54 protein-coding genes, 1 tRNA gene and 1 pseudogene (2 of these 56 running past the window's edge) are annotated in these 56172 nt (G+C 52.0%); 37 read left to right on the top strand and 19 right to left on the bottom strand.

Translation table 11 applies throughout. From position 1 onward, the window contains the following. On the top strand, nt 1–1018 hold the 3' portion of the coding sequence (gene ytvI, locus WMO29_RS02890) for a sporulation integral membrane protein YtvI (protein WP_178038867.1). It extends 101 nt beyond the left edge of the window; only the last 1018 of its 1119 coding nucleotides appear in the window; its start codon lies off the left edge, out of view; the stop codon is at nt 1016–1018. Nucleotides 1019–1049: 31 nt separating this feature from the next. On the opposite strand, the gene WMO29_RS02885 is transcribed toward ytvI, so the two are convergent. The 3 genes from WMO29_RS02885 to WMO29_RS02875 are packed head-to-tail and all read right to left on the bottom strand — an operon-like array spanning nt 1050 to nt 2907. Beyond that, a complete protein-coding gene (locus WMO29_RS02885; RefSeq protein ID WP_349163685.1) occupies nt 1050–1562 on the bottom strand; it encodes a DUF4364 family protein in 513 nt (170 codons plus the stop codon). A 29-nt stretch (nt 1563–1591) separates the two neighbouring features. Beyond that, on the bottom strand, nt 1592–2509 hold the full coding sequence (gene mnmL / locus WMO29_RS02880) for a tRNA modification radical SAM protein MnmL/YtqA (protein WP_349163684.1): 918 nt from the start codon (nt 2507–2509) through the stop codon (nt 1592–1594). A gap of 59 nt (nt 2510–2568) precedes the next feature. After that, the gene (locus tag WMO29_RS02875; RefSeq protein WP_349163683.1) at nt 2569–2907 is read right to left on the bottom strand and encodes a sporulation initiation factor Spo0A C-terminal domain-containing protein; all 339 of its coding nucleotides are present in this window, start codon (nt 2905–2907) and stop codon (nt 2569–2571) included. A 199-nt stretch (nt 2908–3106) separates the two neighbouring features. On the opposite strand from WMO29_RS02875, the gene WMO29_RS02870 reads away from it, so the two are divergent. Beyond that, the gene (locus tag WMO29_RS02870) at nt 3107–4576 is read left to right on the top strand and encodes a hypothetical protein (RefSeq protein ID WP_349163682.1); all 1470 of its coding nucleotides are present in this window, start codon (nt 3107–3109) and stop codon (nt 4574–4576) included. A gap of 63 nt (nt 4577–4639) precedes the next feature. On the opposite strand, the gene WMO29_RS02865 is transcribed toward WMO29_RS02870, so the two are convergent. After that, entirely contained in the window at nt 4640–4996 is a 357-nt protein-coding gene (locus tag WMO29_RS02865; RefSeq protein ID WP_178038862.1) for a sporulation initiation factor Spo0A C-terminal domain-containing protein, read from the bottom strand. Between the two features lie 308 nt (nt 4997–5304). Here WMO29_RS02865 and glyA point away from each other — a divergent pair, with 308 nt between their 5' ends. The 5 genes from glyA to WMO29_RS02840 all read left to right on the top strand — a co-directional run bounded on the left by glyA (nt 5305) and on the right by WMO29_RS02840 (nt 12041). Next, nucleotides 5305–6546: a serine hydroxymethyltransferase gene (gene glyA, locus WMO29_RS02860; RefSeq protein ID WP_349163681.1), complete on the top strand. Its 1242-nt coding sequence runs from the start codon at nt 5305–5307 to the stop codon at nt 6544–6546. A gap of 192 nt (nt 6547–6738) precedes the next feature. Continuing rightward, complete coding sequence (locus WMO29_RS02855) at nt 6739–7467, top strand: ABC transporter ATP-binding protein (protein WP_349163680.1); 729 nt, start codon at nt 6739–6741, stop codon at nt 7465–7467. Nucleotides 7468–7472: 5 nt separating this feature from the next. Beyond that, nucleotides 7473–9299, top strand: a complete 1827-nt coding sequence (locus WMO29_RS02850) for a COG1361 S-layer family protein (RefSeq protein WP_349163679.1) — start codon at nt 7473–7475, stop codon at nt 9297–9299. Nucleotides 9300–9302: 3 nt separating this feature from the next. Then, nucleotides 9303–10706 (top strand): ABC transporter permease, encoded by a 1404-nt coding sequence (locus WMO29_RS02845; RefSeq protein WP_349163678.1) that lies wholly within the window; start codon nt 9303–9305, stop codon nt 10704–10706. Between the two features lie 45 nt (nt 10707–10751). Next, nucleotides 10752–12041: an N-acetylmuramoyl-L-alanine amidase family protein gene (locus tag WMO29_RS02840; RefSeq protein WP_349163677.1), complete on the top strand. Its 1290-nt coding sequence runs from the start codon at nt 10752–10754 to the stop codon at nt 12039–12041. Nucleotides 12042–12249: 208 nt separating this feature from the next. Here the strand turns inward: WMO29_RS02840 and WMO29_RS02835 are convergent, their stop codons facing one another. Together WMO29_RS02835 and WMO29_RS02830 are read right to left on the bottom strand one after the other, a co-directional pair. After that, nucleotides 12250–13086 (bottom strand): amidohydrolase family protein, encoded by an 837-nt coding sequence (locus WMO29_RS02835; RefSeq protein ID WP_349163676.1) that lies wholly within the window; start codon nt 13084–13086, stop codon nt 12250–12252. Nucleotides 13087–13294: 208 nt separating this feature from the next. Then, nucleotides 13295–13367, bottom strand: a tRNA-Gly gene (locus WMO29_RS02830). A 218-nt stretch (nt 13368–13585) separates the two neighbouring features. On the opposite strand from WMO29_RS02830, the gene thyA reads away from it, so the two are divergent. From thyA to WMO29_RS02800, 6 genes are all read left to right on the top strand, one after another. Further along, entirely contained in the window at nt 13586–14434 is an 849-nt protein-coding gene (gene thyA, locus WMO29_RS02825) for a thymidylate synthase (protein WP_349163675.1), read from the top strand. A gap of 82 nt (nt 14435–14516) precedes the next feature. Beyond that, nucleotides 14517–15008 (top strand): dihydrofolate reductase, encoded by a 492-nt coding sequence (locus WMO29_RS02820; protein ID WP_178038854.1) that lies wholly within the window; start codon nt 14517–14519, stop codon nt 15006–15008. Between the two features lie 187 nt (nt 15009–15195). Beyond that, nucleotides 15196–16221 (top strand): branched-chain amino acid aminotransferase, encoded by a 1026-nt coding sequence (locus WMO29_RS02815; protein WP_349163674.1) that lies wholly within the window; start codon nt 15196–15198, stop codon nt 16219–16221. Nucleotides 16222–16509: 288 nt separating this feature from the next. Next, nucleotides 16510–17727, top strand: coding sequence for an FtsW/RodA/SpoVE family cell cycle protein (locus WMO29_RS02810; protein WP_349163673.1), 1218 nt, complete (start codon nt 16510–16512; stop codon nt 17725–17727). Next, the gene (gene ispG, locus WMO29_RS02805) at nt 17724–18782 is read left to right on the top strand and encodes a flavodoxin-dependent (E)-4-hydroxy-3-methylbut-2-enyl-diphosphate synthase (protein ID WP_178038853.1); all 1059 of its coding nucleotides are present in this window, start codon (nt 17724–17726) and stop codon (nt 18780–18782) included. The genes WMO29_RS02810 and ispG overlap by 4 nt, the downstream gene beginning before the upstream one ends. A gap of 12 nt (nt 18783–18794) precedes the next feature. After that, nucleotides 18795–23318: a PolC-type DNA polymerase III gene (locus WMO29_RS02800; protein WP_349163672.1), complete on the top strand. Its 4524-nt coding sequence runs from the start codon at nt 18795–18797 to the stop codon at nt 23316–23318. 266 nt (nt 23319–23584) lie between these two features. On the opposite strand, the gene WMO29_RS02795 is transcribed toward WMO29_RS02800, so the two are convergent. Then, nucleotides 23585–24163 carry a TetR/AcrR family transcriptional regulator C-terminal domain-containing protein gene (locus WMO29_RS02795; RefSeq protein ID WP_349163671.1) on the bottom strand — a complete coding sequence of 193 codons (579 nt, stop codon included), beginning with the start codon at nt 24161–24163 and terminating at the stop codon, nt 23585–23587. A 274-nt stretch (nt 24164–24437) separates the two neighbouring features. On the opposite strand from WMO29_RS02795, the gene WMO29_RS02790 reads away from it, so the two are divergent. Next, nucleotides 24438–25034: a zinc dependent phospholipase C family protein gene (locus WMO29_RS02790; protein ID WP_178038850.1), complete on the top strand. Its 597-nt coding sequence runs from the start codon at nt 24438–24440 to the stop codon at nt 25032–25034. A gap of 59 nt (nt 25035–25093) precedes the next feature. Here WMO29_RS02790 and WMO29_RS02785 read toward each other — a convergent pair whose 3' ends face one another. Both WMO29_RS02785 and WMO29_RS02780 read right to left on the bottom strand, forming a co-directional pair. Continuing rightward, nucleotides 25094–26440 carry an SH3 domain-containing protein gene (locus WMO29_RS02785; RefSeq protein ID WP_349163670.1) on the bottom strand — a complete coding sequence of 449 codons (1347 nt, stop codon included), beginning with the start codon at nt 26438–26440 and terminating at the stop codon, nt 25094–25096. A 131-nt stretch (nt 26441–26571) separates the two neighbouring features. Then, nucleotides 26572–28356 (bottom strand): Rqc2 family fibronectin-binding protein, encoded by a 1785-nt coding sequence (locus WMO29_RS02780; protein WP_349163669.1) that lies wholly within the window; start codon nt 28354–28356, stop codon nt 26572–26574. 134 nt (nt 28357–28490) lie between these two features. On the opposite strand from WMO29_RS02780, the gene WMO29_RS02775 reads away from it, so the two are divergent. From WMO29_RS02775 to nagB, 5 genes are all read left to right on the top strand, one after another. Beyond that, nucleotides 28491–29369, top strand: a complete 879-nt coding sequence (locus WMO29_RS02775; RefSeq protein ID WP_349163668.1) for a YicC/YloC family endoribonuclease — start codon at nt 28491–28493, stop codon at nt 29367–29369. Nucleotides 29370–29379: 10 nt separating this feature from the next. Then, on the top strand, nt 29380–30009 hold the full coding sequence (gene gmk / locus WMO29_RS02770) for a guanylate kinase (protein ID WP_349163666.1): 630 nt from the start codon (nt 29380–29382) through the stop codon (nt 30007–30009). Nucleotides 30010–30018: 9 nt separating this feature from the next. Then, complete coding sequence (gene rpoZ / locus WMO29_RS02765; RefSeq protein WP_349163665.1) at nt 30019–30366, top strand: DNA-directed RNA polymerase subunit omega; 348 nt, start codon at nt 30019–30021, stop codon at nt 30364–30366. After that, nucleotides 30260–30802, top strand: coding sequence for a serine hydrolase (locus tag WMO29_RS02760; RefSeq protein WP_349163664.1), 543 nt, complete (start codon nt 30260–30262; stop codon nt 30800–30802). The genes rpoZ and WMO29_RS02760 overlap by 107 nt, the downstream gene beginning before the upstream one ends. Nucleotides 30803–30976: 174 nt before the next feature. Continuing rightward, nucleotides 30977–31708: a glucosamine-6-phosphate deaminase gene (gene nagB / locus WMO29_RS02755; RefSeq protein ID WP_178038530.1), complete on the top strand. Its 732-nt coding sequence runs from the start codon at nt 30977–30979 to the stop codon at nt 31706–31708. 90 nt (nt 31709–31798) lie between these two features. Here the strand turns inward: nagB and WMO29_RS02750 are convergent, their stop codons facing one another. Beyond that, complete coding sequence (locus WMO29_RS02750; protein ID WP_178038531.1) at nt 31799–31972, bottom strand: DUF4250 family protein; 174 nt, start codon at nt 31970–31972, stop codon at nt 31799–31801. Nucleotides 31973–32094: 122 nt separating this feature from the next. On the opposite strand from WMO29_RS02750, the gene WMO29_RS02745 reads away from it, so the two are divergent. From WMO29_RS02745 to WMO29_RS02735, 3 genes are all read left to right on the top strand, one after another. Continuing rightward, on the top strand, nt 32095–32589 hold the full coding sequence (locus WMO29_RS02745; protein ID WP_349163662.1) for a hypothetical protein: 495 nt from the start codon (nt 32095–32097) through the stop codon (nt 32587–32589). A 75-nt stretch (nt 32590–32664) separates the two neighbouring features. Continuing rightward, the gene (locus WMO29_RS02740) at nt 32665–33396 is read left to right on the top strand and encodes a polysaccharide deacetylase family protein (protein ID WP_349163660.1); all 732 of its coding nucleotides are present in this window, start codon (nt 32665–32667) and stop codon (nt 33394–33396) included. A 27-nt stretch (nt 33397–33423) separates the two neighbouring features. Then, on the top strand, nt 33424–34761 hold the full coding sequence (locus WMO29_RS02735) for a replication-associated recombination protein A (RefSeq protein ID WP_349163659.1): 1338 nt from the start codon (nt 33424–33426) through the stop codon (nt 34759–34761). A 22-nt stretch (nt 34762–34783) separates the two neighbouring features. On the opposite strand, the gene WMO29_RS02730 is transcribed toward WMO29_RS02735, so the two are convergent. Then, nucleotides 34784–35305 (bottom strand): peptidylprolyl isomerase, encoded by a 522-nt coding sequence (locus WMO29_RS02730; protein WP_178038535.1) that lies wholly within the window; start codon nt 35303–35305, stop codon nt 34784–34786. Between the two features lie 84 nt (nt 35306–35389). Between WMO29_RS02730 and WMO29_RS02725 the strand changes: the two genes are divergently transcribed. Continuing rightward, a complete protein-coding gene (locus WMO29_RS02725) occupies nt 35390–36208 on the top strand; it encodes a GNAT family N-acetyltransferase (protein ID WP_349163658.1) in 819 nt (272 codons plus the stop codon). A 20-nt stretch (nt 36209–36228) separates the two neighbouring features. Here WMO29_RS02725 and WMO29_RS02720 read toward each other — a convergent pair whose 3' ends face one another. Beyond that, nucleotides 36229–36795 carry a hydrolase CocE/NonD family protein gene (locus tag WMO29_RS02720; RefSeq protein WP_349163657.1) on the bottom strand — a complete coding sequence of 189 codons (567 nt, stop codon included), beginning with the start codon at nt 36793–36795 and terminating at the stop codon, nt 36229–36231. 84 nt (nt 36796–36879) lie between these two features. Here WMO29_RS02720 and WMO29_RS02715 point away from each other — a divergent pair, with 84 nt between their 5' ends. The 3 genes from WMO29_RS02715 (at nt 36880) to WMO29_RS02705 (ending at nt 39426) form a co-directional block, all read left to right on the top strand. Beyond that, a complete protein-coding gene (locus WMO29_RS02715) occupies nt 36880–37008 on the top strand; it encodes a hypothetical protein (RefSeq protein ID WP_349163656.1) in 129 nt (42 codons plus the stop codon). A gap of 295 nt (nt 37009–37303) precedes the next feature. Next, entirely contained in the window at nt 37304–38791 is a 1488-nt protein-coding gene (locus WMO29_RS02710; RefSeq protein ID WP_349163655.1) for a methyltransferase domain-containing protein, read from the top strand. A gap of 8 nt (nt 38792–38799) precedes the next feature. Continuing rightward, on the top strand, nt 38800–39426 hold the full coding sequence (locus WMO29_RS02705) for a substrate-binding domain-containing protein (RefSeq protein WP_349163654.1): 627 nt from the start codon (nt 38800–38802) through the stop codon (nt 39424–39426). Nucleotides 39427–39698: 272 nt separating this feature from the next. Here the strand turns inward: WMO29_RS02705 and WMO29_RS02700 are convergent, their stop codons facing one another. From WMO29_RS02700 to WMO29_RS02690, 3 genes are read right to left on the bottom strand one after another with little or no spacing between them, the layout of a single operon-like run. Then, nucleotides 39699–40556 carry a hypothetical protein gene (locus tag WMO29_RS02700; protein WP_349163653.1) on the bottom strand — a complete coding sequence of 286 codons (858 nt, stop codon included), beginning with the start codon at nt 40554–40556 and terminating at the stop codon, nt 39699–39701. Then, nucleotides 40550–41248, bottom strand: a complete 699-nt coding sequence (locus WMO29_RS02695) for an ATP-binding cassette domain-containing protein (protein ID WP_178038548.1) — start codon at nt 41246–41248, stop codon at nt 40550–40552. Before WMO29_RS02695 ends, WMO29_RS02700 begins: the two co-directional genes overlap by 7 nt. Further along, nucleotides 41249–41617, bottom strand: a complete 369-nt coding sequence (locus tag WMO29_RS02690) for a GntR family transcriptional regulator (RefSeq protein ID WP_349163652.1) — start codon at nt 41615–41617, stop codon at nt 41249–41251. A 578-nt stretch (nt 41618–42195) separates the two neighbouring features. On the opposite strand from WMO29_RS02690, the gene WMO29_RS02685 reads away from it, so the two are divergent. The 3 genes from WMO29_RS02685 (at nt 42196) to WMO29_RS02675 (ending at nt 45310) form a co-directional block, all read left to right on the top strand. Further along, nucleotides 42196–43197 carry a DUF362 domain-containing protein gene (locus WMO29_RS02685; protein ID WP_349163651.1) on the top strand — a complete coding sequence of 334 codons (1002 nt, stop codon included), beginning with the start codon at nt 42196–42198 and terminating at the stop codon, nt 43195–43197. 225 nt (nt 43198–43422) lie between these two features. Beyond that, nucleotides 43423–43761: a PadR family transcriptional regulator gene (locus tag WMO29_RS02680; protein WP_349163650.1), complete on the top strand. Its 339-nt coding sequence runs from the start codon at nt 43423–43425 to the stop codon at nt 43759–43761. Beyond that, nucleotides 43751–45310, top strand: a complete 1560-nt coding sequence (locus WMO29_RS02675) for a permease prefix domain 1-containing protein (protein ID WP_349163649.1) — start codon at nt 43751–43753, stop codon at nt 45308–45310. Before WMO29_RS02680 ends, WMO29_RS02675 begins: the two co-directional genes overlap by 11 nt. A 58-nt stretch (nt 45311–45368) precedes the next feature. Here WMO29_RS02675 and WMO29_RS02670 read toward each other — a convergent pair. Both WMO29_RS02670 and WMO29_RS02665 read right to left on the bottom strand, forming a co-directional pair. After that, a pseudogene (locus WMO29_RS02670) lies at nt 45369–45600 on the bottom strand (type II toxin-antitoxin system YafQ family toxin). 13 nt (nt 45601–45613) lie between these two features. Further along, nucleotides 45614–45889 (bottom strand): metal-sensing transcriptional repressor, encoded by a 276-nt coding sequence (locus WMO29_RS02665; RefSeq protein ID WP_349163648.1) that lies wholly within the window; start codon nt 45887–45889, stop codon nt 45614–45616. Between the two features lie 467 nt (nt 45890–46356). On the opposite strand from WMO29_RS02665, the gene WMO29_RS02660 reads away from it, so the two are divergent. Further along, the gene (locus tag WMO29_RS02660; protein ID WP_349163647.1) at nt 46357–47670 is read left to right on the top strand and encodes an ATP-binding protein; all 1314 of its coding nucleotides are present in this window, start codon (nt 46357–46359) and stop codon (nt 47668–47670) included. A gap of 130 nt (nt 47671–47800) precedes the next feature. On the opposite strand, the gene WMO29_RS02655 is transcribed toward WMO29_RS02660, so the two are convergent. Together WMO29_RS02655 and WMO29_RS02650 are read right to left on the bottom strand one after the other, a co-directional pair. Next, complete coding sequence (locus WMO29_RS02655; protein ID WP_349163646.1) at nt 47801–48604, bottom strand: ABC transporter permease; 804 nt, start codon at nt 48602–48604, stop codon at nt 47801–47803. Next, complete coding sequence (locus WMO29_RS02650) at nt 48597–49364, bottom strand: ABC transporter ATP-binding protein (protein WP_349163645.1); 768 nt, start codon at nt 49362–49364, stop codon at nt 48597–48599. The genes WMO29_RS02655 and WMO29_RS02650 overlap by 8 nt, the downstream gene beginning before the upstream one ends. Nucleotides 49365–49525: 161 nt before the next feature. On the opposite strand from WMO29_RS02650, the gene WMO29_RS02645 reads away from it, so the two are divergent. The 7 genes from WMO29_RS02645 to WMO29_RS02615 form a co-directional block, all read left to right on the top strand. After that, a complete protein-coding gene (locus WMO29_RS02645; protein ID WP_178038301.1) occupies nt 49526–50179 on the top strand; it encodes a response regulator in 654 nt (217 codons plus the stop codon). A gap of 96 nt (nt 50180–50275) precedes the next feature. Then, nucleotides 50276–51733 (top strand): sensor histidine kinase, encoded by a 1458-nt coding sequence (locus tag WMO29_RS02640; protein ID WP_349163644.1) that lies wholly within the window; start codon nt 50276–50278, stop codon nt 51731–51733. Further along, nucleotides 51730–52674, top strand: coding sequence for a hypothetical protein (locus WMO29_RS02635; RefSeq protein WP_349163643.1), 945 nt, complete (start codon nt 51730–51732; stop codon nt 52672–52674). Before WMO29_RS02640 ends, WMO29_RS02635 begins: the two co-directional genes overlap by 4 nt. Nucleotides 52675–52759: 85 nt before the next feature. After that, on the top strand, nt 52760–53353 hold the full coding sequence (locus WMO29_RS02630) for a xanthine phosphoribosyltransferase (RefSeq protein ID WP_158363329.1): 594 nt from the start codon (nt 52760–52762) through the stop codon (nt 53351–53353). Nucleotides 53354–53375: 22 nt separating this feature from the next. Further along, entirely contained in the window at nt 53376–54413 is a 1038-nt protein-coding gene (gene selD / locus WMO29_RS02625) for a selenide, water dikinase SelD (RefSeq protein ID WP_349163641.1), read from the top strand. 81 nt (nt 54414–54494) lie between these two features. Continuing rightward, on the top strand, nt 54495–55112 hold the full coding sequence (gene yedF / locus WMO29_RS02620) for a sulfurtransferase-like selenium metabolism protein YedF (protein ID WP_349163639.1): 618 nt from the start codon (nt 54495–54497) through the stop codon (nt 55110–55112). Beyond that, on the top strand, nt 55109–56172 hold the 5' portion of the coding sequence (locus tag WMO29_RS02615; protein WP_349163638.1) for an aminotransferase class V-fold PLP-dependent enzyme. It continues 88 nt past the right edge of the window; the window shows 1064 of its 1152 coding nt (coding positions 1–1064); it begins with the start codon at nt 55109–55111; its stop codon lies off the right edge, out of view. The genes yedF and WMO29_RS02615 overlap by 4 nt, the downstream gene beginning before the upstream one ends.

Genomic DNA, 56172 nt, shown 5'->3' with positions numbered 1-56172 from the left:
GCCCTTTGTGGTGGGATGGGTTATCGCGTTGATCGCGAATCCTCTGGTACGGTTCATGGAAAAACGTCTGAAAATCGTGCGGAAACACAGTTCCATGGTGATTATCATCGGAACCATTGCGTTGATTGTACTGGGCGGCTACGGTCTGATTGCCTGGCTGGCCCGTGAGATCTACGGCTTTATCGGAATCCTGCCGGATCTCTATGAATCACTGCTGGGCGATCTGGAGATTACCGGCGCCAACCTGGCCGGATTGTCTGAGAAGATACCGCCGGAGCTGGTGGAAAAGCTGGCCACGACGGTCAACAGCCTGACCGAATCCCTGGGGAATGTGATCAGTACCATCGGCGGGCCGACAGTGACCGCTGCAGGTAATATCGCAAAGAATATCCCCAATATTCTGGTAAATGTGATCTTTACGATCCTGTCCGCCTATTTCTTTATCGCAGAGCGGGACAAAATCATCCAGTGGGGGCGGGAGCACACGCCGGAGGAGCTGCGCTCCAAATGGCACTTCATCGCAGGCAGATTCCGCAGCGCGGTAGGCGGTTATTTCAAAGCCCAGTTTAAAATCATGGGCGTGGTGGCTGTGATTCTGCTGGTGGGATTCTTTGTACTGCATATCAAATACGCGATTCTCTGGGCCATTCTGGTTGCGCTACTGGATTTCCTCCCATTTTTTGGAACCGGAACTGTATTGATTCCATGGGCAGTCTTAAAGGTCTTAAGCGGCAGTTACAAGTTTGCGGTGGGGCTTATCATCATTTATCTGGTAAGTCAGCTGGTGCGTCAGGTGATTCAGCCGAAGATTGTGGGCGACACCATTGGACTGAATCCGCTGTCCACCATGGTATTTATGTACATCGGTTATAAAGTCGGCGGAATTATCGCGATGATTATCGCAGTTCCCATCGGACTGATTGTGGTCAATCTCTACGAGGCAGGAGCCTTTGACGATATTATCAAAGATGTGAAAGAACTGGCCGAAGGCCTGAACGAATACAGAAAAGGAGAGTAGGCGAAAGCCTGCTCTCCTTATTTTCAGGGAGTTACAGAAGATTTTGCATCAGATACGCGTACATCTGCTGGCTTTTGGTGCTCCAGTGGGCGCAGATGGATTCGGCCTGTTCCTTTGTTGGCACAGTGAGGGTCAGATCGATGATAGCAGAGCCTTTTTCCAGAACCCGGCAGCGGGCGGCATATTCGCCATTTCCGGTGGGGTAATAATCAGCCGGAACAGAGAGCTCATTGCGCAGCTCATAATTGTGTTCTTTCAGATAATCCGCAATCTCTTCCTGTATCTGGGAAGAGATTTTTTTGCCAAAAAATTCCAACGTTTTACGTCCCTCATCGGTGATGGAATAGAGAGAAGTATTGCGGACGGTCTTCATATGGATAAAATGCGCTTCCACCAGCTCGGACAGGGCAGTCTGCACGGTGAAATAATCAGTATATTCCTTGTCCAGCATAAATTCGGAAAGCTGTCCGTTGCTCATGGGAAAGCTTACCTTGTCCAGAATATGGAGAAGAATCAATTTGTATAAGGTCAAAGTGTCTGACATGGCAGTCCGCCGTCCTTTCTTTTGAAATGTCAGGGTGTATAAAGCCGTCCCTGATAAGTATCCCGGTTTTTGAGCTCCCTGTGAATCGTATTCAGCACCTGCCGCTTGGCCTGACTCCAGAGGGGCGCGATAAGCAAATCCTTCGGTCCGTCGCCGGTCAGACGGTGAATCACCAGATCCGGGCGGGAGATCTCCAGGCAGCGGATGACCAGATCCACATATTCATCCAGGGTCAGTACGTGAAAGCCGGCATCCTTATAATAAGCGGCCAGATCCGTGTCCTTTAGAATGTGAAGAAGCTGCAGTTTAATTCCGTCTGCGCCGGATGTATTGATATAACGCACCGTATCCAGAATCATGTCCGGCGTCTCGCCGGGCAGTCCCAGGATGGCGTGTACGACGGTTTCGACGCCGATGGCCTTCAGATGATCCATGGCTTCGTCAAAGACAGGAAGCGGGTAACCGCGCCGGATAAGGGATGCGGTCTCCTCGTGAATAGTCTGCAGTCCAAGCTCCACCCAGACCGGTTTTATCTGATTCAGCTCATAGAGCAGTTCCAGCACGTCCGGTCCCAGACAGTCCGGGCGGGTGGCGACAGAGAGTACAGCCACATCCGGGTGGGTGATGGCCTCTGTGAAAATCATCCGCAGATGTTCTATGGGAGCGTAGGTGTTGGTGTAAGCCTGAAAATAGGCAATGTAGCGCTGTACCGGGCGTTTCCCGGCCAGGCGCTTTTTCGCGTCCTCGATCTGCTCCGTTATCGAAAGGGCAGGGCTGGAAGCAAAATCCCCGGAACCACCGGCGCTGCAGAAGATGCAGCCTCTGGTTCCCAGGGTCCCGTCCCGGTTGGGACAGGTACAGCCGCCGTTCAGGGACAGCTTATAGATTTTCTCTCCAAAGCGCTCCTGAAGGGCAGTGTTCAGGGAACGGAAGCGGTTCTGCGGCATGAAAAAGTCTCCTTACAATAGTAGTTAAGTAATAGTATAACTTTTTCTCCCGCAGCCTGTCAAGAAAGCCGGGCGAGATAGTCGGCAAAGGCGGCAATGCATTCGCGGGGATAGGGCTGTGCATTTTTCCAGAGCGGATAGACGCCGAGGGTCCGGAACACTTCAAAATTCTGATGACGGAAAATCACGTCCCTGGCCGTGCGGATATCCCGCTCGACGCTGGGGCAACTGACATGATATTTTGCCGCCACAGGGAGATAAATATCACGGCGGAGATTTTGAAGTCGCGTCAGATCCTCTGAAGCCAGAAGAACTGCGTCAGCGAAATAAGCGTATCCAAGATACTGCGCGCGGAGGCCTGCCAGCTGAAGCAGAGAGTATAATGCAGATTGTCTCACGAAAATTCCTCCTTTGTAAGAGTAAATGTAACGATTCTGATACGGAACAGTTATGAGTAAATATTAAAAAATACGATTGGAAAAGGAAAAAACAGACAAAAAATCAGGAATTGCTATTTGGAGAGAGATGTTATATAATAAATTATCTATGTGAAAAAAGAACAGAAAGTAAAAATAGAAACAGGAGGAAGAAACAGATATGAACGAGTATCAGGAGACTTACGAAAAAGAAATCAGCCTGATGGACCTTATGTTTTACTGCCTGAAAAAATGGCGTTGGATCGTAGCTTCCATGCTGATTCTGGCAGTGCTGGCCGGCGGTTATAAGTACCAGGCTACCGTGAAGGGGAACGCACTGAAGAAAGAAGCAGAGGCGCTGGGAGATGATAAAAAGGAAGAAACCCAGGAAAAAGGCGTCATTACCAATCCCAATGTGGAATATGGCCAGTTGGCTGTAGACAATACGCAGCAGACGCTGGAAACCATGAAGGAATACATTGACAGTTCTGTTGTGATGGGGCTGGACGCTTATCATCTGAATACGGGAATTTTAAGCTACTATATCAATACCGATGGAATGAGCGAGTCTGAGCGCGTGAATCTGCTGGCGGTCTATAAGACCTTCACAGAGGATGGAAGACTGGCTGACGCGCTGCTTCAGGCAGACGACAGTATTGAAAAATCAGAGCTGCAGTATCTGATCAGCTTTAACGTGGAGTCGTTCAATACGATGCAGACTGCTTCCGATAAGACGTCTGTAGTATATGTGACAGGCGACACGCAGAATGAGTCGACAATTTTCCGGGTTCAGATTGGGGCAGACACAGCGGAAAGATGTGAGGCCTATACAGAAGCTGCGGAAGCGGCGTTTCGCGCATATGCCCGGGAGGTGCAGGGAAAGATGGGAGCCCATTCTCTGGAGCTGCTTTCTTCTTCCCGGACGGAATGTGTAAATCAGAGTGTACAGGATTATCAGACCGGTATTCTGAATACATACAGCACGCTGTATTCGCAGTTTAAGTCTATGCAGACCGATTTGAAAAATGTGAAAAATGACGAGGGCGAAACCATTGTGGTAGGCGAAGAAGTAGTCTATGACAATCCGGTCAGCGGAGCAGTCAAGTACGCTGTTGTGGGTCTGGTACTGGGAGCGTTCCTGGCAGCCTTTGTCCTGGTGGTTCTGTATCTGATGAGCGGAAAACTGGAAGGAATTGACGACTTCCGGGAAGAATTTGATATGCCGCTTCTGGGTCAGGTTACCAAAAAGAATGGCAAAAAGCGTCTGTTCAGCTTTATCGACAGCTGGCTGGTACATTTACAGGAAGGCGCGTATGCGGATATTACCTACGAGGAGCAGGTAAAGATTGTGGCGTCCAATCTGAAGGCGGCAGCCAGAGATACGGGTGTGAAGAAAATCATGCTTGCGGGAACCATTGCGAAGGAAGAAGCGGAAGCCTTTCGGGCAGAGCTTGTCCGGGAGCTGGGCGATCTTACCCTTTCATCCTATGAGCGCATCGTTTTCCAGGCAGCTGCGCTGGAGGAACTGAATGAATACGAGGGAATCCTGTTTGTGGAGAAACAGGGAGTATCCTACAGTAAAATGATAAAAAAGGAGCGTGCGCTGGCGGCAGACAGAGACGTCAGAATCCTTGGCACAGTGATTTTGTAAAAACATAGAAAGAGCCCGGCGGCCTGAAAGGCTGCCGGGCTTTTTCTGCTCTTCCCGGTATAGCTACTGTGCCATCGGGAGTGTTTCTTTCCTGTGAAGCAGGTACTCGCAGAAGATGGCAATCAGATCCTTCGGATAGGGCGTTCTGTCGGACCAGACCGGACTGCCGGTCATTCGGACGAGAAGCTGATGGCCGCCATTCCTCATCATCACATCGCGGATGGTTCGAATGTCCCGCTCCACACTGGTTACAGTGGTGGCATATTCAAAGGCTACGGTGACATAGATAGCCTTCTGAATATACTGGAGACGGGTGGGATCCTGAACAGCAAGTTCCACAGCGCGGATAAAATAACGGTATCCGCAGTAGTGGCTAAACACACCGGCCGAGTTCAGCAGAATCTGGATTGTTTGTTTCATTGATAAAACTCCCCTCATAGAAAAATAGAACAAACAGTTTACGCGAGATATTTATTTCAGAAAATGATGACGAATAAGGACAGAAAGTTCGATGAGAAAGCAGAAATCCGACAAGAAACGACAAAGATAGACATAAAGTTATCTGACTTCAGAATCTGGGTTTACAAATATACGAACTATAATATTTTGCAAAAAAATACTTGCTTTTTTCGGTCTGCTTTCATATAATAAAGCAAACAAAAAAGACAAATGTGCGCCAGAGAAAGACACTCACAGTCGAAGCGCCGTAAAACGAGGAGGATCTTACAATGTATTCATTGGATGAAGTGAAGGCAGTGGACAAGGAAGTAGCGGCAGCCATCGAGGCAGAGATGGCCCGTCAGAACAGCCATATTGAGCTGATTGCATCGGAAAACTGGGTATCCAAAGCGGTCATGGCCGCCATGGGAAGCCCCCTGACCAATAAATATGCAGAAGGATATCCGGGAAAACGTTATTACGGCGGCTGCGAATGCGTGGACGAGGTGGAGGAGCTGGCACGTGAGCGGGCGAAGAAGCTCTTCGGCTGCGAGTATGTGAACGTACAGCCCCATTCCGGCGCGCAGGCCAATATGGCAGTACAGTTCGCCATGCTGAAGCCGGGCGATACCATCATGGGACAGAATCTGGCCCATGGCGGACACCTGACACACGGAAGCCCCGCGAACTTCTCCGGAACCTATTTTAACGTGGTTCCGTACGGAGTCAACGACGATGGTGTGCTGGATTACGATGAAATCTTGCGTATCGCGAAGGAGTGCAAGCCGAAGATGATTATCGCCGGAGCCAGCGCTTACGCCAGAACCATTGATTTCAAGCGGTTCCGTGAGATTGCCGACGAGGTGGGTGCTTACCTGATGGTGGATATGGCGCACATCGCCGGACTGGTGGCGGCAGGCGTGCATCCGAGCCCGATTCCTTACGCCCATGTGACGACGACCACCACCCACAAGACCCTCAGAGGACCCAGAGGCGGCATGATTCTCTCCGACGCGGCGACCGCGAAGCAGTTCAACTTCAACAAGGCTGTCTTCCCGGGCACCCAGGGCGGTCCGCTGATGCATGTGATTGCGGCCAAGGCAGTCTGCTTCCAGGAGGCGCTGCAGCCGGAATACAAGGAATACCAGAAGCAGATTGTAAAGAACGCCCAGGCGCTCTGCAAGGGACTGATGGACCGCGGCATCAAGATCGTGTCCGGCGGTACCGACAATCACCTGATGCTGATAGACCTGACGCCCTTTGACCTGACCGGTAAAGAGGTGGAGCATCTGCTGGACGCGGCCAATATCACCGCAAACAAAAACACCATTCCCAACGACCCGAAATCGGCCTTCGTCACCAGCGGCGTCCGCATCGGAACTCCGGCGGTTACGGCAAGAGGACTGAAAGAAGAGGATATGGAGACCATCGCGGAGGCGGCAGCCCTGATGATCAAGGAGGGCGAGAGCGCCACTGAGAAGGCGAAAGCGCTGGTAAAGAGCCTGACAGACAAGTATCCGCTGGATATGTAAAAAGAATAGAAAATAGTGTGTGCCCCCGGAACCGGACAGCGGTTTTCGGGGGTTTTTGACGGCCCGGATTTAGGCAAATTAAGAATTAATTAAATAGTTTTTCGTATATCTCTGTGCTATACTGAACATATATAACACTAGATATGGCAGCCGGCGGGAAAATAGCCGGGCTGCGCGCACAGGAGAGAGAGCATGGCGCAGAAAAGAGAACCTGTGATTCAGGTAAAGAATCTGTACAAGATCTACCGGGTCGGCGAGAACAAGGTACGGGCGCTGAACGGTGTGGATTTGACGATTTACCGCGGGGAGTTCTGTTCTATCGTGGGAACCTCCGGTTCCGGTAAATCGACGATGCTGAACATGCTGGCAGGACTGGAGAAGCCCACCAAGGGCGAGATTGTCATAGCAGGACAGCATCTGGAGAAAATGAATGAGAACCAGCTGGTAAAGTTCCGGCGGGAGCATGTGGGCTTTATTTTTCAGTCCTTTAATCTGCTGGGAACCATGGACGCGGTGGAAAATGTGGCGCTGCCGTTGATGTTCCGTGGGATTCCGAAGAAGGAACGGATGGCGAAGGCAGATAAAATGCTGGATCTGGTAGGACTGTCCAAGCACAAGGATCATCGTCCCAACGAGATGTCGGGCGGTCAGCAGCAGCGTGTGGGCGTGGCCAGGGCGCTGGTACTGGATCCGGAGATTATCTTTGCGGATGAGCCTACGGGAAATCTGGACTCGAACACTTCGGCAGAGGTTATGCGGTTGATGCAGAAGGTAGTTCGGGAGCGGAATCAGACCTTGGTCATGGTAACCCATGACAACCATCTGGCCAGCTTCGCGGATCGGATTTTTCATATTATTGATGGTAAGATTGTGAAGATAGAAGACAACCGAAATAAATCAGAGCAGATAGAGGGGGAATAAGGAAAATGAAGAATAAGTGGATGAAAAAAGTACTGGTGCTGATGATGTGCGGCGCGCTGGCAGTTCCGGCAGCGGGAATGGCGCAGCCCATGGTAGCGCAGGCGACAGAAGGGACTCCGGCGGTGCAGACAGCGGGAGGACAGTCCGGCTCGGGAACAGGTGCAGAATCAGGAAATGGAAAAACAGCCACGGAAAATCTGGCAGATGCCAAGAAAAATGCCCTGGATCAGCTGGAAGACTATTATGACACCCTGAAAACATCTGTTCCGGATGATAAAAAGAGTGATTTCGAAAAAGCAAAAAATGACGCTAGGACAGTCATCGAGAATATGCGTACCAGTGAACAGGTGACGGCATATCTGACCAAGGCGACTGCAAAGCTTGACACCTTTGTGCCCTCGCAGGATGCGGGCAGTAATGCAGGTAACGATACCCCCGACACCACCCCCACCACAACCAACAACAATATCATGGTAGGTGGCAACTGGGTGACTCCGGTGGCCAATGCAGGCCAGCAGGTAAACGTGGTGCTTCCGGTAGTCAATATGGGACGTACCCGTGTCAAAAATGTGGTAGTGACCCCGGTCATCAGTGAGGATGCAGCCAAATGGCCCTTTGAGATCGAGACCTCCAATTACAGTCAGACCATCGACCGTCTGCCGGGAACCGATGACGGTGGTTCCGACATGGACAGACGCCGGGAGCTGACCTGGACCCTGCGGACCAGAAAGGACGCCCCCAGCGGCTATATGCCCATTTCCTTTAACGTAACCTTTGAAAATGATGATAAGAGCCTGAGTAACGTAACTCTGACTTCTTATGTGAAAGTAGTGGGAACCACAGGAATCTCAGCGGACGGCAAGTCCTCTACGCCCCGTGTTATTGTAACCGGATTTTCCACCAATCCGGAGACCGTACACGCAGGTGACACCTTCACGCTGACTCTGCATATGCAGAACACCTCCAAGGCTACCGCGGTAAAGAATATGGTATTTGATATCCAGGCAGCCAGCGAGAGCACCGATACTACCTATGTGGCGGCTTCCTTCCTGCCCACCGCAGGATCCAGCACCGTGTTCGTGGACAAGATTGCGGCAGGCGCAAACAAGGACATCAGCATTGAGCTGGAGGCCCGTTCCGACCTGGCTCAGAAGCCTTACGTCATCAATGTAAAGATGAATTATGAGGACGAGAGCGTCAATGCTTATGAGAATACTGCCAGCGTATCCATTCCGGTGCGCCAGGAGGCACGGATTGACACCAGCAGCATTGAGGTGACGCCCCAGTCCATCGAGGTGGGCGGAGAGGCCAACGTATCCTTCAGCCTCTATAATATCGGCAAAACCAAGCTTTACAATGCTTCTGTAAAATTCCAGGCAGATTCCGTCACCGGCGGCGATACCTATCTGGGCAATGTCGATCCGGGCGCAACCGGTTCCGTGGACGCGTATCTGAGCGGCGCGGCAGCCACCACAGACGATGGCAAGGTGAAAATTCTCATTACCTTTGAGGACGAGTCCGGAGAAAAAACAACCGTCGAGAAAGAGATGGAGCTCTATGTGACGGAAATGATGAATAATGATGATGGAATGGTGGACGATGGAATGATGGACGACGGCAGCCAGTCCCAGGGCGGTTTTAAGATCTGGTATGTCCTGGTTCCGCTGGTGCTTATACTTGCGGCCGTTGTGGCAGTTATCGTCATTCGTAAGAAAAAGGCAAAGAAAGCGGCAGCTCTTCTGGACGCAGAGGACCTGGACGGCCTGGAGGAAGTGGATCTGGGCGAGGACACAGAAGGCACTGACGACGCAGACGATACAGAAAAGGAGTAATCCATGAGTTTTAGCGATTTGCTCAAAATGAGTCTGAGCAGCCTTTGGAGGCGGAAGCTCAGAACAGTTCTGACGGTGCTGGGTGTAGTTGTGGGAACGGCTTCGATTATGGTTATGATCTCTTTGGGACTGGGACTCAGTAAGTCCAATATGGAACAGATCGAGCAGTACGGAGGCCTGACCACGATTACGGTATACCCCAATGAAAACGGCGGCGGAATGTATTACAGCGACAGCGGCATGGTGGCGTCGTCGATGGAAGGGGGAGCTTCGGGCTCCGGCAGTAATGAACCCATTCGCATCAACGACGCGATGATTACGACCCTGTCCCAGCTGGAACACGTGGAGATAGCATCCCCGGTGCTTTCCACATCGGCCATTGCCAAGTATGGAAAATGGGAAGCTTACATTAATATTCAGGGTATGAGCAAAGAAGCTCTGCAAAAACTGAATCTGGATTTGACGGATGGAAGCGAGCTCCCGTTGTCGGATTCTGAGCTGAAATTCTTATACGGCAATACGGTAATTACAGACTTCTATGACGCAAAGACGAATCAGTATTACTGGGATACGGGCCAGCTGGCAGACATTGATTATATGAAGGATCCGCTGTTTATCATTTTCGATACAGACGCTTATTGGAATAGCAAGAATGGCGGTACGGACGAGAACGGAGCTCCGGTGGCAGCGCCGAAGAAGTATCTGATTCCGGCCTGCGGCGTGATGGCGGGTACGGAAAATGACTATACGGAGAATTCCAACAGCGTACTCTGTGATGTGGAAGCGCTGAAAATGCAGCTGAAAAAGATTTATAAGGGAAAGGTCATTCCGGGCCAGCCCACCACCAAGTCCGGCAAGCCCTATAAGGAGCTCTATTACGATTCTGCCTATATCCGTGTGGACGATATGAAGAATGTCAAGGCTGTGCAGCAGGAGATACAGAATCTGGGACTGCAGGCAAACAGCAATGCGGAATGGATGGAGCAGGTACAGCAGAGCTCCCGTTCCATTCAGGCGACCCTGGGCGGTATCGGCGCCGTATCCCTGTTCGTGGCGGCGATCGGTATCGCGAACACTATGATGATGTCCATCTATGAGCGTACCAAGGAAATCGGCGTTATGAAGGTGCTGGGCTGCGATATGGCGGCTATCCGGAATATGTTTCTGGCAGAGGCCGGCTTCATCGGCCTGATCGGCGGAGTAGTGGGAATCATGCTCAGCTATATCATTTCGGCGGTCATTAATTTTGTGGTGAGGGAGAGCTATTATTCCAACATCTCCTATATTCCTCCATACCTGACCCTGCTGGCGCTTGTTTTTGCGGTGGTGATCGGTATGCTGGCAGGATTGTTCCCGGCACTTCGGGCTATGCGCTTAAGTCCGCTGGCGGCGATTCGAAATGAGTAACAGGTAGGCCTGAAAACAGGAACCAGACAAAAACGGTAAGATATTATGAAAAAGAACAGTAAAAGAAGACGGAAAAAGGCGTTACTCCGGCTGCAATATGTTCTGACCGGGGCGGCGGTGCTCTGCGTGGCAGTCATCGCCCTGCTTCTGGTATATTCCATGCAAGACAATGAAATCAGCGGACCTGGCAGTGATGCCGGGTCTGCTCTTTTGGCGTCCGGGGGAAATGTGTTTGTGGCAGCAGGAGAGGATGCGGCATCCGCAAGTGATGAGAAAGAATTGGAAGAAAATGGAAGCGCTGAGACAGAGGGAACAGAAAAGGAAGACGACGATGCGCAGTCAAATGAGACAGGGCTTTTGAGTCCGGAAGAACTGGCTGCGGAACCCGGGGTTCCCCGTATCCGCATCGTCCTCGATCCCGGTCACGGCGGTCCGGGAATCACCGACGAGCAGGAGCTGGGCGCGAAATACCGTGATACCTTCGAAAAGGATCTGACGCTGAAAATCGCGCAGGCGGCAGGCGCGGAGCTGTCCGCCTACGGCAATGTGGAAGTTCTGTATACGCGGGAGACAGACAAAGCCCTGACCCTGAAACAGCGGGCGGCCTACGCAAAATCCGTAGGCGCGGACTATCTGATTAGTCTGCATCTGAATGCCTCAGAGGAACACAATTTCTTCGGATCCGAAGTATTCACCTCAGCTTTCGGAAGCTACTACGCTTGGGGAAAGGGTGTCGGCGATCAGGTGCTGAGCCGGCTGGTCGGCGACGGCTTCGTATCCAAAGGGGTGAAGACACGGCTTGGAAGCAAAGGGGCAGATTACTATGGAATCATCCGGGAAAGCAAGGCGCTTAGGATTCCGGCTATCATCATCGAGCACGGTTACATGGATCAGGATGACGACTGGGCACGCATGAATACCGATGAAAAGCTGGCAGAGCTCGGCAAATGTGACGCTGCCGGAATCGCCGCGTTCTTTGGCCTGCAGAAGGGGAAAAATCTGCCGGAGCTGCCCGCCGCCGATACTACGGAGCCGGTATCCTCTCCGGTGCGTCCCGACACCACCGATCCGGTCAACGTTTACTACACACTGACCCGCCAGGACACGGCGAATGCCCAGATCACTCTCCACGCCGAAGACCCCGACAGCCGCGTCATGTATTATGATTACAGTACGGACGCAGGGGGCACCTGGTCCGAACTGTATCTGTGGCCGGAAGGAACCGGCGATGATATTACCTTTATGATCTCTGTGACGGAAGCCGAGGAGGAGAAGCTACTTATAAGGGCGTATAATACCTATGAATTGAGGACGGAAGCTTATAAAAGTGAATAAAGACGGACGAAGCGAGAGAAATCCCCTTTCACCGGGAACGCATTGTTTTCCTGCTTCCGTTCGCGCGGCTTATTCGCGCCTGACCGCCAAACTCGGCCCTAAAGGACCTCAGACAGTGGCTCCTTCAGGCGCTGCCAGCGCAAATGGAAGCGGCGGAAAACAAGCTAAACCCGGTGAAAGGGGATTTCTCTCGCTTCTGTGTATCGAATTAAGATTCTTTGAGTCCGAGTAGCTTTGCCCCATTCTTATAGAGAATTTTCTCCAGCTCTTCCTCTGTGAATCCAATCCGTTTGATGTACTCCACATCCTCCTTCTGCCCGCTCCAGGGGGAGTCGGTGGCAAAGAGGATTTTGTCGGTGCCATGGTGGCGGCTCATGCGCAGAATCTGCTCTGGCAGGGCCAGGCGCAGGATATAAGCCAGATCCATGTAGTAGCTGCCGCCCACCAGAAGCTGCTCGGACTCATTTTCCATATCGTGTCCGCCCAGGTGGGCCAGGATCAGTTTGGAGGTGTCGCCTTTGTCGCCCGGGAAGACATCCTCCAGCATGTGGTGCAGGCGGGCCGGGGTGGCGTTTACCTGGCGCGGGAAACCCAGATCCCGGCCACAGTGGATGGAGATCAGCAGTCCCAGCTCTGTGGCGTAGCCGATGATGCGCTCATAGCGGATATCATCAATGTAGGTGTTCTGATAGGTGGGATGGAGCTTGATGCCCTTGAGACCCATGTCGCGGATAGCACGGAGCTCGCCTTTATAGTCCGGGGAGTCCGGGTGGATACCGCCGAAGCTGATGATAGAAAGGCCGTCTTCGTCCGGCTCTTCGTGGGTGATGGAGCAGGCGAATTCGTTGATATGGCGAAACTGAGAGGGCTTTGTGACGATGGGGAGCACCACGGAATGGGTGACGCCTGCCTCTTTCATGGAATGACGCAGGTCTTCCAGTGTTCCGTCTGTATAAGCCACTACCCGGCCCACCTGCTCCAGATTGCAGACTGCCCGGTGTGCCACGGTATTGGGAAATATATGTGCATGGAAATCAATGATCATGGTGAGGGTCCTCCTGTATATCAGTAAAATTTAATATCCGTATTTTGAGGGTAAAAAAATTTTCTAAAAACTTACATAGTTTAGTATAGGAGATTTTATTTTATTTTTCAAGGGCAGAGCAGGAGCAGGGGAGATTTGGGCTATGTATGGATTTTGATGATTCAGATCAAAAAAGGAATTCTGACTTTTCAGAATTCCTTTTGATGAGAGCGATAGACGGGGCTCGAACCCGCGGTCTCGACCTTGGCAAGGTCGCGCGTTACCAACTACGCCACTATCGCATCAGTTGTGTCGGCTGCTGTTCATCAGCGACATGTTGTATCTTACAGGATTTTGTTTCATTTGTCAACAGGTTTTTCAAAAAAAATCAAAAAAATTTTCGATAGGGTGCAAACCCTTGTAAACAGGCCGATTATTTCCTATAATAGAAAACAATGAAAAGGGATTACGATTCAGAAAGCGTAATACCTGATGAGAGCGACAGGGAGGAAGATACCGCATGAGTTATGCAGATCAGATATTTAAAGAGATGTGCCGGGACATCATCGAGAACGGCACCAGCACCGAGGGGGAGAAGGTGCGTCCTAAATGGGAGGACGGAACTTCTGCCTATACGATTAAGAAGTTTGGCGTGGTGAACCGTTATGATTTGTCGAAGGGGTTTCCGGCGCTGACGCTTCGAAGGACGGGGCTTAAAAGCTGTATGGACGAGATCCTCTGGATTTACCAGAAGAAGTCCAACAACATCCACGACCTGAACAGTCATATCTGGGACGAGTGGGCCGATGAGACCGGATCCATCGGCAAGGCCTATGGTTACCAGATCGGCGTGAAGAGTCATTACAAGGAGGGCGATATGGATCAGATGGATCGGGTGCTTTTCGATCTGAAGCAGAATCCCTACAGCCGTCGGATTATGACGAATACTTATGTATTTTCGGATTTGAGTGAGATGCATCTGTACCCCTGCGCTTACGGCGTTACCTATAATGTGACCAAGCGGCCGGGCGAGGAGAAGCTGGTACTCAATATGGTGCTGAACCAGCGCTCCCAGGACGTGCTGGCGGCCAATAACTGGAATGTGTGCCAGTACGCCATTCTGCTGATGATGGTGGCGCAGGTCTGCGACATGGTGCCGGGCGAGCTGCTGCATGTGATTGCGGACGCGCATATCTATGACCGCCATGTGGATATCATTAAGGAGCTAATCACAAGACCGGAGCATCCGGCGCCGAAGGTATGGCTGAACCCGGAGGTGAAGGATTTCTACGCGTTTACCACGGATGATCTGCATGTGGAAGGGTATGAGACAGAGCCGCAGATTAAGGATATTCCGATCGCAGTGTAAGGAATTTTCTAAAAAAATACCTGCGACTGTTGTGTACAAGAGAGTATTTTATGTAAAAATATGTAAAAGGAGACGTTGATTTATGAATTTAATCGTTGCCGTAGATAAAAACTGGGCCATCGGCTACCAGAACAAGCTGCTGGTCAGCATCCCGGAGGACATGAAGTTCTTCCGCACCACCACCACCGGAAAAGTGGTTGTCATGGGCCGCAAGACCCTGGAGACCTTCCCGAACGGTCTTCCCTTAAAGAACCGCACAAACATCGTGCTGACCCGGAATCCGGAATACAAAGTGAAGGGCGCAGAGGTGGTTCACACGGTAGAAGAGGCGCTGGAGCTTATCAGCGAGTACCCGCCGGAGGATGTATATGTCATCGGCGGTGATACCATTTACAGGCAGTTCCTTCCCTACTGCGATGTGGCCCATGTGACCCACATCGATCATGAATACATGGCTGACGCCTGGTTCCCGAACCTGGAGGAGGATCCGGAGTGGGAGCTGACCGGTGAGAGCGACGAGAAGACCTATTTCGACCTGGAGTTCACCTTCTGTAAATACGAACGAAAAAAATAGGAAATTTCACACTTTTTCTCATTGCAGTATCAAAGAAACTGATCTATAATATAAAAAATTAAAGTTCAGTACGGGTAAGACCGCGGCAGCCTTAGTGTAAATACAGGCATACGGCTGGAGTGAATTTTCAGGAATCCCCAAAGGAAAATCAGAAAATTACTGAATGAGTGTAAGGAGGAGCTTTGACATGGAAAAGAAAAATTTAGACTGGTCAAATATCGGTTTTGGTTACGTACAGACAGATAAGCGTTACGTATCCAACTTTAAGGATGGCGCATGGGATGAGGGCGGTCTCACCGATGACGCAAATGTAGTCCTGAATGAGTGTGCAGGCGTTCTGCAGTACGCACAGACGGTGTTTGAGGGTATGAAGGCATACACCACAGAGCAGGGCAAGACGGTTATCTTCCGTCCGGACCTGAACGCAGAGCGTATGGTTCAGTCTGCAAAGCGTCTGGAGATGCCGGTATTCCCGGAGGATCGTTTTGTAGACGCAGTTGTACAGACAGTAAAGGCAAATGAAGCCTATGTACCGCCTTACGGAACAGGCGCAACCCTGTATATCCGTCCGTATATGTTCGGAACCAACCCGGTTATCGGCGTAAAGCCGGCTGACGAGTATCAGTTCCGTGTATTTGGTACTCCGGTAGGACCGTACTTCAAGGGCGGCGTAAAGCCCCTTACCATCAAGGTATCTGATTTTGACCGTGCGGCGCCCCATGGATCAGGCCACATCAAGGCAGGTCTGAACTATGCCATGAGTATGCACGCTATCGTAACCGCGCATCAGGAGGGCTTCGATGAGAACCTGTATCTGGATGCGGCGACCAGAACCAACGTAGAGGAGACAGGCGGAGCAAACTTCCTGTTTGTAACGAAGGATGGCAAGCTGGTAACTCCGAAGTCCAACAGCATTCTTCCGTCCATCACGCGCCGTTCTCTGGTATACGTAGCAAAAGAGTACCTGGGAATGGAAGTAGAGGAGAGAACCGTGCCGTTCGCAGAGGTAAAGGAGTTTGCGGAGTGCGGACTTTGCGGAACAGCAGCCGTAATTTCTCCGGTAGGAAAGATCGTAGATCACGGCAACGAGATCTGCTTCTCCAGCGGCATGACCGACATGGGACCGGTTACCAAGAAGCTGTATGACACCCTGACAGGTATCCAGATGGGCCGCATCGAGGCTCCGAAGGGCTGGATCAAGGTCGTAGAGTAATTTTTAAACAAGACGGCACTTTACGTTACATAAGAGACGGGATAAGGAGACTTGTCCTGTCTCTTGTTATGTAATAGGAGATTCCAACGGAATTTTCTATTACATAACAAAGCCCTTCGGGCAGGATCGCACTGCGGCGGAGTGGAATTGTGTCGCTGAGGCGACCCGCCGTAGGCGAAGAATCCTGCTTTGCAGGATTCTTCTTTGACGGATATCCGTTTTCAGCTTGCAAGAGGGATGGGAAGAAAGTATAATAAAAAGTAAACGAGTTTCAAAAAGGAGTGCCAGATGGCGAAAAAAAAGAAAAAGAGAAGAGTTCTCTCTTATCTGTTCAGTTATGATATGAACCTGATCGTGGCCGTCTTATTTTTGATCGTCTTCGGTCTGGTGATGATATACAGTGCCAGCTATTATACGGCCAGTATGAGTGACGCGTTCAACCATGATCCCACCTTTCTGTTGATGAGTCAGCTGAAATACAGCATCCTGGGCATTGTGGTGATGCTGTTTGTCGCCAATGTGGATTATCATTTCTGGAAGCATTTTGCGATGTTGGGGTTTCTGGCTTCGATTGTGCTCATTTTGCTTTTGAAGGTGCCGGGACTGGGCGTCACTGTAAAGGGCGCGACCCGATGGATCCGTATCCCGGGTCTTGGTCAGTTCCAGGTGGCGGAGCCGGTCAAGGTGGCGATGATTTTATTTTCCGCGACGTTGATAGGCAATTATTCCGGCAGGCTGGATAATATGAAGAACTTTATCACGGTTCTGATTCCGACGGCTGTGGTGTCTGTAATGATCCTGAAAATCAGCAACAATATGAGTACGGCTACCATCGTATTGGGCATCAGTTTCCTGATGGCCTTTATGGTATATCCGAAGTACTGGCCCTTTGTGCTGATGGGCGGAGCGGGAGCCACGGGAGTCGGAGCGCTGATTTTCTATCTGAAGCAAAAGCTGGCTTCCGGAGATGTGGGCAGTGGAAACGGTGGTTTTCGTGGCGCCCGTATCCTGGCGTGGCTGGATCCTTATTCTTATGAGTCGGACAAGGCCTATCAGTCCCTGCAGGCGCTGTACGCTATCGGTTCCGGCGGGCTCTTTGGAAAGGGGCTGGGAAATAGTATCCAGAAGCTGGGCCGTATTCCGGAGCCTTATAACGATATGATTTTTTCCATTATCTGTGAGGAGCTTGGCGTTTTTGGCGCGGGGCTGATTATCCTGATGTTTATCTACCTGCTATATCAGCTTTACAGTGTGGCACAGGAGGCGGAGGATACCTTCGGGCGTCTGCTGGCCATCGGGGTCTTTTCTCATGTGGCCCTGCAGGTCGTGTTGAATCTGATGGTAGTCACCAGCCTGTTTCCGACCACGGGCGTTACCCTGCCCTTCTTCAGTTACGGAGGAACGGCGTCGGTATTCCTGCTATTTGAGATTGGCATGGTGTTAAATGTAGAGAAGCAGAGTCGTTTCAAAAAGGAAAAAGAATTGCGGGAGGCAAGAATGGGATGAGAGAACATACAAAAGTAATTAAAATTGGCGGCCGGGTCATCGGAGGGGGCAATCCGATCCTGATTCAGTCCATGACGAACACAAAGACAGAGAATGTGCAGGCGACGGTGGCGCAGATTCAGGCCCTGACAGCGGCAGGCTGCGACATTATCCGCTGCGCGGTTCCAACCATGGAGGCAGCGGAGGCGCTGACTGAGATTAAGAAGCAGATTACGATTCCGCTGGTGGCAGATATTCATTTTGATTATAAGCTGGCACTGGCGGCCATCAAGCACGGCGCGGACAAGATTCGTATCAATCCGGGCAACATCGGAAGCAGGGAACGTGTACAGGCCGTAGTAGACGCTGCGAAAGAGCGCAGTATCCCCATCCGCGTAGGCGTCAACAGCGGTTCCCTGGAGAAAGAGCTGGTAGAAAAATATCACGGCGTCACCGCAGAGGGTATCGTGGAGAGCGCCCTGGATAAGGTACACCTCATCGAAGACATGGGCTATGACAATCTGGTTATCAGCATCAAGTCCTCCGACGTGATGATGTGCGCCAGGGCCCATGAACTGATTGCCGCAAAGACCGATTATCCCCTCCATGTGGGAATCACCGAGTCCGGCACCCTGTATTCCGGCAATATCAAGTCCGCCGTGGGACTGGGTATCATCCTGTACCAGGGCATCGGCGACACGATCCGTGTATCCCTGACCGGTGATCCGCTGGAGGAGATCCGCTCCGCAAAACGTATCCTGAAGACGCTGGGGCTCCGCAAAGGCGGCATTGAGGTCGTATCATGTCCTACCTGCGGAAGAACCCAGATTGACCTCATCGGCCTGGCCAACCAGGTAGAGCGCATGGTAGAAGATATTCCGCTGGATGACATCAAGGTGGCAGTCATGGGCTGTGTGGTCAACGGACCGGGCGAGGCCAAGGAGGCCGACATCGGAATCGCGGGCGGCAAGGGCACCGGTATGCTGATTAAGAAGGGCGAAATCGTACAGCGAATGCCGGAGAGCGAGCTTCTGGGCGCGCTGCGCGAGGAGCTGTTACACTGGAACGAGAACTAGGGAGAACTGTCAATGGTAAAAATGTTCGCAGAGGTATTTCCGCCCCTGCATGTGGAAAAAGGTCTGTCAGACCTTCTGGAGCAGGTGCAGGTGGAAAAGGTCACTTCTAACCGGGCAAAAAATTTCATAAGAGTATATCTTGTGAGCGGAAAGCTGATCCATAAGGAGCAGCTTTTTCAGCTTGAAAAGACTTTAAAAAGGCAGTTGTTTGGCAACGCTGACATTACGGTAAAGATCCTGGAGCGCTACGAGCTGTCGGGACAGTACAACCCGGAGACCCTGATGGGGCTCTATAAGGACAGTATTCTTTTTGAGTTGCGTAATTACAGCATGCTGGAGTACAACCTGTTTCGGAGCGCGAAAATCAGCTTCCTGGAGAGTAATGTCCTGAAAATGGAACTTACGAAAACCACCCTGGGCGAGGACGCAGCCGATGAACTTATCCGCATCTTGTATAAGATTTTCACGGAACGATGTGGATTGGATGTGAAAATCCGGGTGGAGTTTGTGGATAAAAAGGAAGAAAAGAAGAGGCGCAGCGGCCGGGCGGACGTGGAGAAGCAGGCGGAGGCGCTGAACGCGGCCATGTGGGCGGCCAAGCAGGCAGCGGACGCGGCGGAGAGCGCGGAAAATGCGGAAAGCGCGGATGGCAAAATCGCGGCAGCAGGCGGCGCGGGAAGCCCCGACAGGGCAAAGGTCGAGAAGAAGACGGCGGCCAAAGCGGACGGCGGTAAAAAGAACTTCGGCAATTTCGGCAAGAGCGAGTACGCATATGGTAAGACTCTGCGTTCCGGCGGAGGCTTCCGAAGCAGGGGTGCCGGCAATAATCCGGATGTACTGTATGGTCGGGATTTTGATGACAGCGAGATTACAGATCTGGTGCAGGTCATTGGGGAAATGGGCGAGGTGGTCATCCATGGCCAGGTCACCGGCTGGGATGAACGGGAGATCCGCGGCGAGAAAACCATTGTAACCATTACAGTGACGGATTATACCGATACCATCCGCATTAAGATCTTTGAGAAAAACGACGAGATGGAAGCCTTCCGGGAGAAGGTAAAACAGGGATCTTTTATCAAGCTGAAGGGTCTGACTGCCATGGATCGCTTCGATAATGAGCTGACCATCAGCTCTGTGACAGGCATCAAGAAATCCTCAGATTTCCGGACGCCCCGTACAGATAATAGCGAGCTGAAGCGCGTGGAGCTTCATTGTCACACGAAAATGAGCGATATGGACGGCGTCTCGGATGTAAAGAGCATCATTAAGCGTGCCAAGTCCTGGGGCCATACAGCCATCGCAGTGACGGACCATGGCGTGGTACAGGCCTATCCGGACGCCAGCCACAGCCTGGAAAAGGGCGATAATTTCAAGGTGATCTACGGCGTGGAGGGCTATCTGGTGGACGACCTGAAGGATATTGTCACCGACGCAGCCGGACAGAGCCTGGATGATACCTATGTGGTATTCGATATCGAGACGACAGGATTCTCCGCAGAAAACGACCGGATCATCGAGATTGGGGCTGTGCGGGTGGAAAAGGGCGAAATCTCTGACAAGTTCAGTGTATTCGTAAATCCGCAGCTTCCGATTCCCTTCGAGATTGAGAAGCTGACCGGCATCAGTGATGAAATGGTTATGAACGAGCCTGCCATCGAGGAAATTTTGCCGCAGTTTCTGGATTTCTGCAAGGGCGCGGTCATGGTGGCTCATAACGCCGGCTTTGATATGAGCTTTATCCGAAAGAACAGCGAACGACAGGGGCTGCCCTGTGAATTTACAGTAGTAGATACAGTGGCGCTGGCGAGAATTTTACTGCCTCAGCTGAACCGTTATAAGCTGGATAATGTGGCGAAGGCATTGAATGTATCCCTGGAAAATCATCACCGGGCCGTGGACGATGCGGGCTGTACCGCTGAAATCTTCGTGAAGTTTGTGCAAATGCTGAAGGAACGGGATATCTTCGACCTGAACGGCGTCAACCAGATGAGTATCCTGGACGCGGACGCCATTAAGAAGCTGCCATCCCACCACGTCATCATTCTGGCGAAAAATGAGATTGGCCGGGTGAATCTGTACCGCATGGTTTCCTGGTCCCACCTGGACTATTTCGCCCGTGTGCCCAGAATTCCGAAAAGCGTGCTTCAGAAGCATCGGGAGGGCCTTATCGTGGGTTCTGCCTGCGAGGCCGGAGAGCTGTACCAGGCACTGGTACGGTCTGCCCCCGACGTGGAGATCGCGAGACTGGTGAATTTCTATGATTATCTGGAAATCCAGCCTCTGGGAAATAACGAGTTTATGCTGCGGGGAGAGCGTCCCACCTTTGAGTCTAAGGATGATTTGATTCGTCTGAATAAAAAGATTGTGTCCCTGGGCGAGCAGTTCCACAAGCCTGTGGTGGCCACCTGCGACGTGCATTTCCTGAATCCGGAGGATGAGGTCTACCGCCGTATCATCATGGCCGGAAAGGGCTTCAAGGACGCGGACGACCAGGCTCCCCTGTACCTGCGTACCACCGAGGAAATGCTGGCAGAATTTGAATATCTCGGAAGTGATAAAGCAGAAGAGGTAGTTATAACTAACACGAACAAGATCGCGGACATGATTGAACGGATTTCCCCGGTGCGCCCGGATAAGTGTCCGCCGGTTATCGAAAATTCCGATCAGACTCTGCGTGATATCTGCTATGAAAAGGCACATTCCATCTATGGCGAAGAACTGCCCCAGGTGGTAACGGAGCGATTGGAGAAGGAGTTGCATTCGATTATTTCCAATGGCTTCGCGGTTATGTATATCATTGCCCAGAAGCTGGTGTGGAAATCCAATGCGGACGGCTATCTGGTAGGATCCCGAGGATCTGTAGGTTCCTCCTTCGTAGCCACCATGGCAGGAATCACCGAGGTCAACCCGCTTCCGCCCCATTATTACTGCCCGGCCTGTCATTACAGTGATTTCGAGTCGGAAGAGGTGCGCAAATACGCGGGTGCGGCCGGCTGCGATATGCCGGACAAGAACTGTCCGGTCTGCGGCGGTCCCCTGAAGAAAGAAGGCTTCGATATTCCGTTCGAGACCTTCCTGGGATTTAAGGGCGACAAGGAACCGGATATCGACCTGAACTTCTCCGGCGATTATCAGTCCAAGGCCCATAAGTATACGGAGGTCATTTTCGGTACAGGACAGACCTTCCGTGCAGGGACCATCGGAACCCTGGCGGATAAGACTGCTTTCGGTTATGTGAAAAATTATTACGAGGAGCGGGGGCAGCACAAGCGAAACTGTGAGATCGACCGGATCGTCCAGGGCTGCGTGGGTGTGCGCCGTTCGACGGGTCAGCACCCGGGCGGTATCGTCGTATTGCCCCACGGCGAGGAAATTCATTCCTTTACGCCGATCCAGCACCCGGCCAATGATATGACCACGGACATTATCACCACCCATTTTGACTACCACTCCATCGACCACAACCTGTTGAAGCTGGATATTCTGGGACACGATGATCCGACCATGATTCGTATGCTGGAGGACCTGACCGGCCTGGACGCGAAAACGATTCCCCTGGACGACCAGGGCGTCATGTCCCTGTTCAAGAATACAGAGGCTCTCGGCATCAGGCCGGAGGATATCGACGGCTGTCCTCTGGGGTGTCTTGGAATCCCCGAGTTCGGCACCGACTTCGTAATCCAGATGGTGTGTGACGCCAAGCCCCAGTCCTTCTCGGACCTGATCCGAATCTCCGGACTGTCCCACGGTACCGATGTGTGGCTGAACAACGCCCAGCGCTTCATCAAAGAGGGAAAAGCTACCATTTCCACAGCTATTTGTACCCGAGACGATATCATGCTGTATCTGATACATCAGGGCGTGGAGCCAAGCCTGTCATTTACCATTATGGAAAGTGTGCGAAAGGGAAAAGGACTGAAGCCTGAATGGATAGACGCCATGAAGGCGGAAGGTGTGGAGGACTGGTATATCGAGTCCTGTAAAATGATCAAGTACATGTTCCCGAAGGCCCATGCAGCGGCCTACGTTATGATGGCCTGGCGAATTGCTTACTGCAAAATCAACTATCCGCTGGCCTACTACGCGGCCTACTTCAGTATCCGAGCGTCCGCCTTCAGCTATGAGCTCATGTGCCAGGGCAAGGAGCGGCTGGCTTACTATATGGCCGACTACAAGCGCCGCAGCGATTCTCTGTCCAAAAAGGAGCAGGACAGTATGAAGGACATGCACATCGTACAGGAGATGTACGCCAGAGGCTTCGAATTCTGGCCCATCGACATCTATAAGGCGAAGGCCCACCATTTCCAGATCATCGACGGCAAGTTGATGCCCGCCTTAAGTACCATCGAGGGCCTGGGCGACAAAGCAGCCGACCAGCTGGAAGCCGCCGCCAAAGACGGCCCCTTCCTGTCTAGGGACGACCTGCGGACACGAAGCAAGCTGTCAAAGACCGTCATCGACTTCATGGGCGACCTGGGGCTGCTCGGCGACCTGCCGGAGTCCAATCAGCTGTCCTTATTTGACTATGTATCCTAATAGAAAAACGTACGGAAAACAAGACGGTATCCCTTTCGCGGAGACGCATTGATTTCCTGTGTATAGATGACGATAATATAAATAAAAAATAGTGAAACAAAATAGAATATGGAAAAACGTAGAACCCAAAACAACCGATATCCTAAATCGCAGGATAACTTAACCGTCCTGTAACGTCAGGAAAGAGAGTGTGCCTTGCTTGATCGGAGGTTAGCTTGATTTCCCGAGCAAGCAAGGCACACTCTCTTTCCGTCCGTTATTATGTTTTACATCCTGTGCCCCCGCGCCTGCACCAGCGCCGTCAGCGACACATGAAACGTCGTAATCATATCTTCAATAAACTCATCTTCCGAGGAAATCTTCCGAAGCAGCACCCGGATAATCATCCCCGTCATACCGCTGGTATAAAAAGAAGTCAGGTACTCCCGATAAGCGTCGTCCAACGTAAGTCCAATCTCCGACTCGGTTTTTTGAATCACCATACGGATGGGAGCGGCAAAATCATCATAGAGAAAATTGCGGAGCTCATCATGACCAAGCTCTGTGATAACGCAGGTCAGAAGCTGCCGGTTCTGCTTAATATAACTCAGAGCGAAGCGGATTACCTTCTCCGGATCAGACGTTAATTCATTGCTGTCCACCACCGACAGCAGATCCTGTTCCAGCATCCAGCGCAGCAACGAATAAATATCTTCAAAATGATAGTAAAACGTCTTGCGGTTATACCCACAGTTTTCCACGATCTCCGTGACCGTAATTTTCGAAAACGACTTTTTCGTCAGAAGCTGCTTCAGCGAATCCACCAGCGCCTGCTTCGTAGCCTGACTTTGCATCTCATGTTTCATAAATCCACCATCCATCCTGCGTCATTCATCTTAGTGTACTGAATTTTCAGGTCTGAATCAAGCAAAAACGCGAAGTTTATAAAAAGTTCATCATTTTTCATAACAAAAATAGGAGATAAACACCAAAATAGTCAAAAAATAATGCTGAAATTTATGGAATATTGTAAAAGTTAGTGATAGACAACCTGGAATGATTGGAGTATGATAGAAAAGGTAGTGTTTTACGAGGGGAAACTATATAAGCGGCAAGATACCGTGAGGATGGAGGTAATAAATGAGAAAAAAATCACATATTTCACTGGCCAGATACATTGCGCAGGACATGCAGGTTCCGGTGATGACACATCACAGGAAAGCGTTCTATCTGGGAAGCATACTCCCGGACTGCAAGCCTTCCTTTCTGACCCAGCGTCACGAGTTCAATGGAACCTTTGATATGGTGAAGGAACGTATCTGTGTACTGTCCGCGGATTCCGGTCTGCTGTTGGACAATGGACGCGCCTTTATGCGCCGACTGGGTGAAATCATTCATTATATTGCGGATTATTTTACCTTCCCGCACAATCAGATCTACGACGGCAATCTGAAAGATCATTGCGTGTATGAGAAAGAACTGAAATTCCGCCTTCGGGAATACGTAAAGAGTGGTAAGGCCTTTCGCGACCGGATTGACGCGAAAAAGTTTGAGACGCCGGAGGCAGTCTGCAGCTTTGTTAAGAAGGCCCATGAGGATTATCTGAAAATGAAGCACGGCGTGCAGGAGGATTGTGAGTATATTGTCCGCATTTGCCATCAGGTGGTGCAGGCGATTCTGAATCTGGTAAATCTGGCGGCGGCAAGGGAGGCAGAAAAACGGTTCTGTCCGGCATAAAAGTGAGATATAAAAAGGGTCTTCGCATAAAAGCGAAGGCCCTTTTCAGATCCGGAAGCTTATTTTAACAGAGAAGAAGGAACATAACCTTCAATCTTCTCACCGTTCTGTGTGAAAGAAATCTTGGTCCATTTCTGACCGTCATCCCCGGTTTTTTCTTTGATAATCGCTACCTTAGTGCCATTTTCCAGCGTGGCGCGGATATCCGCGTTGGGAGAAGCGTAGCTTCGAACCTGTGCGACGCCGCCGGAGGAGCTGCCGGATGAAGAATTTCCGGAAGAGCCGGAGGTGTTGGCCGCAGCGCCCATGGTTACCAGATCGGAACGGATATAGCCCTGCATGGTATTACCGTTCAGTGTGTAGGAGATTTTATACCATTTCTTGCCGTCATTGCCGGTTTTTTCGGAAATGATGGTAGCTGTGGTTCCGGCGGGCAGTTTGGAGCGGATATCAGCTCCGGTGGAAGCGTAGGAGCGGATATTGGCTACTGCCGGACGGATGGTGACGCTGGTAGAGGCGCTTCCTGAGGAAGTATTAGAAGAACCGGAGTCGCCTGCCGGGTTCTTGTCTGTCAGCAGATCGCTGCGGATATAACCGTTCAGCTTATAGCCGTCTACGGTATAAGATACTTTATACCAGGTCTGTCCGTCATCGCCCTTTTTGGAAGTAATCAGACTGACAGCTGTGCCCTTATTCAGTTTGGAGCGGATATCGCCATTGGTAGAGGCATAGGAGCGGACAGACACGCCGCTGTCAGGAACTACATAGCGGGTTCCGGATACATCGGTGGAAGAAGCAGAACCGCCCGGGTTAGTGTCGATCAGCAAATCGCCGCGGATGTAGCCTTCCATGGCAGAACCATTTTTTGTAAAGGAAATCTTGTACCAGGTTCTGCCGTCATCGCCCTTTTTGGAAGAGATAACGGAAGCTGCCGTGCCGCGTTCCAGCTTTGTACGGATGTCTGCATTGGTGGATGCGTAGGTACGGATGATAGCCACAGCCGGTTTCACATACTTCTGCCCGGATGCGGACGAACCGCTGTTGTCGGAGCCTGAGGAATTATTTGAAGCGCTTCCGGAAGAACCGGATACGCTTCCGGATACATTCAGCAGATCCGCCCGGATATAGCCTTCCTTGGCGTCGCCGCCATAGGCAAAGAACACATCGTACCATTTCAGGCCGTCATCGCCGGTGGTCTCAGAGATAATGGATACCTTGGTTCCCTGGGACAGCTTGCAGATGATGGAAGAACTGGTGGAAGCGGAGGAGCGCACATTGAGAATGCGGTTCTTGACCGTTCCGGTGGCTCTGGCTGCCTCAGTCCGGAATGTGGGCGTCAGCAGTCCGAAACAGAGTGTGAAAATCAGGAAAAAGGAAAGTAATTTCTTCTTTTTCGTATACTTCATAATAAAATCCTCCCTTGTAGAGAAAAATGGTATGAGCGGCAATTCCCGCTCATACGTTCTGCTTTCAGTATAAGCGTTTGGCAGGCAAAAAGCAACGGGACGGGCCGAGTATTAAGAATATCTTAACTTTCTTAATCTACCTGCCGGATATCCGAAATATCTGAATCAATCATCAGGGAATAATTGGTATAATATACCACAAAACCGGGCTTCGCGCCGCCGGGCTTTTTTACCTGTTTCTTCTGTACATAGTCGATCTCTACCTTGTCGCCGCCCCGGTTCTTGGAATAATAGGCGGCCAGACGGCCCGCTTCTTCGAAGGTACGGTCGGGCAGCTCCCGGCTGTTTGCCTTCACGATGACGTGAGAGCCGGGCGCGCCTTTGGCGTGGAACCACCAGTCGTTTCCGGTGGCAAACTGGAAGGTCAGCTCGTCGTTCTGGAAATTATTTTTACCCACGTAGATATCGAAACCGTCGCTGGAGACGTAGTGGTAGGGTTTCGAGGTAATTTTCACCTTTTTGCCGCCGATTTTTCTGCGGATGTAACCGGACTCTACCAGCTCTTCTTTGATCTGCACCAGATCTTCCTCGGACAGTGCCATATCCAGGGCGGTCTGTACGGATTCCAGGTGTTCCACCTCAGACTTTGTTTCAGCCAGCAGCGTGGTTACAGCCTCGAAGGTTCGCTTGAGCTTGCCATATTTGTCAAAATATTTCTTGGCGTTCTCCTGGGCGGAAAGGGTCGGATCCAGCGGAATCGAGACCTCTTCATTGGTATAGTAATTCAGGGCCTGCATGGATTTCGCCCCCTCGGGTACGCCGTAGCCGTAGGTGTGAATCAGCTCGCCCCAGATCTTATACTTTTCCCGTTTTTCCGTATCGGCCAGCTGTCGGCTCTGCAGATCGTATTTCTTGCGGCTACGGTCCAGGGCAGTCTGGACGATGCGGCGTAGATCGGAGGATTTCTGGCGGATGCGGGTCAGGGTATTCTTTGTGGCGTAATAGCTTTCCAGGAGTGCGGAAACGGATTCGAAGGGCTGGGCGTTCATTTCTTCGTATATGGTCAGAGGAACAGCGGAGAATTCTACCGGCTCCAGACTCTGTCCGAACTGGGAAAATGTGGTATCAGTGGATACGGAAGCGGCATTTCTATAATAAATACGGGGTTCGAAATCACCGTCCTTGACAGTCTCCATAAGCCGCAGCAGCTGGTGGGACAGCATTTCCCGTTCGGGAGCAGTAAGAGCCCCTGCGGGCCGCGCGGATTCCACAGAAGCCCGGTGACAGAGCTCCTCGGCCATGACCGGGGAAAAGCCGGTCAGTGTAGTGTAGATGGCTTTGGAGAGGGGCGCCGGTTTGTCGCAGATGGCAGAAACCATTTCCACGGGAGCGACAGTGAGGGGATCCAGCTTTTCCTGGGTATGGGGAATGAAATAAGTCCGGCCCGGCAGCACTTCCCGGACGGAGCTGACCGCCAGGGACACATGCTTGATGCTGTCCAGGATCATGCCGTCCTCTTTACAGAAAATCAGGTTACTGTGCTTGCCCATCAGCTCCACGATCAGGGTTTTCCGGCAGAGATCCCCCATCTCGTCCAGATGTTCGATATGGAAATGAAGAATACGCTCCAGAGAGGGCTGGGTCACAGCCACGATGCGTCCGCCCCCCAGATGCTTGCGGAGCAGCATACAGAAGCCCGGCGCGGTCATGGGCGCGGGTTTATTTTTATCTGTCAGGTAGGCCAGCGGCAGACTCGCCGAAGCAGAAAGCAAAAGTCTGTACTGGTTTGCGTTGTTTTTTATGGTAAGCAGGAGCTCGTCGGCCTCGGACTGGACGATTTTTGTGATGCGTCCTCCGGTCAGCTTATCGGATAACTCCTTTCGAAGACAGGATACTGTAATTCCGTCAAATGCCATAGTGAAAACGGCCTCCTTCAAATAGCTTTTAAATAAGTATACTTGACATGTGGAAAAAATTCAACTACAATAAAATCCAAATGAGCAGTGCAAAGGTTCGGAAAATCAGACACTGCGGAGCGGAGAGAACAACCATGGTAAAGAGTATGACAGGCTTTGGCCGATGTGAGATATCCGAAGGGGATCGGAAAATGACGGTGGAGATGAAGTCCGTCAACCACAGATATCTGGACGTGGCCATCAAGATGCCGAAGAAGCTGAATTATTTTGAATCTGCCATCCGAAGCCTCCTGAAGACTTATATTCAGCGAGGCAAGGTGGACATTTTTATAACCTACGAGGATCTGTCCGAGAGCAATATGGCGCTTCATTATAATAAGGAAATTGCCGCGGAGTACCTGAAGTATTTAAAGCAGATGGCAGAGGATTTCGGCCTGGATCAGGATGTGAAGGTGGGGGCCCTGTCCCGTTATCCGGAGGTTCTGGTGATGGAAGAGGTGCAGGATGACGAAGAAGAACTCTGGAAGCTTCTGGAGCAGGCCTTAAAGGGCGCCTGCGAGCAGTTCGTAGCCACCCGCGTGACGGAGGGCGAGAATCTGAAGCGGGATCTGACTGCGAAGCTCGACGAGCTGCTGGTCCATGTGGACTATGTGGAGGAGCGTTCTCCGCAGATTGTGGCCGAGTACCGGGCGAAGCTGGAGGATAAGGTGAAGGAGCTCCTTTCCGATACCCAGATTGAGGAGAGCCGTATTGCTTCCGAAGTGACTATTTTCGCGGATAAGATTTGTGTGGACGAGGAGATTGTGAGACTCCGCAGCCACATCGAGCATACGAGAGCCACACTGGAAGAGAAAGAGAGCGTGGGCCGCAAGCTTGACTTCATTGCTCAGGAGATGAATCGGGAGGCCAACACGATCCTTTCCAAGGCCAACGACCTGGAGATTTCCAATCACGCCATTGAGCTGAAGACCGGCATCGAAAAAGTCCGGGAACAGATTCAGAATATTGAGTAGGGAGAATAAGATGGACAGAAAAGGAATTTTACTGGTTGTGTCCGGCTTCTCCGGCGCAGGAAAAGGAACACTGATGAAGGAGCTGGTCAGCCGTTATGATAATTACGCCCTTTCCATCTCTGCGACCACCCGCAGCCCCAGAGAGGGCGAGGTGGATGGAAGAGAGTACTTTTTCCGCACCAAAGAAGAATTCGAACAGATGATAGCCGATGAGGCGCTCATCGAGCACGCCTGCTATGTGGGCAATTATTACGGAACCCCGCGGGCTTATGTGGAAGAACAGCTGGCCCTGGGCAGGGACGTGATTCTGGAGATTGAGATTCAGGGAGCGCTGCAGATTAAGAAGCGTTTTCCGGATACGCTGCTGTTATTCGTATCCACGCCGGATGCGGAGACCCTGAAGAACCGTCTGATAGGCCGGGGAACCGAAAGCCTGGATGTGGTGGAGAAGCGTCTTTCCAGAGCTTCCGAGGAGGCCGAGGGCATCGAAAATTATGATTATTTCATCATCAATGATGATTTAGATACCTGTGTCACACAGGTGCATCAGATTATACAGGGCGAGCACAGCCGTGTTTCCCGCAATCTGGAGCTTATTAACACGATCAAAAAAGATATCAGCAAATTTCAGAAAGGTTAAGGTGAAAACATGTTACATCCGTCATATTCCGATTTAATGAAGGTCGTCAACAGCGAGGTAGAGGAGGGCGAAACTCCGGTAGTCAACAGCCGTTATTCCATCGTGCTGGCTACATCCAAGCGTGCCCGTCAGATCATCGGCGGCGAGGAGCCGTTCGTAGACGGCAAGGGCAAGAAGCCGCTGTCTATTGCTATCCAGGAGCTGGAGCAGGGTCTGATCAAGATCATGCCGGAGGATGACGACTCCTCAGATGAGATGGACGCAGAGCGTGCGGTACTTCATGCAGACCACTACAATGAGGAAATGGCTGCAGAGCGCGCCGCGGAGGCAGAGGCAGCCGCAGAAGGCGAAGAATAAGCCAAAGGGGATAGAAAAGTCCGGGGGCAGACAGGTGAAAACCTGCCTGCCCTTATTTTTTACGCGAGCAACGAGCCAAAGTCTGTGCTTGCACAAGACCTTGGCGACTGCTGCGTCTGGAGCAGATGGAAGCTTTTCCACGCTTTCGGATTTGATGAGTTTCGTGGAGGCGTATCTGCAGCGGGACGGACGACTGTTCAGCGAAGGGATGTTCCAGACGATTTTGGATACCACGTTCAAAGATCGAGGCCTGGGATGGAACAAGGAATACGGAAACCATATCCTGTATCATACCGGCTTTACCGGAACCTCGATTTTGATGGATATGGATACGCGGGAAGGCATGATTCTTCTGACCAACCGGATTCACCCGAGCAGAGACAATAAGGTATTTCTGGAAGAACGAATTGCGTTGAATCATTTGTGGCTTGACTAAAGATCCCAACGATCTAAAGGAAAAGTGACACAAAAACACAAATAAGTTGCACAAATCGGTAATTCCGTTGACAGAGTGTTTTTTCATTGCTAAGATGAAAATATCGAGGATATCGCGAAGGGAGAAAGCGGTATCATATCCAGTGGGAATGATTAATTTCAGGAGGGAATTTGTATGAATATCATTACAGTAAAGAATTACGAAGAAATGAGCAAGATGGCAGCGCACATTCTGGCAGCTCAGGTTATCGCGAAACCGGACAGCGTTCTGGGACTGGCTACCGGCTCCACCCCCATCGGCATCTATGACTGCCTGGCTGAGTGGTGCAAGAACGGCGAGGTAGACTTCTCCAAGGCTGCAACGGTCAATCTTGACGAATACAGAGGTCTGGATCACTCCAACGACCAGAGCTACTACTACTTCATGAATAAGCATCTGTTCAGCAGAATTAACATCGACCCGAGCCGCACCAACGTACCGGACGGAACCGAGCCGGATCCGGAGAAGGAGAGCAAGCGTTACGAGGCTCTGATTCAGGAGCTTGGCGGAATCGACATCCAGCTTCTTGGTATCGGCCATGACGGACACATCGGATTTAATGAACCGAACAGCTTCTTCGACAAAGAGACACATTGCGTAGACCTGACAGAGATGACCATTGAGGCCAACAAGCGTTTCTTTGAGTCCATCGACGACGTACCGCGTCAGGCATACACCATGGGCATCGGAACTATCATGTCCGCGAAGAAGATTCTGATGGTAGTCACAGGCGCAGACAAGGCAGACATCGTGGCAAAGGCATTCTACGGCGAGGTAACACCGGAGGTTCCGGCTTCCATCATTCAGTTCCATCCGAATGTAACCGTTATTTGCGACGAAGCAGCCATGTCCAAGGTACAGAAATAAAAAAGAAAACCCAACAAAACCCATGCATATGGAGGGGAGTGCCGTCGAGCGCTCCCCTCGTTGTTTTGGTGCGTAGTTTGTGAAAAAGAATCAGGTAAACTGGTTGGTGTCTGGATCGTAGACGTAGTCCACGGAGGCCAGGGAAGACTCGATGGCGCTGCGCTCCAGGTTTTCGGAACGGCACAGGTCGTCCAGGGATGCGTAGTGATCGCGAAGCTGCGTGTTCATCCAGCTTAAAAGCATAATAGGATCCTTAGGAATCATGGGAAATTACCTCCTGACAAAAAAGATTAGGATAACTGTAAGACATTCTCCCGGAACTTGCAAGGATTATTTTTTTCTGGTACACTGAGAGCCAGAGAGCTTGCAAAAGGAGAAGGGGAAATATGGAAAATACAGAAGAGATGAAAGCAAAGAAAAAAGCGGCGCAGCGGCTGACTACAGGTATTATCATCGGAATGACCGTAGTCGTGCTCGGCTATGTGGCGTATGCCCTGGTTACGAAAAATATCAATATGCAGATTTTTGAGGTACTGCTGGGTATCTTTGTAATTGGCTATCTGGTGCTTTCCGACGTGGTGGAGCCCTGGCTGACCGGTCTTTTGAAGGATATGACCCAGATGAGAAAGACCGCGTATCTGAAAATACTGGGGCTGGACGTTGTTGGCGCGGGAGCTTTGCTGTACTGGATTGTGGGGATGGATTCTGAGGCAGGAAATAACCTCCTGATTCCGGTACTGGTTTATTTCCTGGCAAATCAGATGAAACGGAAGCTGCGTCCGGAATTTGAAGGAATTACCGAGAAGATCCTGAAGGACCAGGCAGAAGCGTCTGACGAAGAGGAGACAGATCCGGAAGAACTGTCCGACAAAGAGAAATAAGAAAAGCGGCGGAGCAGGATTCTATGCCTGCTCTTCCGGCATATATTACAGTAAAAGCAAACCGGGAGAGCGGCCGTGAATAGAAGAAGCAGGAGAAATCCGGAATGGAAGCGGGGACTCAGGAAGGGGCTTCTGGGGCTTATGCTGGTGCTGGGCGCCTTTTTCTGGCGTAAAAATCAGGAGGCCGGACAGCAGATCCGGACCGGATCGGAATCTGTCAGAAGCGCAGAAGCGGATCCGGTGGGCCGGGAAACAAAGCGGCTTGCCCTGACCTTTGACGACGGGCCTCACCCATACTATACGGAGCAGCTTTTGGACGGCCTTGCGGATCGCGGTGTAAAAGCCACCTTTTTTCTGCTGGGCGAGAATATCGAGGGCCGGGAGGATATCATCCGGCGCATGCATGAGGAAGGGCATCTCATCGGCAATCATACCTTTTACCATGTGGACGTGAACAGTCTGCCCTTAAAAGAGGCCTGCGCGGAGATTCAGGACACCAGCAGCGCTATTACCGCCATCACCGGACAGCAGGTGGAATACGTGCGTCCGCCCTACGGAAGCTGGAATAAGGAGCTGGAATGTGAGGTGCTGATGATTCCGGTATTCTGGACCCTGGATACCCTGGACTGGAAGGTGAAAAATGCCGACCAGATTGTGCGGGAGGTACTATCCGATGTGGAGGAAAACGATGTGATTCTCATGCATGATTCCTACCGGACCACCGTGGATGCGGCCCTTCGGATTGTGGATGCGCTGCAGGAAAAAGGGTACGAATTTGTGACGGCGGACGAACTGATTCTGGAGTAGTGCGCCTGGGTACAAGGAGAGATACAGATGGATTTATTTGATTATATGCGGGAAAATACACAGAAGCAGGAGGCGCCGCTGGCGTCCCGGCTGCGTCCCCGGACCCTGGACGAGATTGTGGGACAGAAGCATATCATAGGAAAGGACAAGCTGCTTTACCGGGCCATCCGGGCCGATAAATTAAGCTCACTGATTTTTTACGGACCGCCCGGCACCGGCAAGACCACTATTGCCCGTGTCATCGCCAATACGACAAAGGCGGATTTTACCCAGCTGAACGCCACGGTGGCCGGCAAGAAGGATATGGAGGCTGTGGTAAATCGGGCCAAGGATAACCTGGGGATGTATGGCCGCAAGACCATCCTGTTCGTGGACGAGATTCACCGGTTCAATAAGGGGCAGCAGGATTATCTTCTGCCCTTCGTGGAAGACGGTACGGTGATTCTCATAGGAGCCACCACCGAGAATCCCTATTTCGAAGTAAATGGAGCTTTACTGTCCCGTTCTGTGATTTTTGAATTAAAAGCACTGGAAAAATCAGATATTCTGGAACTGATTCACCGGGCTTTGACGGATAAAGAGCGGGGCATGGGCGCGTATCAGGCGGAGATCACCGGCGAAGCGGCGGATTTTCTGGCGGATATCGCAGGCGGCGACGCCCGGTCGGCCCTGAACGCCATCGAGCTTGGCGTGCTGACCACGGAGCCCTCCGGGGACGGGCGGATTCACCTGACGCTGGAGGTGATGTCCGAGTGCATCCAGAAGCGGACGGTGCGCTACGACAAGACCGGCGACAATCACTACGATACCATTTCCGCCTTTATCAAAAGTATGCGCGGCTCCGATCCGGACGCGGCAGTCTATTATCTGGCGAAAATGATTTACGCGGGGGAGGATGAACGGTTTATTGCCCGCAGAATTATGATTTGCGCGTCTGAGGATGTGGGAAACGCGGATCCCATGGCTTTAACCGTGGCGGTATCAGCAGCTCAGGCCGTGGAGCGCATCGGTTTTCCGGAAGCACAGATTATCCTGGCCCAGGCGGCTTCCTATGTAGCCTGCGCGCCCAAGAGCAATTCCGCAGTCAATGCCATCTTTGCGGCTATGGAGTCGGTGAAGACAAAGCGCACCAGCGTGCCGCCCCATCTGCAGGACGCCCATTATCCGGGTGCGGGCAAGCTGGGTCATGGTACAGGGTATAAGTACGCCCATGATTACCCGAATCATTATGTAGAGCAGCAGTATCTGCCTGACGAGGTGCTGGGAGAGAAGTTTTATGAGTTGTCAGATAATGGGTATGAGAAGCAGATCAAAGAACATTTTAAGAAGATAAAAGGCGAGGCGAAAAACAGGACGGAGCCCTGAAAGGCTTCCGTCCTGTATCCTATTACAGTTTTTCCGGCTCCGGATAATCCACGCCGAAGGTATCGACAGTCACAGTCTTCATGACCTGCGGTTTCATGGGACGATCGCGGAAATCGGTGCGTGTGGTGGCGATCTTGTCTACCACGTCAAGTCCCTCGATGACCTTTCCAAAAGCCGCGTAAGCGCCGTCCAGATGGGGACTGGTCTTATGCATGATGAAGAACTGGGAGCCTGCGGAGTCCGGATGCATGGCTCTGGCCATGGACAGGACGCCTGGTGTGTGAGCCAGATCGTTCTGGACGCCGTTCTGGGAGAACTCGCCCTTGATGGAGTAGCCCGGTCCGCCGGTTCCGGTGCCCTGGGGGCAGCCGCCCTGAATCATGAAGCCGTTGATAACGCGGTGGAAATTCAGTCCGTTATAGAAACCCTTCTTCACGAGGCTGATGAAATTGTTGACTGTGTTGGGTGCGATTTCCGGATAAAGCTCCGCTTTGATGATATCGCCATTTTCCATTTCAATGGTAACTACCGGATTCTGTGCCATAATGTATTCCTCCATTTTATTAATATCCGTATTTATCTATTATTTTAGCCGAAAACAGGGAGAACGTAAAGGAGTTTTTCGAAAATGCTGAAAGGACTGATTATACAGGCGTCCCATACAGAGGCGCTGGAGGCCGCGCTGACAGCCTCAGGGCTTCCCTGGAGGAAGGTTCCGGGCGGCAGCGGGAAAGCGATTTCCAAGGCCTCCGGAAGCCTTGGGGAGCCCAAAGAGTTGCTGTGTCTGGTGGAGACAGACGCAGAGGAAAAAGCCGCGCTGGAGCAGGGCTTCTTCTGTATCGGTTATCTGAATCCGGATCTGCCCGGCCAGAAGCTGTCCGGTTGCCGGATCCTGCTGGAGGGCTTTGAGGAAATTGATCGAGAATTTCTGGAGCAGGTACATACGAGAGCCCTGGGGCTTCCGGTCACCATCGCGGAAACAGCACGTCTGCGGATTCGGGAAATGACGCTTTCCGATCTGCCGGAGCTGAACCGGATCTGCAGGGAAAACGGCCTGCCGGAAACCGGGGAAGAGGAGGCAAAGGCCTATATCCGGTATATGTATGGGCTTTATCAGTGCGGGATGTGGGTGGTACTGGAGAAGGAGAGCGGCAGAATCATCGGCCGCGCCGGTTTTGGAATCGCCGATTATCTCCCGGAGGCGGAGCTGGATCTGGGATACCTGATTGACACGCCTTATCGGAGACAGGGCTACGGGGAGGAAGCCTGCCGGGCAGCGCTGGATTACGGGAGGGACTGGCTGGAGCTTCCGGAGATCAGTGCCTACGCAGAGGCTGAAAACACGGCGTCCTGCCATTTGCTGGAAAAGCTTGGATTCAGGCGGGAGCAGGAGTTTACCTGTAAAGAACAGAAAATGTATCGATACCGGAAGAACTTTGGATATTAAAAAACGGCAGTAATTAGAAATTAATGGGTTCCGCCCTTGCCGCTTCCGCCCATGACGATATCATCGTCTACCATGGGCTGCAGCCACAGCTCGCCCGGTGTCTCCGGGATATACGGCATCAGGATATAGGACGGGTACTCGTGCTCGTAACGATAGCCGCGGCCCAGAATATTCAGCTTCATGGGCGGCTCTTCGGTAATACCGGTATCGATGCCCTTCATCCAGTGATCGTACCATCTTAAGCTCTCTTCGTTCATGAAGCGATAGGGCAGTTCCATGCCGTTGTAGCCTTCCATAACGCCGCAGCGCTTGTAAGCGGTCAGCTCCTTGGAATTCATCGCGTTGAAGACTGGAGCGGACCAGCGGCCCATGGGAGCCCAGCCACACTTGAAGTATACCGGGACTTTAAGCTTGTCGTACTTATACTTCATGGAACGGGGACGCCAGAAATCGTCCTCCTGAGGATGAAGCAGATAGTCCAGATAGAAGGTATGATACTTCGGCGGCCATACGTTAAAGATCTTGCTGAAGTAGGTGTTGATAGCGATATCCGGGTCTTCCTGAACCTCTTCAATACGCTTCTTCATCTCTTCCTCGGACATCATCTTGGTGGTCCAGGGAACCGGATTGTTGGACGGGCAGAGCCTGAATGATTCCGAATTGGAAGTATCATGATTGCTACAGTTCTGAATAACCTGTTACAATCTACCGTATTGGCAAATGTGCCGATCAACAGCTACATCACTGCGCTGCTCTTCGGTATTGTACTGGTGGTTGGTATCCTGACATTGTTTGTGTAAGAATACAGGTGTAAAACGAAATTTTCGAAATGTATTGGGAAATTATATAGGGGTGGAAGGGATCGCCATTTTCGGATGGCGGTCCTTTCTTATTGGAAATAAAAAGATAGCAGCCTGCGGGGCAGGCATTCAAATCTGGTAAGCAAATGCGTTGGCAGATCGGGTGGAATGTGATAGAATATCATTGGGTATGCAACCTTGCCGAATGGCATCCAAAGCGGAGCGTGCATATCCGAAGGATATGGGAAAATAACCATAACTGTGAAAATTATGTATCAGGAAGGAAACGAACACCTTGTATAATTTATACGAAAAAATAAAAAACGGAGAAGACGTAAGACAGAGCCTGTCCATCATGCGGGGACTTCTGCGGGATAAGAAAGAAGGACCGGCAGCAGGTCTGTGGCTGGATGAGAAATTCGAGGAGGAGCCGGAATTCTGGCTGTCCCTTTTGAAATCCGAGGATCCCAAGATTCGGAAAAATGCGGCTCTTGTGCTGGGACTGCTGGGCAGAGACGAGTGCCGAGACGCACTGCTTGCAGCCTATGAGAAGGAAGAACAGCGCTTTGTAAAGAGCGCCTATCTGCTGGCGCTTCAGGGCTGCGACTGCGAGGAGCAGCTGCCGTTTCTGAAAGAGCGCAGACGCATTTTGCTGGGAGAAAAGCGGACTGCAGAAAACGATAAGCATCTTCGCGAAGAGTTGGAAGCCCTGAACGGCCTGATTTCCGAATATGCGACTGCGAAGAAACGTCGGTTTACAGGCAAAAACGAACTGTCAGATGTGATCCTGACCACCTGGAAAGACTACCGGGATCTGACAGCCCGTCAGATCACCTGCGGTGAAGTCACCATGATGGGATCCGGCATGCGGGTAAAAGACGGGGATCTCAGAGAACTTCTGTCCATCCGAACCTGGCGGGAGCTGCTGTTCTGCCTGGATATCGACGAGGTATCCCGGGAAAACGCCGCCAAAGAGCTGGCAGAATCCAATCTGCGGGAAGTCCTGAAGCGATACTACGAGGGCGGCGCTCCCTGGCAGTTCCGGATCGAATGCCGCAGCAAAATGAACCTGGAGGAGCGCAGCCGCTTTACCAAAAAACTGGCAGACGGCCTGATGCTGGAGACCGGCGGCAATATGCTGAACGATACGTCAGATTATGAGGTAGAGCTTCGCCTTAACGAGAAAAAATCCGGCGGATTCCTGCCCTTACTTAAATTCTCCGGCCTGCCGGATCGCCGCTTCGCCTACCGGAAACACAGCGTGGCAGCCTCCATGCAGCCTGCCCTGGCTGCCGTACTGGCAGAACTGGCAAAACCTTACATGAAAGAAAATGCCCGGGTGCTGGATCCCTTCTGCGGCGTGGGTACCCTGCTCTTTGAGCGGAACTACGCAGTACACGCCGACACCCTCTATGGCACCGACATCTTTGGCCCGGCCATAAAAGCCGCCCGGGAAAACGCCGCCACAGCAGGCATCCCGGCTCATTTCATCAACAAAGACATGCGGGACTTCAGCCACGAATATAAATTCGATGAAATCATCACCGACATGCCCGGAGAGGGCAAAAACCGCACCGCCCACGATGTGGACTGTCTGTACCGCGCTCTGTTCGAGCGGGCAGAAGCACTGCTGAGGCCCGGCTCCATGATTTTTGTATACGCCCATGACCGGGGCTACGCAAAGCGCTGGATACGGGAGAACAAAGAGCTTAAGCTTGAAAAAGAGTGGCGGATCAGCGAGAAAGAGGACACCTGGTATCTGGCAGTCCGTTATGAAGGATAACTGGAAAAATGTGGAAGAACAAGAAACGAGAACAGACAGAGCATCCAGAACGCGGAACCGGGTACAGCATCAGAAAACAGGGAATGCTACTGGCATGCGCATTGCTGGGAATATTGCTGTGTGGGCCGCTTAGCGGCTGCGGGCAGGAAAAAGTGGCGGAGGCAGAAGCCTCAGAGAAGAAATCCGAAGCGATAGAACAGGAAAATCCAGATGCAGGAGAACAGATTTCACGTATCGGTCTGATATTGACCAGCCGGGACGATTCGGAGAATGAACAGGTACAGACAGACTTTGAGAATCTGGCGGAAGCTCTGGGCGCAGAACTTCATGTAAAGACGCCGGATGTATCCGCCGCAGAAGCAGACGAGGCCCGTGGGCTGGAGTATCGTACCTTTGCCCTCTGTGACGTAGATCCGATAGAGTATCAGATGCTGGCAGTCAACGAGCTGGTGGCCGAGGACGTAGACGTAATTGCGATTCACGCCAATCATGAAGAAGCGCTGGAAAGTGTTCTCTCAGCCGCACGCAGTGTCGGCGTCCGTGTGATAGCGTTTGAACAGCCGGTTACGGATGCAGGCTGTGATGGATATGCGGAGACATCGGAAGAGGCAGTGGCAGTAATAAAAAGTGAATAACGGACGGAAAACCGGGACCCAGCCCGGGGAATTTTTCTTTCGAGGTGTTCGGACGCTTCGCGGACAGCCGGATACCGTAGTGAAAGAAAAATTTCCCGGGCTGGGTCCCGGTTTTCCTGTTTTTAGAGATACCCGCAGGGTATTCCATGTATTGGTTCATTTCATGGTCAGAAAAAGAGGGAGCGGGAGACTTTGCTTACACATGACTGTCCGTGAAATGTCCGAACACGGTGTAAGCAAAGTCTCCCGCCCCCTCTTTTTCGTCCGTCTTATTATTCCAAATTCAAACTATTCTTCATAAAGTAGGCCGTCAGCCAATAACAAACCCCACCCTGCATCAACGAAATCAAAGCCGAAATAACCGAACTAAGCCAGAAAGCCGTCGTATTAGACCAGCTGGCCGAAAACATATGAGCCGTGAACGACAGACCGGAAAACAGAGAAGTCCCAGTGGAATAGGTAGTAGCAGTAATTCCGGTCAGAATACCGGCAATTACGTTAGAAAGAATCGTAACGCCCACAAAAATACCGACAGAAGACAAAATTTTATGGGTATGAAAGCTATGTCCAATGGTAATACACATATAGTAAATCAGGATACTCGCCATTTCCGATAAAACAAAAAGCGGAATCCACACAAGCCCTGCAGCAACCGGAGATACCCCGAAATTGTCCCGAAAACTGATAAACAGAGTAGGGATCTCATCAAAGACCGCAGAGATCAGATCCTTGTTTAAAAACATCACCAGAATAGAAAGAATGAGAAGCACCGTATCGATGGCAATCCAGACAGTCGCCACGATCAGCTTTCCCCAGATCTGTTCATGGACAGATACCGGAAGCGTGTGCATCAGGTACCCTTCATCTGTGAACAGATTTTTTTGAAATCGCAGGATCGACAGATAAATGGAAGTAATCAGCGCGATGGCGACCAGCGCGATGACATAAAAAATAATCAGAGATGTGTCCGCAAAGGTCATCCAAACATTCCCGTCGTTGAAGCGCGGACGGTTCAGCGCCAGCTGAACATAAAAGCGGCCGAAAATCGTAATGGCAATGAGCCCCAGATGCAGCGGAATCATCAACCGGTTCACTGCCTTAAATTCGTATTTTATCAATTTTCCTAACATCTGAATACCTCCCTGAATAAAGTGTCCACCGATTTCCCTTCCTGCTCCCGGATAGCATCCACGGAAGTATGCAGGCGGATGTGGCCGTTCTGGATGAAAATCACGTCGTCCAGCACATTTTCAATATCGGAAATGAGGTGAGTCGAGATCAGAACCGACGCATTTTCATTATAATTGGAAATGATTGTCTGGAGAATATAGTCCCGGGCTGCCGGATCCACGCCGCCGATGGGCTCGTCCAGGCAGTACAGGTCAGCGTCCCGGCTCATAACCATGATGAGCTGCACCTTTTCCTTGGTACCCTTGGACATGGTGGACAGGCGGGCCGTCGGGTCGATGCCCAGACGCTGGAGCATATCTTCGGCGCGGTTCCGGCGGAAGTCCGCGTAGAAATCGCAGAAGAAGTCCAGAATGTCGTTGACTTTCATCCAGCTGTTGAAATACGTGCGTTCAGGCAGGTAAGAGACGACTTTTTTGGTGTCAGGGCCGGGCTCATTTCCATTGATGTACAGCTGTCCAGCGGTGGGAGCGAGCAGGCCGTTGATAAGCTTGATCAGGGTCGTCTTGCCGCTGCCGTTTGGTCCTAAGAGGCCGATGATGCGGCCCCGGGGTAAGGTCAGGTTCAGGTTGTCCAGGGCAGCCTTAGAGCCGTATTGCTTGGTGAGCCCTGTACAGGTTAAGAGTTCGTTCATTTACACTTCCTCCTTGCTTTCTTCGATGAGAAGCTGAATGCTTTCTTCTCTGGTGTATCCTAAGTGGGCCATGGCTTCCAGAAACTGCTGGATCAGGTCGTGGGCCAGCTGGTGTTTCAGATTTTGCATAATGGCGGTGTCCTCGGTGATGTATCTGCCGCTGGTGCGCTGAGTGTAGACCAGGCCGCTGCGTTCCAGCTCGGCCAGAGCTTTTTGCATGGTGTTGGGGTTGACGGCGGCTTCGGCGGCCAGTTCCCGCACGGATGGAAGCTTTTGGCCGGGCTTATAGATGCCGGCGATGATTTTGGATTTGATGATGTCTTCCAGCTGTAGGTAGATGGGACGGGTGTCATCAAGGATCCAGGGCATGGGATCACGCTCCTTTCACATAGTTACAGACAAATTGTATTACTTAATTAGTACAATAGAATATTCATGAAAAAATGTCAAGGATATAGAAAGAATCTTTAGAAAGTCTTAATAAATAGGGGGGACGAAAGGCCGGATCAAACGGTAACCCGGGCATCAAGCCCGTCAGGCTCGCTATCAGAGCAAGAGTAGAGATAACAAGAAACGAAATATCCTTTTATATACCACTAAGCTCCCCAAAGGCCTCCAGCTTCTCCATAACAGCATTCATAATAACTTTAATACTCCTTTCTTATCATACAAGCACATATTACATATACCCCTATTGGTATATGACTTGTAACGACACACTATACCCATAGGGGTATAAAGCCAAGACACAAAATATAAAAAACTGCAACTCTCTGGCCCCTCTCTTCCGTCCGTCTTAGAATAAGTAAGCAGGAGATAAAAAATCCTTGACTTCAACCCTACTTTAAGGTTTAAAATAAAATCAGAGTAGGCTATTTTTATCCGAAAGCATTATTTTGCCAAAAGCATTATTTTGCCAAAAGCATCTATAAAAGGAGGATTTCAACATGTCAGATCAGAAAACACCCGGAACCGGCGGTGATCACTATATTTCCTATGAGGAGCGCACCGGCGGCGAATCCACCGTATACTTCACCAAAGACCTCTCCGCAGAAGGGCTGCATAACATATTTCAGAAAGTAGGCGGCCACCTGACCGGCAAAGTAGCCGTCAAGCTGCACACCGGCGAAAAGCACGGCCCGAACATCATTCCGCGTCCGTGGGTAGAGTCCCTCATCAAAAACGATATCCCGAACGGCAATATCGTCGAGACTAACACCTACTACGAAGGCGACCGCTACACCACCGAAGCGCACCGGGAGACCCTGAAGGTCAACGGCTGGACCTTCTGCCCCGTAGACATCATGGACGAGGACGGCACAGCTCTGTTCCCGATTAAAGGCGGCAAATGGTTCAAAGAAATGTCCGTAGGCAAAAACCTGGCGAACTACGACTCCTTCCTGGCTCTGACCCATTTCAAAGGACATACCATGGGCGGCTTCGGCGGATCCAATAAGAACATCGGTATCGGCTGCGCAGACGGCCGCATCGGAAAAAAATGGATCCACACCGTAGAGGGATCCGACAACCAGTGGAGTATCGCCGAAGAAGAATTCATGGAGCGCATGACCGAGTCCACCAAATCTGTCTTTGATCATTTCGGCGATAAGATCGTATATATCAACGTCCTTCGCAACATGTCCGTATCCTGCGACTGTGAAGGCGTGGCAGCAGAGCCGGTAGTCACCCCGAACATCGGTATTGTAGCCTCCACTGACATTCTGGCCGTGGATCAGGCGTCCGTAGACCTGGTATACGCCCTGAGTGAGCATGACCATCACGCCCTGGTAGAGCGCATGGAGACCCGTCACGGCCTGCGCCAGCTCACCTACATGAAAGAGCTGGGTATGGGAAATGACAAGTATCATCTGCTGGATATTGATGAGAACGACAAGGAAATCAGCGTAAAAGAAGCGGTAAAGGATGTAAAGCCGTTCCACGCGGAATAACAGAAAAGCAGGTGGCGGAGATAGTGAAGACGCTGTGAAAACAGAATACAGAATGGCATCAAAAAAGGATCCTGTGGCAGGATCCTTTTTTTTGTAGAATGTGATTCGGAAAGAATTTTGCATAAGAACAGAATTTATAGTTGACATACCTAGAATTTCTAGGTAATATGGAAGCATAGAAAATCTAGGTATTATATTTGAAGTATAGAGAAGGAGACATTTCCCATGGACAAGAAAATGATGGCGGTCAGCACGTCGATGCTGGTACTGAAGCTTCTGGAGGAGGGGGATCTGTACGGCTACCAGATGATTCGGCTTCTGGAGGAGCGCAGCGAGCGGGTATTTTCTCTGAAGGAGGGGACGCTCTACCCGATTCTTCACAGCCTGGAGGAGCAGGGTGCTGTGGAGAGCTATGAGCAGTGCGCCGAAAATGGCCGGAAGCGGAAGTATTACCGCCTGACGAAGAGCGGCGGAAAGTTATTGAAGTCCAAGCAGCGGGAATGGCAGGAGTACGAGCAAGCCATTCGGAATGTGCTGAAGGGAGGCGTGAGCTTTGCGGGATAAGATTGATTTATTTTTGGAGACGGTGGATGAGCAGATCGCCTGTAAGCTCTGCCACGAGAAGATCAACGACGAGCTGCGGGGACATATCGAGGACAAGGCGGAGGATTACCGGAGTTATGGGCTGAGTGAGGAAGAGGCCCTTGGCCGGGCCATCCGGGATATGGGCGAGCCAGACGTCATCGGCATGGAGTTAAATCGGCAGCATCAGGTTCGGACGCCCTGGCCGGTGCTTGGAATCATTGGACTCTTGCTGGTGATCGGATTGGCTGAACTGGTGATGTTCGAGGGAGGATGGAGCAGTCTGTCGGATCTGGCTTACAGCCTTTCGGATGGAAACTATTATATCTGGGGACTTGGACTCCTTCTGTTGGTGATATATCAGGGGTATCCTTTTTTGTTGAAGCACGCGGGCATGGTGGTAAAGATTATTGGGATTTTCTGCGGCGTGCTGGTAGTGGGCGGCTTTGGTCAGAGACTGCTTGCAAGCTGCGGCTCGGATAATATGACGCTTTACCGACTGTACAGCTCCGGCTTTCAGACGCTGATTCTGGGGCTTGGTGTGCCGGTGTCGGCGGTCTGTCTGTATCGAAGACGGGCGGGAGGCTGTCAGGCCATCATGCTCCTGACCATGGCGCAGGCTGTGTATCTGGCGGCACTTCGTCTCTCCCGGGGCTTCCGGCCCGGCGGTTCCTGGATTCCAGTGCTGTGCCTGCTTCTGACCTGTCTGGGTATCGAACTTTACATGGCGGTCAAAGGCTGGTTTGGCGGGTCTGCCGGAAAGGCTATCGCGGCGGCAATCCTTGGCTTTGCGGTGCTCCTGACCTTCTGGGCCGCGCCGGGAAGCCAGGCGCGGGAGCTCTGGAACCGCTGTATCTATCCGGAGGCCTACGCGGCCAACTCCACGGCCTGGGACGACAGCTACAACAACGTGCTGATCCGGGAGCTTCTGGGTCGTGCAGAGAATTTCGGAGAGATTCCGCTTAGCGAAGAGGAGCTTCGAAGCTACGGCACCGGCGAATGGTATTATGGGGAAAATGGGACCGGACACTGGAAGGATCAGCGCTCCGGCGAGACCTCCGGGGCGGACAGCGCATTTTCCAGCTTCTCGGTCTATCAGGAATACAGGAGTCAGTTTCTGAAAAATCCAACCTTGGAAGATATTCTCCCGGATAAATACCAAAACAATTATCGAGCCGCCTGGTGGGTGTTTCATTATGGAAGAATCCCGGCTGCGGCGCTGATGCTACTCAGTATCAGCCTTCCGGCTACCCTGATTTTCCTGACCCTCCGCATCCGTAACTGCCTGGGCCGCACCATAGCCCTCTCCGGCAGCCTCCTCCTGACCCTGGAGACCCTGATTTATCTGATCGAAAGTATGGGCTTTCAGTTCAGTCATTTCTCCAACCTCCCCTTCCTGGCCGAAGGCTGGAGCAGCATCACCATCACCGCGCTGTCAGTGGGAATGGTACTGTCCGTGTGGCGGTATGATCGGGTGGTGACAGAGAAGGAGAGGAAAGGAACGGAAGCAGCAGAGACAGCGATAGCGTAGAAATAAAAAAGGAATGAAAATGAAGAACATTCGCATTTTCATTCCTTTTTATATAAAATTACATTTTAAAAATATCAGCATGTGAGCCGGTATCGACTAATGTCAGTGTCAGAATATCATTTTCTATCAGATAGACCAAAAGCCAATCTGGCTTAATATGACATTCACGGAATCCCTGAAAATTTCCACTTAAACCCGTGATCACGATATTTTTCATCCAGTTGTTTGCCCTGACGCAAGGTATCTACCACGTCATTTAGAAGAGAAAGATCTAAACCGCGTTTTTTCATTCGTTTTCTGTTTCTATTTCATATTCGCGAACCGTTCCACCGCCTTGGTGAAGCTCTCGATGGTCTTATCAGCGTCCCCATGCTGGATGCCGTCCCGGACGCAGTGCTGGATGTGGCCTTCCAGAACCACCTGACCGGCCTTGTGCAGGGCCGACTTGGCGGCATTGATCTGGGAGAGAATGTCTTCACAGGGGATATCCTCGTCGATCATGCGGTCAATGGCCTGAACCTGGCCGATGATCTTTTTTAATCTGCGGTGCAGATTATCTGAATCCATGCATTGTTTCATAAAATGATACCTCCCGGAAAATTCATATGTTAGCCCAATTATAAAAGGAATCCATGGAACTGTCAAGCGAGCCGAAAGGAGCCAAAAAGGAACAGGACAGATAAAAACCAAAGGAAAATGCAGGCTGGAATAGATAAAATCAACTGTACAGACATCGTTCCCTGCGTTATAATACAGCATAATGACACTCTGTACCAGAGGGGTGGCGCCCGGGGCGGAGCAGATGAAAAGATGACGTGATGCCAGGGTCAAAAGGTCTAAACCCACATGAGCTTGCTCATAGGTGGGTGAAAGACCTTAGGACCCGCCCCGATATGAGCATAAAAGTGGGATGATAATCCCACGATATGCGAATATTGGGTAGGATTGTGGAAGTGCGTAGCACGGAACAATCCGTAGGAATCAAAGTCGGGGGCTTTTGACCCCGACATCATAATATGCAACAGAAAAGAATGAGGAGCAAAATTATGTACAAAGAAGTCGCGAAATTAATTTTATACCGGGATCTGGGAGAGAACAGCATCCTCCGGAAGCTGGCCGGGATTTTTGAGGATTATGAAAAGGATCAGTGCAGCGCCGCGGAGCTGACCACGAGGATTTATGAGCAGATGAAGGCGCTTCTGGATCTGTCTACCATGTACGGCTTTGACGAGAACCTGTGGCACAATTATCTGACCTTTATTCTCCTGACCAATGAGAATTCCTTCAGTATGACCAGCGAAAAGGTGGGAGCCAATGACGGTACCGTCAACCATTTCGCAAAGGCGGATTTTAAGGTGTTTAAACACCTCTTTGATTACGATTTCAGCTCCATTGAGCGGGATCTGGAGATCGACTGCTTCAGCACCGTCTGCCACTATAAGGCCATCGGCAAAAAGGAGCGGATGTACAATAAAAACGTCAGTGAAAAGGTACAGGCGGTGAGCCGTCAGATTGAGCAGGCAGAAGATGAAAATGAAATCTTCAAAATAATTACAGATTTTTACAAAGCCTACGGCGTGGGTATGTTCGGCCTGAATAAGGCCTTCCGGATCCGGGAGGACGGAAGCAGGGTGGAATTCTTGCCGGTCAACAATACAGAGCAGGTGCTTTTGAAGGATCTGGTAGGCTATGAAATTCAGAAGAAGAAGCTGGTGGACAATACGGAGGCCTTTGTGAAAGGACTTCCGGCCAACAACGTGCTGCTTTTCGGCGATGCCGGCACCGGAAAATCTACCAGTATCAAGGCGATTCTGAACGAGTATTACGATCAGGGTCTGCGAATGATTGAGATTTACAAGCACCAGTTTCAGGATTTATCTTCGGTCATTGCCCAGATCAAAAACCGGAACTATCGTTTCATCATTTACATGGACGATCTGTCCTTTGAGGAATTTGAGATCGAGTATAAGTTCCTGAAGGCAGTTATCGAGGGCGGTATGGAGACCAAGCCGGATAATGTGCTGATCTACGCCACCTCCAACCGCCGTCATCTGATCCGGGAGACCTGGGGAGACAGAAGCGACATGGAGCAGGACGAGGGGATGCACCGTTCCGACACCATGCAGGAGAAGCTGTCCCTGGTGGCCCGTTTCGGCGTGACCATCAATTTCTCCAAGCCAACTCAGAAGGAATACTTCCAGATCGTCACGGAGCTTGCGAAGCGCTACCCGGAGATTACCCTGACCGACGCAGAGCTTTGCGCCGAGGCCAATAAGTGGGAGCTGAGCCACGGCGGTATATCCGGAAGAACTGCCCAGCAGTTTATCAATTATCTGGCGGGAAAATCGGAGAACGCGTAAAGGACGAACCGCAGATCGCGGAAATATACGGATAGAAAAACAGGAAATATGTAGCAGGAGGTGCGAAAATGCATCTCCTGTTTTTACGTGAGCAACGAGTAAAATTCGCGAAGCGTATTTTATCTCGTTGTTACCGTCGTGTCAACCTCCGCTCCGCCACATTCAACCCCTGATACAGCCCCATGGCCAGCCCGCACAGGATGACGATAGACATCAGCACCAGATCCAGCTGAAACACCTGGCTGCCATAGATAATCAGATACCCAAGCCCCCGGCGGCTCCCGATAAATTCCCCGATGATGACGCCCACTAGGCAGAGCCCGATATTGACCTTCATAGTATTCAGAAAAATGGGCACGGAGCCGGGCAGCACCACCTTCCAGAGCACGTCGCCCCGATCTCCGCCCAGTGTGTAGATGAGCTTGATTTTCTCTGCGGAAATCTGTTGAAATCCGGTATACAGCGTCAGAATACTGCCAAAGACTGCCACGGAGATTCCGGCCACAATGATGGTCCGTATATTGGCGCCCAGCCAGACGATGAGAAGCGGGGCCAGGGCGGATTTGGGCAGACTGTTTAAGACCACCAGATAAGGCTCCAGAGTGCGGGACAGCCCCGGCGACAGCCAGAGCAGCACGGCGGTCAGAAGACTTAAGAGAAAGACCAGCAGAAAGCTCACCAGCGTCTCCAGAAGAGTCACGCCCACATGGAGAAATATGGAGCCGTCCCGTCCCATGGAGAGAAAAGTGCGGACCACCCGGGTGGGACTGCTGAAAATAAAGGCGTCGATGAGGTGCATCCTCGTGCTGGCCTCCCACAAAACCAGAAAACCAAGGAAAATGAGAAGCCTTGCCAGCCGCACCCGGTTCCGGAGCCGGGTCTGTTTTTTCAGAAAATTTTGCTGGGCCAGGGAGCAATTTGCAAGATCAGGCATGGTCGTTCAGCTCCTTCCAGATGGTGTTGAAATAATCCTTGAATTCCGGCGCGCTGCGGGAACGCATGGGCGTGCGGTTAGCCAAATCAAACTCGACAGGCACCCGTTTCCGGATGCGCCCGGGCCGCGCGGAGAGCACCAGCACCTCGTCGGCCATACTGATGGCCTCCGATAGATCGTGGGTCACAAGAACCGCCGTCTTCTCCTCCTTTTTAATAATCTCATAGATATCGTCGCAGACCGTCAGCCGGGTCTGATAATCCAGCGCCGAAAAGGGTTCATCCAGAAGCAGCAGATCCGGCTCCAGCGCCAGGGTACGGATCAGCGCTGCCCTTTGCCGCATACCGCCGGAGAGCTGGGAGGGGCGGGCGTTCCGAAAACCGGACAGGCCGTAGGAGTCCAGCATGTGATCGACTTTTTGAAGCTTTTCGGGCGTCTTTTGATGCTGAATTTCCAGGCCCAGCAGCACATTGGTGTAGACGGTGCGCCACTCAAAAAGATGGTCTCTCTGAAGCATATAGCCGATGTTGGCCCGGGCTTCCCGGACCGGCAGGCCGTGGAGCAGGATACGGCCCTCCTCCGGCAGAAGGAGGCCGGAGATCAGGGAAAGCAGCGTGGATTTTCCACAGCCGCTTGGCCCCACAATAGCCAGAAAATGGCCGGCTTCCAGGGTAAAAGAAATATCGGAAAGAGCCGGAGTTTCGCCCTCCGCCTGATGGTAGGCGAAGCCGACATGCTCCAGCGTAAGCAGCGGATTCATAGGCAAGCCTCCTGATACTATATAGTTAGTTTATGGAAAAATAAAGAAGGGTGTGACTGAAACAAGAAAGAACCATTTACATCATGGTTGATCAAAGTTCAACCATGATGCAAATATGATGCAGATATGATACACTCTATCATATAGAAGGAGAGAGTAAAATGCTGCAAATCTTAGTGGTGGAGGACGAACACTCCATTTCCAATCTGATAAAGGTCAACCTGACCAGGGCCGGTTACGCCTGCGACTGCGCCTACGATGGGCTGGCGGCGGTGGATATGCTGGATAAAAAGCCCTACGACCTGGTACTTCTGGATATTATGCTGCCCGGGGCAGACGGCTACGAGATCATGGATTATATCGCGCCCCTGGAGATTCCGGTGATTTTTCTGACGGCGAAAGCGAGCGTGGCGGATCGGGTGAAGGGACTTCGCATGGGGGCGGACGATTACCTGACCAAGCCCTTTGAAATCATCGAGCTTCTGGCCCGGGTGGAATCGGTGCTGCGGCGCTATCACAAGACGGAACAGGTGCTGACTGAGGGCAACCTGGTTATCGATACGGCCTCCCGGACGGTCACAAAGAAGGGCGAGACTATCAGCCTTACGAAAAAGGAATTTGACCTTCTCCTGCTCTTTGTGCGCAATAAAAATATCGCCCTTTACCGGGAGACCATCTACGAGCGCATCTGGGGCGGCGAATACATGGGCGACAGCCGGACGGTGGATCTGCATGTGCAGCGGATGCGGAAAAAAGCGGGCCTGGAGGAGCAGATTCAGACCGTGTACAGAGTAGGATACCGCTATTGCCCGTAATCAGTACGGGGAATCAAGCTATCTGCGGCAACTGGTTCAGAATATAGACTGTTCGGAGGCAGAACGCAGAGTATAAAAATGAAAAGAGGATAACGGATGAAATTTTCCTGGAAAATCAGTATTTCCATGCTGGTCATCAGCATGCTGGTGATGGGACTGGGCGGCTATGCACTTTTAGGCACCCTGTTTTCGTCGTCCTGGCAGCGGGAGACCCGGAACGCGGCGGAGGAAAACAGGATGCTGGCCTATTCCTTCGTGGCCTACTGGAATACCACGGTACAGGAATGGCAGAATTTTACAGATAAAGAAATTCAGAAAACAGCGGAGGCCATGTCCCAGGGAATGACGGACAGCGGCCTGACCTTCCGCATCTATGACGGGGATGGCCAGCCTCTCTACATGGAAAAACAAATCCCCTACGATCAGGAGAAGGAAAAAGACATCCAAAAGCTCATCAAGGCCGCATCCGGGGAAACCCGCGCCCGGGAGCTTCGCGAGGAAAACGGCACATACGAGTTGGCCACCATGAGCAGCATTCAGCTGGGAGAGAAGCGGACGCTCTATCTGGAAAGCGATCGGGACGTGACAGCCCTTTTTAACGACCGGACGGAACAGTACCGGATTTACCGCCGGTGGATGCTGGTGGTTTTGCTTTTAGAGCTTCCGGTGTGCTATCTGATGACCGTATGGCTTCTGAAGCCCCTGCGCCGTCTCTCCCGGGCCGCCAGACGGATTGCGGGCGGCGACATGGAGGTGCGGGCCCGGGTGGAATCCGAGGACGAGGTGGGAAGACTGACCCGGGATTTCAACCGGATGGCAGACCATCTGGAGCAGCAGTTTACGGAGCTTCAGGATACGGCCAGACGGCAGGAGGATTTTATCGGAAGCTTTGCCCATGAACTGAAGACTCCGCTGACCTCGATGATTGGCTACGCGGATATGCTGCGGAGCCGGGAGATGACGGAAGAGGAACGGATGGACGCGGCCAATTATATTTTTAAAGAAGGAAAGCGGCTGGAGGCCCTGTCCTTTAAGCTTCTGGATCTGATGGTGCTCCGCCATCAGGAGCTTGTGAAAAGACGCGTGTCCACCGAGTGGCTGGCGGAGGAAATCCGGGGGATCCTGGAGCCTGCCCTGGAAAAGCAGGAGATCCGTCTTTGGGTGTCGGTAGAGGACAGGCAGGTGGAGCTGGAGCCGGATCTGATGAAAACGGTGCTGATGAATCTTCTGGACAATGGCCGGAAGGCCATGGAGGGCAGCGGTCGGGAAAAGAGGCTGACGCTGCTGGGGCGTCCGGAGCAGGGAGGCTATGCCTTTTATGTGTGCGACAAGGGAAAGGGCATGCCGGAGGCAGAGCTTAGCCGGATCACAGAAGCCTTTTATATGGTGGATAAATCCCGCTCCCGGAAGCAGGGCGGAGCAGGTCTGGGACTGTCCATCTGTGCGGAAATCGTAAAGCGTCATGGGGGCAGACTGGATTTTCAGAGCGAGGAAGGAAAAGGAACGCTGGTAAGGGTATGGCTGCCGGAACAGGCCGGGGAGGAGAAAGCATGAGAAGAAAAAACTGCAGATCCCGCAAAAGCTGGCTTCTGACCGTGGGAGCATTGCTTCTGGCGGCGTCAGTGGGCTTTGGCGTTCCCCTGGCTTTCCGAAAATGGCAGGACGACAGGCGTCTGTCTGTGGTGGAGACGGAGGAAGCGCCGGAGGTGCGGATTACGTCCCAGACAGAGCTTAGCATGGTAGAAAAGGCGGAGCTGTTTCTGAGCGCCGACGCGAGCACCACGGTATTGGAAAAAGGAAAAAATTACGACGTGGCTGGAAGCCTTGCGAAAGCGGAGGAAGAGCTTGCCACCTTATGCGAAATGGGCGTATTGGACGAAACCTTCCGCACAGCCAAAATGACAGAACAGGACGCAGAGCAGAGTGCGGATCCGATTTTCTATATCGACCCCAGCGGGGAAAAATCCATGATTATCTGGATGCTGAATTTCCAAATCGACACGGAGTGGGACAGATGGATTCTGAAAGCTGCCCTGGATGACGAGACCGGTAAGCTTCTGGAGCTGGGCATTCAGGAGTGGAGTGAGGATTATGGAAATGGAATCCGTTCCGGCGCGGCGGCGACGGATTCGGACATGGCGGCGACGGATTCGGATACGGCGACGGCCGATTCGGACGTGGCAGAGCGGGCTCAGAAATTCGGCTCCTATCTGGGCCTGACAACAGAGCGTGTCACGCAGAACTGGGAGCTGGCAGACGCCATACTTTCCGATGGAGATAGGACTGCCTACGACAATCAGGTACACCTTTACGAAAAGAAGGGCTATACCGAAGAAGAAGCCAGAAGGCTGGTAAGCGAAGAATGGGGCATCAGCGATAGGAATCCGGACGGTTCCCGGACGGCGCAGGTTGTTTACCGCGAGGGCGACAAGGGAGAAGTACATTACTATCTCCGCCTCGGCGCCTTAAGTCTTTCCATTTATTTTGCCCTATAGCGCAAACTTCCTTGAAAAATGTCGATATCTATGCTATTTTTAAAGATAACATTAGTAGAAAGAAACGACAAAAAGGAGAGTAAGTATGAATTTCCTGGAGGAAAGAATCTTAAAAGACGGCATTGTAAAAGAGGGAAATGTCCTTAAGGTGGACAGCTTCCTGAATCACCAGATGGACATCAACCTGTTCAAGCAGATGGGCGAAGAGTTTAAGCGACGCTTCGCGGACAAGAATATCAATAAAATCATGACCATTGAAGCCTCCGGTATCGGCATTGCCTGTGTGGTAGCCAGCTATTTCGACGTGCCGGTGGTATTTGCCAAAAAAAGCCAGAGCATCAACATTGACGGAGACGTCTACGTGGCAGAGGTAGAGTCCTTCACCCACAAGAACAAAAATCAGGTCATCGTATCCAAGCGTTTCTTAGGGCCGGAGGATCACGTACTGATTATCGACGATTTCCTGGCAAATGGCTGCGCGCTCCAAGGCCTGATTTCCATCGTGGCACAGGCAGGCGGCACCGTGGAAGGTATCGGAATCGCCGTAGAAAAGGGCTTCCAGTCCGGCGGACGGATGATCCGGAACCTTGGCTATCAGCTGGAGTCCCTGGCCATCGTAGAGAGCATGGACGCAGCGACCGGAAATGTGAAATTCCGCGATCAGAGTGAAGTGGAATAAAGATTGGATTAGAAGAAAAACTATGAGTGAAAAAATCGTATTCTGTAAGGGCGGCGGCTGTACAGCAAAGCTGGGAGCCGGCGTTTTAAGCCATGTCCTGGAAAAGCTGCCCAGGGGGCCGGAGAATCCGGATCTTCTGGTGGGCTACGACAGCAGGGACGACGCGGCGGTTTACCGCATCAGCGACGACACAGCGGTGGTTCAGACCCTGGATTTTTTTCCACCGATGGTGGACGACCCCTATACTTTCGGGAAAATAGCGGCAGCCAACGCCTTAAGCGATATCTACGCCATGGGTGGCGACGTGAAAACCGCGCTGAATATCGTCTGCTTTCCGGAGTCTTCGGATCTGAATATCCTGGGAGAAATCATGCGGGGCGGATCGGAAAAGGTGCTGGAGGCCGGAGGCATCCTGGCGGGAGGTCATTCTATTCATGACGCCGATGTCAAGTACGGCCTGTCGGTCATGGGCCTGGTACACCCGGATCGAATCTGGTCCAACAATGGCGGACGTCCCGGAGACAGACTGATTTTTACCAAAAAGCTGGGCGTGGGGATCGTCTGCACGGCGAACCGGGTGAGAGAGGCCTCGGAACAGGCCATGGCGGAAGCCATCGAATCCATGACCACCCTGAATAAAATAGCCTCTGAGATAGGAAGAAGATACCACATTCACGCCTGTACCGATGTGACGGGCTTTGGTTTTCTGGGCCATCTCCATGAGATGATGGACGGAAAGCTGTCCTGTCGGATACAGGCGGAGAAGGTGCCGCGCATTGAGGAAGCGCTGCATCATGCAGAGGAATTTCTGCTGACGGCGGCCGGACAGAAGAACCGAAACCATGTGGAAAAATATGTAAAATTCAAAAACATCGCATTTGCCATGGAGGAGCTGCTGTTTGATCCGCAGACCTCCGGCGGACTGCTGATGGCGGTAGGCGCGGACGAGGCAGAGGATCTGAGAAATGAGCTTCGCGCGGCGGGACTTCCGGCGGAGATCGTGGGCGAGATTGTGAAGCGCACGGAGCCGGAGATTCTGGTAGTCGAAGGAGACTCATAGGTAATTATTTATAAAGAAGGAAGTTATTTTTATAGAAAGAAATTTTCATAAAAATAAGAAAGGAACAGGAGGGAAAGAAACATGATTCAGGTAAACGCACTGGGCGACGCCTGCCCGATTCCCGTAGTAAAGACCAAAAATGCCATTAAGGAGCTGGGCGGAAGCGGCGTGGTGGAGACGCTGGTAGACAATGAGATTGCAGTCCAGAACCTGACCAAGATGGCCAATCAGAAGGGCTACAGGGTCAGCTCCAAAAAGCTTTCGGACAGACAGTATCAGGTAACCATGGAGATTGGCGGGGGAGAGACTGCCAAGGCTCCGGAAGTAGCAGCGGCTCCGGAAGCATGTATTCCCGACGCCAGGGAGAATACGGTGGTCGTGATAGCCTCCGCCACCATGGGCGAGGGAGATCCGGAGCTTGGACGGCTTCTGATGAAGGGGTATATCTATGCGCTGACACAGCTGGATACCCTGCCGAAGACCCTGCTCTTTTACAATGGAGGCGCCGCCCTCACCTGCGAGGGGTCCGCGTCCCTGGAGGATTTGAAGTCCCTGGAGGCCCAGGGCGTACAGATTCTCACCTGCGGCACCTGCCTGAACCATTACGGGCTGACAGACAGCTTAAAGGTGGGCGAGGTCACCAATATGTATGTCATCGCCGAGACCATGGCGGGCGCGGCGAAAATCGTTAAGCCATGATTTATCTGGATAACGGGGCGACCACCCTGCAAAAGCCCGAGTGTGTAAGGGAGGCCCTTCTGGAAGCCATGGCTTCCATGGGAAATTCCGGAAGGGGCGTCCATGACGCGTCCCTTTACGCGGGACGGATCATCTACCGAGCCAGAGAAAGCCTGGCAGAGCTTCTGGGCGCGGCGGCTCCGGAGCAGGTGGTCTTTACGGCCAATGCCACCGAGAGCCTGAACCTGGTGCTTGGCGGCCTGTTCGGGCTGGGGGATCATGTGATTACCACCGTCTGCGAGCACAATTCCGTGCTGCGGCCCCTGTACCGGCTGCAGGGCGTGGAGCTGTCGGTGCTTCCTGTAAAGGCGGAAGCCGGGGAAGAACGGCAGGCAGGCATCCTGGCTTACGATGAGTTGGAATCCCTGCTCCGTCCGAACACAAAAGCCCTGATCATCACCCACGCCTCCAACCTGACCGGCAACATCACCGATCTGGAGCAGGCGGCAGCCTTCGCAAAAAAGCACAGTCTTTTGCTTATCGTAGACGCTGCGCAGACGGCGGGCGCAGTCCCCATGGATATGGAACGTATGGGGATCGATGTCCTGTGCTTCACCGGCCACAAGGGACTTTACGGCCCCCAGGGAACCGGAGGCGTCTGCGTCCGTCCCGGCCTTTCGATCCGGCCGCTGAAGGTGGGCGGAAGCGGAATTCACAGCTTCGACCGGGAGCATCCGTCAGAGATGCCGGCGGCGCTGGAGGCGGGCACCCTGAACGGCCATGGAATCGCAGGCCTGGGCGCGGCGGCCCGTTGGCTTCTGGAGATCGGCGTGGAGCAGATTCGCGCCCGGGAGCAGGTGCTTCTTCGGCGGTTTGTGGACGGCGTGAAGGAGGTGGAGGGCGTAACCCTCTACGGAAATCCGGATCTGGACCGTCGGACGGGAATCCAGTCCCTGAATATCCGGGATTACGATTCTGCACGGGTGGCGGACTGGCTCTATGAGGATTACGGGATCGCCGTCCGGGGAGGAGCCCACTGCGCGCCGCTCATGCATGAGGCGCTGGGAACCCGGGAGCAGGG

Origin of the sequence: Laedolimicola intestinihominis, from assembly GCF_040096155.1 — a bacterium.
In the GTDB taxonomy this organism is placed as follows: domain Bacteria; phylum Bacillota; class Clostridia; order Lachnospirales; family Lachnospiraceae; genus Laedolimicola; species Laedolimicola intestinihominis.
The sequence above is the reverse complement of the archived record's forward strand: the minus strand, read 5'-3'. Positions and strand labels throughout refer to the sequence as shown.

What these genes read in the sequence shown, in the direction of transcription:
- WMO29_RS02855 (WP_349163680.1), top strand. Translation starts at nt 6,739, where the DNA reads ATGGCGCAGAAAAGAGAACCTGTGATTCAGGTAAAGAATCTGTACAAG.
- WMO29_RS02885 (WP_349163685.1), bottom strand. Translation starts at nt 1,562, where the DNA reads ATGTCAGACACTTTGACCTTATACAAATTGATTCTTCTCCATATTCTG.
- WMO29_RS02840 (WP_349163677.1), top strand. Translation starts at nt 10,752, where the DNA reads ATGAAAAAGAACAGTAAAAGAAGACGGAAAAAGGCGTTACTCCGGCTG.
- WMO29_RS02800 (WP_349163672.1), top strand. Translation starts at nt 18,795, where the DNA reads ATGGTAAAAATGTTCGCAGAGGTATTTCCGCCCCTGCATGTGGAAAAA.
- WMO29_RS02835 (WP_349163676.1), bottom strand. Translation starts at nt 13,086, where the DNA reads ATGATCATTGATTTCCATGCACATATATTTCCCAATACCGTGGCACAC.
- yedF (WP_349163639.1), top strand. Translation starts at nt 54,495, where the DNA reads ATGATTCAGGTAAACGCACTGGGCGACGCCTGCCCGATTCCCGTAGTA.
- WMO29_RS02720 (WP_349163657.1), bottom strand. Translation starts at nt 36,795, where the DNA reads ATGAAGAAGCGTATTGAAGAGGTTCAGGAAGACCCGGATATCGCTATC.
- WMO29_RS02645 (WP_178038301.1), top strand. Translation starts at nt 49,526, where the DNA reads ATGCTGCAAATCTTAGTGGTGGAGGACGAACACTCCATTTCCAATCTG.
- WMO29_RS02845 (WP_349163678.1), top strand. Translation starts at nt 9,303, where the DNA reads ATGAGTTTTAGCGATTTGCTCAAAATGAGTCTGAGCAGCCTTTGGAGG.
- WMO29_RS02730 (WP_178038535.1), bottom strand. Translation starts at nt 35,305, where the DNA reads ATGGCACAGAATCCGGTAGTTACCATTGAAATGGAAAATGGCGATATC.
- WMO29_RS02735 (WP_349163659.1), top strand. Translation starts at nt 33,424, where the DNA reads ATGGATTTATTTGATTATATGCGGGAAAATACACAGAAGCAGGAGGCG.
- WMO29_RS02795 (WP_349163671.1), bottom strand. Translation starts at nt 24,163, where the DNA reads ATGAAACATGAGATGCAAAGTCAGGCTACGAAGCAGGCGCTGGTGGAT.
- ispG (WP_178038853.1), top strand. Translation starts at nt 17,724, where the DNA reads ATGAGAGAACATACAAAAGTAATTAAAATTGGCGGCCGGGTCATCGGA.
- WMO29_RS02650 (WP_349163645.1), bottom strand. Translation starts at nt 49,364, where the DNA reads ATGAATCCGCTGCTTACGCTGGAGCATGTCGGCTTCGCCTACCATCAG.
- WMO29_RS02680 (WP_349163650.1), top strand. Translation starts at nt 43,423, where the DNA reads ATGGACAAGAAAATGATGGCGGTCAGCACGTCGATGCTGGTACTGAAG.
- WMO29_RS02665 (WP_349163648.1), bottom strand. Translation starts at nt 45,889, where the DNA reads ATGAAACAATGCATGGATTCAGATAATCTGCACCGCAGATTAAAAAAG.
- WMO29_RS02685 (WP_349163651.1), top strand. Translation starts at nt 42,196, where the DNA reads ATGTCAGATCAGAAAACACCCGGAACCGGCGGTGATCACTATATTTCC.
- WMO29_RS02850 (WP_349163679.1), top strand. Translation starts at nt 7,473, where the DNA reads ATGAAGAATAAGTGGATGAAAAAAGTACTGGTGCTGATGATGTGCGGC.
- WMO29_RS02750 (WP_178038531.1), bottom strand. Translation starts at nt 31,972, where the DNA reads ATGATTCCTAAGGATCCTATTATGCTTTTAAGCTGGATGAACACGCAG.
- WMO29_RS02690 (WP_349163652.1), bottom strand. Translation starts at nt 41,617, where the DNA reads ATGCCCTGGATCCTTGATGACACCCGTCCCATCTACCTACAGCTGGAA.
- thyA (WP_349163675.1), top strand. Translation starts at nt 13,586, where the DNA reads ATGAGTTATGCAGATCAGATATTTAAAGAGATGTGCCGGGACATCATC.
- WMO29_RS02815 (WP_349163674.1), top strand. Translation starts at nt 15,196, where the DNA reads ATGGAAAAGAAAAATTTAGACTGGTCAAATATCGGTTTTGGTTACGTA.
- WMO29_RS02775 (WP_349163668.1), top strand. Translation starts at nt 28,491, where the DNA reads ATGGTAAAGAGTATGACAGGCTTTGGCCGATGTGAGATATCCGAAGGG.
- rpoZ (WP_349163665.1), top strand. Translation starts at nt 30,019, where the DNA reads ATGTTACATCCGTCATATTCCGATTTAATGAAGGTCGTCAACAGCGAG.
- WMO29_RS02630 (WP_158363329.1), top strand. Translation starts at nt 52,760, where the DNA reads ATGAATTTCCTGGAGGAAAGAATCTTAAAAGACGGCATTGTAAAAGAG.
- WMO29_RS02790 (WP_178038850.1), top strand. Translation starts at nt 24,438, where the DNA reads ATGAGAAAAAAATCACATATTTCACTGGCCAGATACATTGCGCAGGAC.
- WMO29_RS02695 (WP_178038548.1), bottom strand. Translation starts at nt 41,248, where the DNA reads ATGAACGAACTCTTAACCTGTACAGGGCTCACCAAGCAATACGGCTCT.
- WMO29_RS02760 (WP_349163664.1), top strand. Translation starts at nt 30,260, where the DNA reads ATGAGATGGACGCAGAGCGTGCGGTACTTCATGCAGACCACTACAATG.
- WMO29_RS02700 (WP_349163653.1), bottom strand. Translation starts at nt 40,556, where the DNA reads ATGTTAGGAAAATTGATAAAATACGAATTTAAGGCAGTGAACCGGTTG.
- WMO29_RS02640 (WP_349163644.1), top strand. Translation starts at nt 50,276, where the DNA reads ATGAAATTTTCCTGGAAAATCAGTATTTCCATGCTGGTCATCAGCATG.
- WMO29_RS02705 (WP_349163654.1), top strand. Translation starts at nt 38,800, where the DNA reads ATGTGGAAGAACAAGAAACGAGAACAGACAGAGCATCCAGAACGCGGA.
- WMO29_RS02745 (WP_349163662.1), top strand. Translation starts at nt 32,095, where the DNA reads ATGGAAAATACAGAAGAGATGAAAGCAAAGAAAAAAGCGGCGCAGCGG.
- WMO29_RS02715 (WP_349163656.1), top strand. Translation starts at nt 36,880, where the DNA reads ATGATTGCTACAGTTCTGAATAACCTGTTACAATCTACCGTATTGGCA.
- WMO29_RS02635 (WP_349163643.1), top strand. Translation starts at nt 51,730, where the DNA reads ATGAGAAGAAAAAACTGCAGATCCCGCAAAAGCTGGCTTCTGACCGTG.
- WMO29_RS02820 (WP_178038854.1), top strand. Translation starts at nt 14,517, where the DNA reads ATGAATTTAATCGTTGCCGTAGATAAAAACTGGGCCATCGGCTACCAG.
- WMO29_RS02725 (WP_349163658.1), top strand. Translation starts at nt 35,390, where the DNA reads ATGCTGAAAGGACTGATTATACAGGCGTCCCATACAGAGGCGCTGGAG.
- nagB (WP_178038530.1), top strand. Translation starts at nt 30,977, where the DNA reads ATGAATATCATTACAGTAAAGAATTACGAAGAAATGAGCAAGATGGCA.
- mnmL (WP_349163684.1), bottom strand. Translation starts at nt 2,509, where the DNA reads ATGCCGCAGAACCGCTTCCGTTCCCTGAACACTGCCCTTCAGGAGCGC.
- WMO29_RS02660 (WP_349163647.1), top strand. Translation starts at nt 46,357, where the DNA reads ATGTACAAAGAAGTCGCGAAATTAATTTTATACCGGGATCTGGGAGAG.
- glyA (WP_349163681.1), top strand. Translation starts at nt 5,305, where the DNA reads ATGTATTCATTGGATGAAGTGAAGGCAGTGGACAAGGAAGTAGCGGCA.
- gmk (WP_349163666.1), top strand. Translation starts at nt 29,380, where the DNA reads ATGGACAGAAAAGGAATTTTACTGGTTGTGTCCGGCTTCTCCGGCGCA.
- WMO29_RS02655 (WP_349163646.1), bottom strand. Translation starts at nt 48,604, where the DNA reads ATGCCTGATCTTGCAAATTGCTCCCTGGCCCAGCAAAATTTTCTGAAA.
- selD (WP_349163641.1), top strand. Translation starts at nt 53,376, where the DNA reads ATGAGTGAAAAAATCGTATTCTGTAAGGGCGGCGGCTGTACAGCAAAG.
- WMO29_RS02780 (WP_349163669.1), bottom strand. Translation starts at nt 28,356, where the DNA reads ATGGCATTTGACGGAATTACAGTATCCTGTCTTCGAAAGGAGTTATCC.
- WMO29_RS02865 (WP_178038862.1), bottom strand. Translation starts at nt 4,996, where the DNA reads ATGAAACAAACAATCCAGATTCTGCTGAACTCGGCCGGTGTGTTTAGC.
- WMO29_RS02785 (WP_349163670.1), bottom strand. Translation starts at nt 26,440, where the DNA reads ATGAAGTATACGAAAAAGAAGAAATTACTTTCCTTTTTCCTGATTTTC.
- WMO29_RS02810 (WP_349163673.1), top strand. Translation starts at nt 16,510, where the DNA reads ATGGCGAAAAAAAAGAAAAAGAGAAGAGTTCTCTCTTATCTGTTCAGT.
- WMO29_RS02870 (WP_349163682.1), top strand. Translation starts at nt 3,107, where the DNA reads ATGAACGAGTATCAGGAGACTTACGAAAAAGAAATCAGCCTGATGGAC.